The organism is Streptomyces sp. NPDC007264, from assembly GCF_042869095.1.
Classification (GTDB): Bacteria; Actinomycetota; Actinomycetes; order Streptomycetales; family Streptomycetaceae; genus Streptomyces.
On sequence record NZ_JBIAFD010000006.1, the window covers coordinates 1 to 57036 of the forward strand.

Annotated in this window: 49 protein-coding genes, 1 tRNA gene, 1 rRNA gene and 1 pseudogene (1 of these 52 only partly in view); 23 read left to right on the forward strand and 29 right to left on the reverse strand. The window is 70.7% G+C overall.

Annotated elements, in window-relative coordinates:
- The 4 genes and pseudogenes from ACFYMU_RS11465 to ACFYMU_RS11480 all read right to left on the reverse strand — a co-directional run.
- Positions 1 to 73 (reverse strand): 16S ribosomal RNA (locus ACFYMU_RS11465); the annotation flags it as partial.
- Between the two features lie 508 nt (positions 74 to 581).
- A pseudogene (locus ACFYMU_RS11470) lies at positions 582 to 897 on the reverse strand (DNA-3-methyladenine glycosylase); the annotation flags it as partial.
- A 10-nt stretch (positions 898 to 907) separates the two neighbouring features.
- Positions 908 to 982, reverse strand: a tRNA-Trp gene (locus tag ACFYMU_RS11475).
- A 49-nt stretch (positions 983 to 1031) separates the two neighbouring features.
- The gene (locus ACFYMU_RS11480) at positions 1032 to 1643 is read right to left on the reverse strand and encodes a DNA-3-methyladenine glycosylase (protein WP_388371422.1); all 612 of its coding nucleotides are present in this window, start codon (positions 1641 to 1643) and stop codon (positions 1032 to 1034) included.
- A gap of 253 nt (positions 1644 to 1896) precedes the next feature.
- Here ACFYMU_RS11480 and ACFYMU_RS11485 point away from each other — a divergent pair, with 253 nt between their 5' ends.
- The 3 genes from ACFYMU_RS11485 (at position 1897) to ACFYMU_RS11495 (ending at position 3944) form a co-directional block, all read left to right on the forward strand.
- Entirely contained in the window at positions 1897 to 2682 is a 786-nt protein-coding gene (locus tag ACFYMU_RS11485; RefSeq protein ID WP_388371425.1) for a sporulation protein, read from the forward strand.
- Positions 2683 to 2731: 49 nt separating this feature from the next.
- Entirely contained in the window at positions 2732 to 3271 is a 540-nt protein-coding gene (locus ACFYMU_RS11490) for a YbhB/YbcL family Raf kinase inhibitor-like protein (RefSeq protein ID WP_388371428.1), read from the forward strand.
- A 166-nt stretch (positions 3272 to 3437) separates the two neighbouring features.
- Complete coding sequence (locus ACFYMU_RS11495) at positions 3438 to 3944, forward strand: HNH endonuclease (RefSeq protein WP_388371430.1); 507 nt, start codon at positions 3438 to 3440, stop codon at positions 3942 to 3944.
- A gap of 132 nt (positions 3945 to 4076) precedes the next feature.
- Here the strand turns inward: ACFYMU_RS11495 and ACFYMU_RS11500 are convergent, their stop codons facing one another.
- From ACFYMU_RS11500 to ACFYMU_RS11510, 3 genes are all read right to left on the reverse strand, one after another.
- Entirely contained in the window at positions 4077 to 5045 is a 969-nt protein-coding gene (locus ACFYMU_RS11500) for an SPFH domain-containing protein (RefSeq protein WP_388371433.1), read from the reverse strand.
- 132 nt (positions 5046 to 5177) lie between these two features.
- Positions 5178 to 5606 (reverse strand): NfeD family protein, encoded by a 429-nt coding sequence (locus tag ACFYMU_RS11505; RefSeq protein WP_388371436.1) that lies wholly within the window; start codon positions 5604 to 5606, stop codon positions 5178 to 5180.
- 96 nt (positions 5607 to 5702) lie between these two features.
- Positions 5703 to 6500 carry an ABC transporter ATP-binding protein gene (locus tag ACFYMU_RS11510; protein ID WP_388371438.1) on the reverse strand — a complete coding sequence of 266 codons (798 nt, stop codon included), beginning with the start codon at positions 6498 to 6500 and terminating at the stop codon, positions 5703 to 5705.
- A gap of 152 nt (positions 6501 to 6652) precedes the next feature.
- Between ACFYMU_RS11510 and ACFYMU_RS11515 the strand changes: the two genes are divergently transcribed.
- Complete coding sequence (locus tag ACFYMU_RS11515; RefSeq protein ID WP_388371441.1) at positions 6653 to 7435, forward strand: hypothetical protein; 783 nt, start codon at positions 6653 to 6655, stop codon at positions 7433 to 7435.
- 188 nt (positions 7436 to 7623) lie between these two features.
- Here ACFYMU_RS11515 and ACFYMU_RS11520 read toward each other — a convergent pair whose 3' ends face one another.
- From ACFYMU_RS11520 to ACFYMU_RS11530, 3 genes are all read right to left on the reverse strand, one after another.
- A complete protein-coding gene (locus tag ACFYMU_RS11520) occupies positions 7624 to 7869 on the reverse strand; it encodes a chaplin (RefSeq protein WP_388371444.1) in 246 nt (81 codons plus the stop codon).
- Positions 7870 to 8029: 160 nt separating this feature from the next.
- Positions 8030 to 8671, reverse strand: a complete 642-nt coding sequence (locus ACFYMU_RS11525) for a response regulator (protein WP_388371447.1) — start codon at positions 8669 to 8671, stop codon at positions 8030 to 8032.
- Positions 8664 to 9809, reverse strand: coding sequence for a GAF domain-containing sensor histidine kinase (locus ACFYMU_RS11530; protein ID WP_388371450.1), 1146 nt, complete (start codon positions 9807 to 9809; stop codon positions 8664 to 8666). Before ACFYMU_RS11530 ends, ACFYMU_RS11525 begins: the two co-directional genes overlap by 8 nt.
- Before the next feature lie 190 nt (positions 9810 to 9999).
- Here ACFYMU_RS11530 and ACFYMU_RS11535 point away from each other — a divergent pair, with 190 nt between their 5' ends.
- The 3 genes from ACFYMU_RS11535 to ACFYMU_RS11545 all read left to right on the forward strand — a co-directional run bounded on the left by ACFYMU_RS11535 (position 10000) and on the right by ACFYMU_RS11545 (position 12873).
- Positions 10000 to 10695: an SDR family NAD(P)-dependent oxidoreductase gene (locus tag ACFYMU_RS11535; RefSeq protein ID WP_388371452.1), complete on the forward strand. Its 696-nt coding sequence runs from the start codon at positions 10000 to 10002 to the stop codon at positions 10693 to 10695.
- A complete protein-coding gene (locus ACFYMU_RS11540) occupies positions 10692 to 11792 on the forward strand; it encodes an S-adenosylmethionine:tRNA ribosyltransferase-isomerase (RefSeq protein ID WP_388371455.1) in 1101 nt (366 codons plus the stop codon). The genes ACFYMU_RS11535 and ACFYMU_RS11540 overlap by 4 nt, the downstream gene beginning before the upstream one ends.
- A 331-nt stretch (positions 11793 to 12123) precedes the next feature.
- Positions 12124 to 12873: a transglycosylase SLT domain-containing protein gene (locus tag ACFYMU_RS11545; RefSeq protein ID WP_388371457.1), complete on the forward strand. Its 750-nt coding sequence runs from the start codon at positions 12124 to 12126 to the stop codon at positions 12871 to 12873.
- Between the two features lie 82 nt (positions 12874 to 12955).
- Here ACFYMU_RS11545 and ACFYMU_RS11550 read toward each other — a convergent pair whose 3' ends face one another.
- Entirely contained in the window at positions 12956 to 15469 is a 2514-nt protein-coding gene (locus ACFYMU_RS11550; RefSeq protein WP_388371460.1) for an FHA domain-containing protein, read from the reverse strand.
- Between the two features lie 240 nt (positions 15470 to 15709).
- On the opposite strand from ACFYMU_RS11550, the gene ACFYMU_RS11555 reads away from it, so the two are divergent.
- Together ACFYMU_RS11555 and serB are read left to right on the forward strand one after the other, a co-directional pair.
- Positions 15710 to 17830: a streptophobe family protein gene (locus ACFYMU_RS11555; RefSeq protein ID WP_388371463.1), complete on the forward strand. Its 2121-nt coding sequence runs from the start codon at positions 15710 to 15712 to the stop codon at positions 17828 to 17830.
- A 158-nt stretch (positions 17831 to 17988) separates the two neighbouring features.
- Positions 17989 to 19200, forward strand: coding sequence for a phosphoserine phosphatase SerB (gene serB / locus ACFYMU_RS11560; protein WP_388371466.1), 1212 nt, complete (start codon positions 17989 to 17991; stop codon positions 19198 to 19200).
- 75 nt (positions 19201 to 19275) lie between these two features.
- On the opposite strand, the gene ACFYMU_RS11565 is transcribed toward serB, so the two are convergent.
- From ACFYMU_RS11565 to ACFYMU_RS11580, 4 genes are all read right to left on the reverse strand, one after another.
- On the reverse strand, positions 19276 to 19794 hold the full coding sequence (locus ACFYMU_RS11565) for a SixA phosphatase family protein (protein WP_388371469.1): 519 nt from the start codon (positions 19792 to 19794) through the stop codon (positions 19276 to 19278).
- 160 nt (positions 19795 to 19954) lie between these two features.
- Positions 19955 to 20167 carry a hypothetical protein gene (locus tag ACFYMU_RS11570; protein WP_388371472.1) on the reverse strand — a complete coding sequence of 71 codons (213 nt, stop codon included), beginning with the start codon at positions 20165 to 20167 and terminating at the stop codon, positions 19955 to 19957.
- A 196-nt stretch (positions 20168 to 20363) separates the two neighbouring features.
- Complete coding sequence (locus tag ACFYMU_RS11575) at positions 20364 to 20480, reverse strand: SGM_5486 family transporter-associated protein (protein WP_388371475.1); 117 nt, start codon at positions 20478 to 20480, stop codon at positions 20364 to 20366.
- Positions 20481 to 20484: 4 nt separating this feature from the next.
- A complete protein-coding gene (locus ACFYMU_RS11580; RefSeq protein WP_388371478.1) occupies positions 20485 to 21900 on the reverse strand; it encodes a CynX/NimT family MFS transporter in 1416 nt (471 codons plus the stop codon).
- 61 nt (positions 21901 to 21961) lie between these two features.
- Here ACFYMU_RS11580 and ACFYMU_RS11585 point away from each other — a divergent pair, with 61 nt between their 5' ends.
- On the forward strand, positions 21962 to 22678 hold the full coding sequence (locus ACFYMU_RS11585; protein WP_388371481.1) for a FadR/GntR family transcriptional regulator: 717 nt from the start codon (positions 21962 to 21964) through the stop codon (positions 22676 to 22678).
- On the opposite strand, the gene ACFYMU_RS11590 is transcribed toward ACFYMU_RS11585, so the two are convergent.
- The 6 genes from ACFYMU_RS11590 to ACFYMU_RS11615 form a co-directional block, all read right to left on the reverse strand.
- Entirely contained in the window at positions 22662 to 23006 is a 345-nt protein-coding gene (locus tag ACFYMU_RS11590; RefSeq protein WP_388371484.1) for a hypothetical protein, read from the reverse strand. The two genes, ACFYMU_RS11585 and ACFYMU_RS11590, sit on opposite strands and share 17 nt — an antisense overlap.
- Before the next feature lie 184 nt (positions 23007 to 23190).
- The gene (gene fabI, locus ACFYMU_RS11595; RefSeq protein WP_388371487.1) at positions 23191 to 23958 is read right to left on the reverse strand and encodes an enoyl-ACP reductase FabI; all 768 of its coding nucleotides are present in this window, start codon (positions 23956 to 23958) and stop codon (positions 23191 to 23193) included.
- 5 nt (positions 23959 to 23963) lie between these two features.
- On the reverse strand, positions 23964 to 24668 hold the full coding sequence (fabG, locus tag ACFYMU_RS11600; protein WP_388371490.1) for a 3-oxoacyl-[acyl-carrier-protein] reductase: 705 nt from the start codon (positions 24666 to 24668) through the stop codon (positions 23964 to 23966).
- Between the two features lie 331 nt (positions 24669 to 24999).
- Positions 25000 to 26178: an SEC-C metal-binding domain-containing protein gene (locus tag ACFYMU_RS11605; RefSeq protein ID WP_388371493.1), complete on the reverse strand. Its 1179-nt coding sequence runs from the start codon at positions 26176 to 26178 to the stop codon at positions 25000 to 25002.
- 152 nt (positions 26179 to 26330) lie between these two features.
- Positions 26331 to 26687 carry a hypothetical protein gene (locus ACFYMU_RS11610; RefSeq protein ID WP_388371496.1) on the reverse strand — a complete coding sequence of 119 codons (357 nt, stop codon included), beginning with the start codon at positions 26685 to 26687 and terminating at the stop codon, positions 26331 to 26333.
- Positions 26688 to 26825: 138 nt separating this feature from the next.
- Complete coding sequence (locus ACFYMU_RS11615; RefSeq protein ID WP_388372218.1) at positions 26826 to 27332, reverse strand: ATP-binding protein; 507 nt, start codon at positions 27330 to 27332, stop codon at positions 26826 to 26828.
- Between the two features lie 207 nt (positions 27333 to 27539).
- Here ACFYMU_RS11615 and ACFYMU_RS11620 point away from each other — a divergent pair, with 207 nt between their 5' ends.
- Both ACFYMU_RS11620 and ACFYMU_RS11625 read left to right on the forward strand, forming a co-directional pair.
- Positions 27540 to 28391, forward strand: a complete 852-nt coding sequence (locus ACFYMU_RS11620) for a helix-turn-helix domain-containing protein (protein ID WP_388371498.1) — start codon at positions 27540 to 27542, stop codon at positions 28389 to 28391.
- Positions 28388 to 28588, forward strand: a complete 201-nt coding sequence (locus ACFYMU_RS11625; protein WP_388371501.1) for a DUF397 domain-containing protein — start codon at positions 28388 to 28390, stop codon at positions 28586 to 28588. Before ACFYMU_RS11620 ends, ACFYMU_RS11625 begins: the two co-directional genes overlap by 4 nt.
- Positions 28589 to 28873: 285 nt before the next feature.
- Here ACFYMU_RS11625 and ACFYMU_RS11630 read toward each other — a convergent pair whose 3' ends face one another.
- From ACFYMU_RS11630 to ACFYMU_RS11640, 3 genes are all read right to left on the reverse strand, one after another.
- Positions 28874 to 29560, reverse strand: a complete 687-nt coding sequence (locus ACFYMU_RS11630; RefSeq protein WP_388371504.1) for a hypothetical protein — start codon at positions 29558 to 29560, stop codon at positions 28874 to 28876.
- A 643-nt stretch (positions 29561 to 30203) separates the two neighbouring features.
- Complete coding sequence (locus ACFYMU_RS11635; RefSeq protein ID WP_388371506.1) at positions 30204 to 30590, reverse strand: DEAD/DEAH box helicase; 387 nt, start codon at positions 30588 to 30590, stop codon at positions 30204 to 30206.
- A gap of 396 nt (positions 30591 to 30986) precedes the next feature.
- Positions 30987 to 32603 (reverse strand): ADP-ribosyltransferase domain-containing protein, encoded by a 1617-nt coding sequence (locus ACFYMU_RS11640; protein ID WP_388371509.1) that lies wholly within the window; start codon positions 32601 to 32603, stop codon positions 30987 to 30989.
- Positions 32604 to 32793: 190 nt separating this feature from the next.
- Here ACFYMU_RS11640 and ACFYMU_RS11645 point away from each other — a divergent pair, with 190 nt between their 5' ends.
- From ACFYMU_RS11645 to tyrS, 4 genes are all read left to right on the forward strand, one after another.
- A complete protein-coding gene (locus ACFYMU_RS11645) occupies positions 32794 to 33471 on the forward strand; it encodes a macro domain-containing protein (RefSeq protein ID WP_388371512.1) in 678 nt (225 codons plus the stop codon).
- A 323-nt stretch (positions 33472 to 33794) separates the two neighbouring features.
- The gene (locus tag ACFYMU_RS11650; protein WP_388371515.1) at positions 33795 to 35318 is read left to right on the forward strand and encodes a TldD/PmbA family protein; all 1524 of its coding nucleotides are present in this window, start codon (positions 33795 to 33797) and stop codon (positions 35316 to 35318) included.
- Positions 35315 to 36709 (forward strand): metallopeptidase TldD-related protein, encoded by a 1395-nt coding sequence (locus ACFYMU_RS11655; protein ID WP_388371518.1) that lies wholly within the window; start codon positions 35315 to 35317, stop codon positions 36707 to 36709. Before ACFYMU_RS11650 ends, ACFYMU_RS11655 begins: the two co-directional genes overlap by 4 nt.
- A gap of 56 nt (positions 36710 to 36765) precedes the next feature.
- A complete protein-coding gene (tyrS, locus tag ACFYMU_RS11660; RefSeq protein WP_388371521.1) occupies positions 36766 to 38034 on the forward strand; it encodes a tyrosine--tRNA ligase in 1269 nt (422 codons plus the stop codon).
- A gap of 61 nt (positions 38035 to 38095) precedes the next feature.
- Here the strand turns inward: tyrS and ACFYMU_RS11665 are convergent, their stop codons facing one another.
- On the reverse strand, positions 38096 to 38377 hold the full coding sequence (locus ACFYMU_RS11665) for a GlsB/YeaQ/YmgE family stress response membrane protein (RefSeq protein ID WP_388371524.1): 282 nt from the start codon (positions 38375 to 38377) through the stop codon (positions 38096 to 38098).
- 243 nt (positions 38378 to 38620) lie between these two features.
- Here ACFYMU_RS11665 and ACFYMU_RS11670 point away from each other — a divergent pair, with 243 nt between their 5' ends.
- Both ACFYMU_RS11670 and ACFYMU_RS11675 read left to right on the forward strand, forming a co-directional pair.
- Entirely contained in the window at positions 38621 to 39064 is a 444-nt protein-coding gene (locus ACFYMU_RS11670) for a DUF3099 domain-containing protein (RefSeq protein WP_388371527.1), read from the forward strand.
- Between the two features lie 270 nt (positions 39065 to 39334).
- Complete coding sequence (locus tag ACFYMU_RS11675) at positions 39335 to 39604, forward strand: hypothetical protein (protein WP_388372220.1); 270 nt, start codon at positions 39335 to 39337, stop codon at positions 39602 to 39604.
- A gap of 65 nt (positions 39605 to 39669) precedes the next feature.
- Here the strand turns inward: ACFYMU_RS11675 and moaA are convergent, their stop codons facing one another.
- The 3 genes from moaA to ACFYMU_RS11690 form a co-directional block, all read right to left on the reverse strand.
- Positions 39670 to 40659 carry a GTP 3',8-cyclase MoaA gene (moaA, locus tag ACFYMU_RS11680; RefSeq protein WP_388371530.1) on the reverse strand — a complete coding sequence of 330 codons (990 nt, stop codon included), beginning with the start codon at positions 40657 to 40659 and terminating at the stop codon, positions 39670 to 39672.
- Positions 40660 to 40967: 308 nt separating this feature from the next.
- Entirely contained in the window at positions 40968 to 42587 is a 1620-nt protein-coding gene (locus tag ACFYMU_RS11685) for a cation acetate symporter (protein ID WP_388371533.1), read from the reverse strand.
- Positions 42584 to 42940, reverse strand: a complete 357-nt coding sequence (locus tag ACFYMU_RS11690; protein ID WP_388371536.1) for a DUF485 domain-containing protein — start codon at positions 42938 to 42940, stop codon at positions 42584 to 42586. The genes ACFYMU_RS11685 and ACFYMU_RS11690 overlap by 4 nt, the downstream gene beginning before the upstream one ends.
- A 371-nt stretch (positions 42941 to 43311) precedes the next feature.
- Between ACFYMU_RS11690 and ACFYMU_RS11695 the strand changes: the two genes are divergently transcribed.
- From ACFYMU_RS11695 to ACFYMU_RS11705, 3 genes are all read left to right on the forward strand, one after another.
- Entirely contained in the window at positions 43312 to 44850 is a 1539-nt protein-coding gene (locus ACFYMU_RS11695) for a S8 family serine peptidase (RefSeq protein WP_388371539.1), read from the forward strand.
- Positions 44851 to 44921: 71 nt separating this feature from the next.
- Positions 44922 to 46442, forward strand: a complete 1521-nt coding sequence (locus ACFYMU_RS11700) for a S8 family serine peptidase (protein ID WP_388371542.1) — start codon at positions 44922 to 44924, stop codon at positions 46440 to 46442.
- Positions 46443 to 46525: 83 nt separating this feature from the next.
- The gene (locus ACFYMU_RS11705; RefSeq protein ID WP_388371545.1) at positions 46526 to 47932 is read left to right on the forward strand and encodes a CoA transferase; all 1407 of its coding nucleotides are present in this window, start codon (positions 46526 to 46528) and stop codon (positions 47930 to 47932) included.
- 177 nt (positions 47933 to 48109) lie between these two features.
- Here the strand turns inward: ACFYMU_RS11705 and ACFYMU_RS11710 are convergent, their stop codons facing one another.
- Positions 48110 to 49228, reverse strand: a complete 1119-nt coding sequence (locus tag ACFYMU_RS11710) for a phospholipase D-like domain-containing protein (protein WP_388371548.1) — start codon at positions 49226 to 49228, stop codon at positions 48110 to 48112.
- 391 nt (positions 49229 to 49619) lie between these two features.
- On the opposite strand from ACFYMU_RS11710, the gene ACFYMU_RS11715 reads away from it, so the two are divergent.
- Together ACFYMU_RS11715 and ACFYMU_RS11720 are read left to right on the forward strand one after the other, a co-directional pair.
- A complete protein-coding gene (locus ACFYMU_RS11715; RefSeq protein ID WP_388371551.1) occupies positions 49620 to 55985 on the forward strand; it encodes an RHS repeat-associated core domain-containing protein in 6366 nt (2121 codons plus the stop codon).
- A gap of 112 nt (positions 55986 to 56097) precedes the next feature.
- On the forward strand, positions 56098 to 57036 hold the 5' portion of the coding sequence (locus tag ACFYMU_RS11720; protein WP_388371554.1) for a hypothetical protein. Its footprint extends 3 nt past the window's final position; 939 of the gene's 942 nt are visible here — the first part of the coding sequence; the start codon lies at positions 56098 to 56100; its stop codon lies beyond the right edge, outside the window.

Consider the following 57036-nt stretch of genomic DNA (forward strand, 5'->3'; position numbering starts at 1 on the left):
TTCATCGTTCGACTTGCATGTGTTAAGCACGCCGCCAGCGTTCGTCCTGAGCCAGGATCAAACTCTCCGTGAATGTTTTCCCGTGATCGGGATGAACACCACGAGAGCGGTGCGAGAGGAGGAATGATCCCCTCGCACACAGCGTCCTCGCTGTGTTTTTCAAAGGAACCTCGACCATCGGAACAATCCGACGGACGGGGTATCAACATATCTGGCGTTGACTTTTGGCACGCTGTTGAGTTCTCAAGGAACGGACGCTTCCTTCGTACTCACCACAAGAACACTCTCGCGGCTTTCCTCCGGGCGCTTCCCTTCGGTGTTTCCGACTCTATCAGATCCTTTCGGAGCTGATTCCCGGTCGGCGGGTTCTGTCCAGGCCCCTCGGCTTTTCGCCGTACGGGCTTTCGACATTCACTACGGTAACCGATTCCCGTCGCAACTCATAATCGAGTTCACCGAGTTCGAATTCGGACATGCAGGCATACCGATTTCGCCCTCTGCGAGGGATGTCGTTGGTAGTGGGTTGGCCGCTTCCGGCTGCCGGCTGGACGCCGTACCCGGTTCAAGCGGCTCGGGCTACATTACGCACCCTTGGGGAACGCGTCAACTTCGCCGGCCTCGGGCATGGGGGCCCGGCAAGGGCTCACCGTGGGGTCGTCGGCGCCCCGGAAGCGCCGTGCGTGGGTGCCCCGTCGCCCGAGACACCGGTGTGCGGACCGCTGCGTACCTGGTGGGAGGGGGCCGATGCCCCGCTCACGATGCGCAGGGGGTCTCGCCTGCGGCAGCGGCGTACGTGCCGTCGAGGGCGCGGTCGACGCCCACGGCCGTCGCCAGGCGTGCGGGACCTTTGGCCAGTTCCTTGTCGTTGTGGGCCGAGAGTCGACGTTCACGGGCGAGGACGGGAGGGCGGAACCGGCCGGATTCGAACCGGCGTCCTCGCGATTTTGGAGACCGCGCGCGACGACCTCTGCGCTACAGCTCCGCCCAGCCCTACACCCTAGGGGCTCTCCGTTGACGAGGCGCACAGGTGCTCAGGCGCCCGCGGACGGCATGGCTCTCGGGCTCAGTCGGTACGCCGAGACGGTCGGATCACCGGCGAGGTAGAAGCGGTGCTGCCAGTCGTGGGCTCTGCTCACACCTACCCGGGGACCGACCCGGATGAGTGCGGCGGGTACCGGCTCGCCCTCGGACAGGGTGACCGCGGCGCCTGTCAGCAGGTCCGTGCCGTTGTGCTCTGCCGTGACACCGAGCGCTTGGCACAAGTTCCCCGGCCCCCGCGCGAGCCGTGGACTCTCGACCTTGTCCCCTCTCCACTTGCGTGCCAGGTCTTCCCCTTCGATGACCCTGCCTGCCCGGATGAGGACGGCTGAAGCGACGCCCTCCGTCCCGGTGACGATGTTGGCGCACCAGTGGAGACCGTGAGACCGGTAGACGTACAGGTGTCCTGCGGGTCCGAACATGACGGCGTTGCGGGGTGTCTTGCCTCGGTAGGCGTGGGAGGCGGGGTCGGCCGTGCCGGAGTACGCCTCGGTCTCCGTGATGGTGACACTCACGGTTCCCTCGGGTGTCTCGTGGGTGAGGACGGCACCGAGCAGCTCGGGGGCGACCTCTTCAGCGGGGTGGGCGAGATCCTCAACGTTCATGCTCAACCCGGTCGAAGAAGTCCCTGGGGAGGGGCGTACGGTCGTGGGTCACGATCATGTCGTACGAGCGTAGTCCAGACGGGTGCCTGCCAAAGGGTGGTCACGGCTCCTCCCCCTTGGAAGGGTGAGGGCGCGGAACCGGCTCCGTGCCGGATCGCGTATCAAGGGATCAAGGATCCATCCACGAGTCCACGCGGGAGAACGCGCGCGTGGGGTGGACGACGGAACAGGCGTTGCCTGGGAGGGAAGATTCATGGGGTTCAAGCGGCTGCTCGCGAGCCTGGGAGCCGGCGGGGCTTCGGTCGAGACGGTGCTGACGGAGTCCAACGTGGTGCCGGGCGGCGTCGTCCAGGGTGAGGTGCGGATCCAGGGCGGGTCCGTGAACCAGGCGATCGAGGGCCTGAACGTCGGCCTCCAGGCCAAGGTCGAGGTCGAGGGGCACGACGACACGGAGTACAAGCAGGACATCGAGTTCACCAAGGTACGGCTCGGTGGCGCCTTCGAGCTCCAGGCGGGGGCGGTGCACACCGTGCCGTTCGGGCTCGAGGTCCCGTGGGAGACGCCGATCACCATGATCGACGGGCAGGCGCTTCGTGGAATGCACATCGGGGTGACGACGGAGCTGGAGATCGCGCGGGCCATCGACTCCGGCGACCTGGACCCGATCAACGTGCACCCGCTGCCGGCGCAGAAGGCGATCCTGGACGCGTTCATCCAGCTGGGCTTCCGCTTCAAGAGCGCGGACATGGAGCGCGGCCACATCCGCGGGACGCGGCAGAGGCTGCCCTTCTACCAGGAGATCGAGTTCTTCCCGCCGTCGCAGTACCGCGGGCTGAACCAGGTCGAGCTGAGCTTCGTCGCGGACGAGCACGCCATGGACGTGATCCTGGAGATGGACAAGAAGCCGGGTCTGTTCAGCGAGGGAAGCGACTCCTACCGCTCCTTCCAGGTCGGGCTGCACGACTTCCAGGGCACGGACTGGGCCGCGTACCTCCACCAGTGGCTGTCGGAGGTCGGCAGCAAGCGCAGCTGGTTCTAGGCTCTGCGACAACTGGAATCGGTTGATCCACTGACTTGGAGGTGCCGAGGTGACCGAGCTCACGAGGCGGCCGCTGCCACACGACTTCCACCCGCCCGTGCCGGCGTTCACGGTGACGAGTGAGGACGTCGAGCCGGGGGCCACGCTCAAGGACGCTCAGGTCCATGCGGCTGGGAACACCTCGCCGCAGCTGCGCTGGGAGGGCCACCCGCCGGAGACCAAGAGCTTCGCCGTGACCTGCTACGACCCGGACGCACCGACGGGGAGCGGGTTCTGGCACTGGGTGCTCTTCGACATCCCGGCCTCCGTCACCGAGCTGCCGGCGGGTGCGGGCGGCGGAAGGTTCGAAGGGCTGCCGGCGGGCGCGGTCCACGCCCGCAACGACTACGGGACGAAGGACTTCGGCGGTGCCGCGCCGCCGCCCGGGGACGGGCCGCACCGTTATGTGTTCACGGTGTACGCCGTCGACCAGGAGAAGCTCGGACCGGACTCGGACGTCTCCCCCGCCGTGGTCGGCTTCAATCTGCGGTTCCACACGCTGGCGCGCGCCCAGCTCATCGGGGAGTACGAGAACCCGGCCGCGGACTGACGCGCGCGTAGTACAGACGGGCGTTCACTGAACGTTTGCCCGCCTCTGGTCTTGGAATTGATCAGAGGCGGGCATTTTTTTATTGCGTTGTCCATCTCGGCGTGCCCGTACAGAGTTGATCCCAGCCCGCCGGGGGGTGGGCAGGTGCACACGGGAGGTGGGCTGGATGCGTGACACGCTTGTTCTGAACGCGAGCTTCGAACCGCTGTCGACGGTGACTCTGAATCGAGCCGTCGTTCTGGTGCTGCAGGACAAGGCCGTCGTCGAGCAGGCCCACCCCGAACTCCGTATGCGCGGCGCGGATGTGGACATACCGGCGCCCCGGGTGATCAGGCTCTGCAGATATGTACGGGTGCCGTTCCGAAGACAAGCCCCGTGGTCGCGGCGGGGTGTCCTGGTACGGGACCGGCACAGGTGCGCGTACTGCGGGCGGCGGGCGACGACCGTGGACCATGTGGTGCCCCGGTCGCAGGGTGGTGCCGACAGCTGGCTGAACACGGTGGCCTCGTGCGCGGAGGACAACCACCGCAAGGCGAACCGCACGCCGGAGCAGGCGGAGATGCCGCTGCTGCGGCAGCCGTTCGAGCCGACGCCCGCGGATGCGATGCTGCTGGCGCTCGGGCAGGACGACTTCGAGGCGCTGCCTCAGTGGCTGGCGCGGTCGGCCGCCTGAGTTCCGTGGCAGGGCCGGTGCATCAGCTGCGGGTCCGATGCCGCCGGACGCGCCGGCCCGCCCAGGGGCGTGAAGAAGCCGGGGCCCGCCTCCGTCGGGAGGCGAGCCCCGGTCGTGGTGCGCGCTGTGGTGTCAGTCGATCGCCGGCTTCTCACGGCGGTCGCTCCCCGCGCCCGTCCCGCCGTTGCCCGATGCCCCGCTGGGCCCGCCGGCCGGGCCCCCCGTCATCGGGCCGAAGTTGCCGAAGGCGCCGGAGAGGCCCTTGAGGGCGTCGCCGATCTCGCTGGGGACGATCCAGAGCTTGTTGGCGTCGCCCTCGGCGATCTTCGGGAGCATCTGGAGGTACTGGTACGAGAGCAGCTTCTGGTCGGGGTCGCCTGCGTGGATGGACTCGAAGACCGTGCGGATCGCCTGGGCCTCGCCCTCCGCGCGCAGGGCGGCTGCCTTCGCCTCACCTTCGGCGCGCAGGATCTGGGACTGCTTCTCGCCCTCGGCCGTGAGGATGGCCGCCTGGCGCGTACCTTCGGCGGTGAGGATCGCGGCGCGCTTGTCACGGTCGGCGCGCATCTGCTTCTCCATCGAGTCCTGGATGGAGGTGGGCGGCTCGATCGCCTTGAGTTCGACGCGGTTGACGCGGATGCCCCACTTTCCGGTGGCCTCGTCGAGGACGCCGCGCAGGGCCGCGTTGATCTCCTCGCGGGAGGTCAGGGTGCGCTCCAGGTCCATGCCGCCGATGATGTTGCGGAGCGTGGTGACGGTGAGCTGTTCGATGGCCTGGATGTAGCTGGCGACCTCGTAGGTGGCGGCCCGGGCGTCGGTCACCTGGTAGTAGATGACGGTGTCGATGTTGACGACCAGGTTGTCCTGGGTGATCACCGGCTGCGGCGGGAACGGCACGACCTGTTCGCGCAGGTCGATGCGGTTGCGGATGGAGTCTATGAAGGGGACCACGATGTTGAGGCCCGCGTTCAGGGTGCGTGTGTAGCGGCCGAACCGTTCGACGATGGCCGCGCTCGCCTGTGGAATAACCTGGATCGTCTTGATCAGGGCGATGAAGACCAACACCACCAGAATGATCAGGACGATGATGATCGGTTCCATCGTGTTTTCCCCGTACCCTTCTCCGCCTCGGCGCCTGTGGAAGATCTTATGGTTGTTGAAGATCTTGCTGGTCGAGTGTGACAGACCGTCGTCTGCCTCGTGGGCTGTTCGCTTCAGTTGCGTCCTGCGAGGTCACATGACGATCGCCGTGGCTCCCTCGATGTCCACGACGTCGACCTCCTCGCCCACTTCATAGGTGCGATCGGTGTCGAGAGAACGCGCCGACCACACTTCCCCGGCGAGTTTGATCCGGCCGCTCGAGCCGTCGACGCGCTCGAGGACGACGGCCTGCCTGCCTTTCAGCGCATCGATGCCCGTGGCGAGTTGGGGCCGCTGGGAGCGGTGCCGGGCGGCGATGGGCCGGACCACGGCGATGAGCGCGACCGAGATGACCGCGAAGACCACGACCTGGAAGACGGCGTCGCCGCCGAGGGCATCGACCGCGGCGGCCGCGACGGCGCCCACCGCGAGCATGCCCAGTTCCGGCATCGCGGTGATCACGAGCCCGATGCCGAGCCCCGCAGCGCCGACCAGCCACCATACCCACGCGTCGATGTCCACATGGTCATGGTAGGACCGCGGGTCCGGTCGCGGACAGGGCGCCGATGGGGCCGAACGGCCCTTCTTGGCAGGTTTGTTGACAGATCGGCCCGGGCGTCAGGACAGGGGCAGCCCGCGCGCGGTCCAGCGGTCGCCGACCTGTTCGACGACGAGCGGGAGGCCGAAGCAGTGGGAGAGGTTGCGTGAGGTCAGCTCCAGCTCCAGCGGGCCCGCGGCGAGCACCTGCCCCTGGCGGAGCATGAGGACATGGGTGAAGCCGGGGGCGATCTCCTCGACATGGTGCGTGACCATGATCATGGAGGGCGCGATCGGGTCGCGGGCGAGGCGGCCGAGGCGGCGGACGAGGTCCTCGCGGCCGCCGAGGTCGAGGCCGGCGGCGGGCTCGTCGAGGAGGAGCAGCTCGGGGTCGGTCATCAGGGCGCGGGCGATCAGGGTGCGCTTGCGCTCGCCCTCGGACAGGGTGCCGAACCGGCGGTCCAGGTAGTCGCTCATGCCGAGACGGTCGAGGAAGGCGCGGGCGCGCTGCTCGTCCACCTCCTCGTACTCCTCCTGCCAGCCGGCGGTCATGCCGTACGCGGCGGTCAGCACGGTCTGCAGGACGGTCTGGCGCTTGGGGAGCTTCTCGGCCATGGCGATGCCGGCGATGCCGATGCGGGGGCGCAGCTCGAAGACGTCGGTGCCGGGCCTGCCGAGGGTCTCACCGAGGATGGTGGCGGTGCCCTTGCTGGGGTAGAGGTAGCTGGAGGCGACGTTCAGGAGGGTCGTCTTGCCGGCGCCGTTGGGACCGAGGATGACCCAGCGCTCGCCTTCCTTCACCGACCAGGAGACCTGGTCCACCAGAGCGCGGCCCTCGCGGACCACGGATACGTCCTCCAGCTCCAGAACATCGCTCATGAGCGTGTTGTCTCCCCTTGCAGTGTGGCCAGTGTCGGCTCTCTCGTACGCCCGTGGGCGCGGTCCGCCACGCCGGTGGGCGCAGCCCCTCATGAAATCTACGCCACCGGTCGCGCGGTCCATTCCATCGGTCCGGTCCTTAGGGTGGTGGCATGCTTTCGGAACCACGCTCAGGACAGCTGGCCGCATGGGGAAATGCCCTTTTGGTCGGACTTGTTTCACCGGACGACGCCGCGGCCGCCATCGTCGGGGAGGATGCGGTGCACCGGGTCAAGGGGCTGCCGGGCGAGTCGGCCCCGGTGGGCCTCACCCTCGCGCTGGGGCGGCTGCGGACGCTGGGGGCGACCGGGTTGCGGGTCGCGCTGCCCGCGCCGGGGCATCCGCTGGGGTTGAGCGGACCGCCGGAGTTCAACGCGCGCGCGATGGACGCCGAGGAGGCCGTGGTGTGCTTCGGGGCCGCGTTCGGCCTGGTGCCGGAGGTGCGCGCGGCGGGCCCGGAGGGTGATGTGCACGTCGAGGTCGTCTGGCGCTGCCTGCCGGTGCGGGAGGCGGCGCCCGCCGATGTGCCGTCGCTCGGGGAGGCCGAGCGGGAGCTGGCGGAGGCGCTGCGCGAGGCGACGGAGGTGCTGTCGCGGCTGGACGTGGCGGGGTCGGGCCCGGTGGCGGAGGCGGCGCTCGACGCGTACCGTGCGCGGGCCGCGCGGGGACGGGAGGTCCTGGCGCCGGGGTACCCGCCGCGGGCGGTGCGGGTGCTGGAGCTCGCCCAGCGGGTGGGCGTGCTGATCTCGGTGGCGTACGAGAACGGGCACGGGGGCGCGGTGAGCGCCTCCGAGATGGCGGCGCGGACCGAGGCGCTGCGTCCGGTGGAGCGGACGGCTCGGCGGGCGCAGGTCGCGGCGTACAACTCCGTTGTGGAGCAGCGGGAGATGCGCTGATCCCGGGGGTGTGCGTCGGCTGCCGCCCCGGGCCACCGTGCCGAGGGTTGCCGCCTCGGGCCCCCGCTTCGGGCTGACGGGCCTGGTCCTCGATCGGCGGGCGAACCGCATCGCTCCCGGTGGCGCCCTCCCGGCCTCCCGGGCGGGCCGGGAGGCCGGGAGGGGTCGGGGGTGACCCCTCGACGGCGTCAGTGGTTGAGGCCCAGGTTGCCGAAGGCCGGGTTGAGGACGCCGATCACGTTGACGGTGTTGCCGACCGCGTTCACGGGGATGTGGACCGGGGCCTGGATGACGTTGCCCGAGACGACGCCGGGGGAGCCGACGGCCTTGCCGCCCGCGTGCGCCCCCTCGGTGGCGGAGGCGAGACCGGCACTGGCGGCGACGAGACCGCCGGCCACCATCGTGACGGCTACGGCCTTCTTCAGGTTCTTCACTTCGAGCCCTCTCCTTGCGATCACTGCGGCAGGCGCCGCAGCACGCCTTGAAGAACGGCCCGGCTCCCCCGAGGATGCGCCGTTCGGGGGACATACACACGACGGTATGAATCTCAGTCCGGAGCGGAACCTTCCGCAGTACGGTGCGGATCCGCGCCGGTCAGTCGCTCACTCCATGGCGTACGGCCCAGAGCGCCGCCTGGGTGCGGTCCGCCAGGTCGAGCTTCATCAGGATGTTCGAGACATGCGTCTTGACCGTCTTCTCCGACAGCACCAGCGCCCGGGCGATCTCGCGGTTCGAGCGGCCGTCCGCGATCAGGCCCAGCACCTCCCGCTCCCGCTCGGTGAGCGAACCCGCCCTCCCCTGGGTGGAGTTGGCCTCTTCCTGGGACAACAGCGCGCCCGCCACCTCCGGCTGGAGGAGGATGTGCCCCGCGTGCACGGAACGGATGGCACCGGCGAGCGCGTCGGGGTCCACGTCCTTGTAGACGTAACCGGCGGCACCCGCGCGCAGGGCGGGTACCACCGTGCGCTGCTCGGTGAAGCTGGTGACCACCAGCACGCGCGCGGGGTTGTGGAGTTCGCGGAGCTTGCGCAGCGCGTCGATGCCGTCCGTGCCCGGCATCCTGACGTCCATGAGGACGACATCGGGTTTCAGCTCCTGGGCACGGGCGACCCCTTCGGCGCCGTCGGACGCCTCACCGACCACCTCGATGTCGTCCTGCACTTCGAGGAACGTCCGCAGACCGCGGCGCACGACCTGGTGGTCGTCGACGAGCAGCACCTTGATTGCGTCAGCCACCAGGGACCTCCATCTCGATCACGGTGCCCTTCCCGGGCGCCGATTCGACGGTCAGCGTGCCGCCGACCCCGCTCGCCCGGTCGTGCATCGAGACCAGGCCGAGGTGGCGTCCCGCGCGGCGGACCGCCTTGGGGTCGAACCCGCTGCCGTCGTCGGTGACCCGCAGCACGGCACCGGGGCCGTGCTTCTCCAGCTCCACGTCGACCCGCTCGGCGCCGGCGTGCCGCAGGGCGTTGTGCAGGGCCTCCTGCGCGACGCGCAGCAGTGCCTCCTCCTGGGCGGCGGGCAGGGCGCGGACCCCTCGGCCGGTGAGGGTCACGCGCGCGCTGTGGGCGCGGTCGAGCACCTGGACCTGGGTGCGCAGGGTGGCGAGCAGACCGTCCTCGTCGAGGGCCGCGGGCCGCAGCTCGACGACGGCTGCGCGCAGTTCGTCGGCGGCCTCCGCGGCGAGCGCCGCCACCTGCTGCAGCTCTCCCTTGGCGCGGCCCGGGTCGCGGTCGACCAGCGCGGCGGCCGCCTGGGCCGTGAGGCGCAGGGAGAAGAGCTTCTGGCTGACCGCGTCGTGCAGTTCGTGGGCCAGCCGTGAGCGTTCCTCGGCGATGGTCAGCTCACGGCTGCGCTCGTAGAGGCGGGCGTTGGTGAGGGCGATCGCGGCGTGCTGGGCGAGGATCGAGAGCAGTTCCTCGTCGTCCTCGGTGAATCCGCAGCTGCCGTCCGCCTTCGGGCACCGTTTGTTGGCGAGGAACAGCGCGGCGATGATCTCGTCGCCGTCGCGCACGGGAAGGCCCAGGAAGTCGGACATCTCGGGATGGGCGCTCGGCCAGCCCTCGAAGCGGGGGTCCTTGCGGACGTCGGCGAGCCGCTCCGCCCGCGCCCCGTGCAGCATCGCGGCCAGGATGCCGTGCTGGCGCGGGAGCGGGCCGATGGCCTTCCACTGCTCCTCGCTGACACCGTCCACGACGAACTGCGCGAAACCCCCGTGGTCGTCCGGGACGCCCAGCGCCGCGTACTCCGCGTCGAGGAGCTCGCGGGCCGAGGCGACGATCGTCTTGAGGACGTCACGGACCTCGAGGTGCCTGCTCATGGCCAGCAGCGCGGAACTGACCGCGTACAGGCCCGACCGGGGTCGATGGCTCATGACCTCACGGTACCGGCGCAGCGGGGCGGGCGTATCGGGCCCGTGGCGGCCCCGCCTCGGCCGCTGGGCCTAGGGCGAAGGGCCCCGGCTTCTTGCGGCCCGCGTCCGAGGCGGCCGGGAAGCCGCCGTTCCTACGTTGAGCTCACCGCCGATCACCGGCGGACGACGGACGAGGACGAGGACGGTTGTCATGCCGGTTGCGATCATCACAGGGGCTTCGAAGGGGCTCGGGCGTGCGCTCGGTACGGCCCTGGCGGAGCGCGGCTGGGACCTGGTGCTGGACGGCAGGACCGCGCGGGTGCTCGAGGAGACGGCGGGGGCCCTGTCCGCGTACGGCACCCGCGTGGCGGCCCTGCCGGGCGACGTCACGGACGCCGGGCACCGGGCGGCCCTGGTCGCGGCGGCCCGGGGGCTGGGCGGGCTCGACCTGCTGGTGCACAACGCGAGCGCCTTGGGCGCGCAGCCGCTGGTGCGTCTGGCGGAGCAGGGTCTGGGGGGACTGCGGCGGGCGCTGGAGGTGAACGTGGTGGCCGCGCTGGGCCTCGTCCAGGAGGCGCTGCCGCTGCTGCGGGCCTCGGGTGCGGGCGCCGTCCTCGCGGTCAGCTCGGACGCGGCGGCGGAGGCGTACGAGACCTGGGGCGGTTACGGCGCCTCCAAGGCGGCGCTCGACCAGCTGGCGGCGGTGCTGGCCGTGGAGGAGCCCGGGCTGCGGGTGTGGGCGGTCGACCCGGGGGACATGGACACGGACCTGTACGCGGCGGCGGTACCCGTGGACGACGCGCCGCGGCCCGCGCCGGAGAGCGTGGTGCCCGCGTTCCTGGGGCTGCTGGACGAGCGGCCGGCGAGCGGCCGGTACCGCGCGCCGTCGCTGCTGGAGAACCGATGACGACGGGGGCGAAGATCTCCTCGCTCGAGCGCAGGGCAGTGCCGGGCAGCGTTCCTGAGGAGTTGTCGGCGCGGGTCCCGGCCGAGCAGCGGGGGCCGGGCCTGGACCGGGACGCCGTGCGGCTGCTGGTCTCGCGCGGCGGCGAGGTGTCGCACCACACGTTCGCCGAGCTGCCGCGGCTGCTGCGGGCGGGGGATCTGCTCGTGGTCAACACGTCGCCGACGCTGGCGGCGGCGGTGGACGGGTGGGTCGGGCACGCCCGCGTGGTGGTGCACTGCTCGACCCGCGGGGACGACGGGCGGTGGGCCGTCGAGCTACGGGATCCGGACGGACGGGGGACGACACGCGCGCGTGCGGGCGGTCCCGCGGGTACGGAGGTGCTGCTCCCGGACGGTGTACGTCTCGTCCTGGAGGAACCCCTGTCGGGGCGGAGCGGCCGATTGTGGTGGGCGCGGCCTTCGGATGCGGGGGTCACGGGACTGCTGGGCCGGCACGGGCGCGCCATCCGGTACGCCTACACGGAACGGGACCAGCCGCTGTCCGCGTACCAGACGGTGTTCGCGCTGCCGTCCGCCGACGGGGCGGGCAGCGCGGAGATGCCGAGTGCGGCGCGGCCCTTCACCACGCGGACGGTGGCGGAGCTGGTGAGCCGCGGTGTCCGGTTCGCGCCGGTCACCCTGCACACCGGGGTGGCGTCTGCGGAGGCGCACGAGCCGCCGTACCCGGAGCGCCTGGTGGTGCCGGAGGTGTCGGCACGACTGATCAACACGGTGAGGGCGAAGGGCGCGGGGCGCGCGGGCGGAAGGGTCGTCGCGGTGGGGACGACCGCCGTGCGGGCCGTCGAGTCGGCCGCCGGCACCGACGGTGTCGTACGGGCGCGGGAGGGCTGGACGGATCTCGTGGTGACGCCCGAGCGCGGGGTCCGGGTGGTCGACGGGCTGCTGACCGGTCTGCACGAGCCGGAGGCGTCGCATCTGCTGATGCTGGAGGCGATCGCGGGGCGGGCGGCTGTCGGGCGCGGCTACGAGGAGGCGCTGGCCGAGCGATACCTCTGGCACGAGTTCGGCGACAGCCATCTCCTCCTGCCCGGGGAGTGACATCACACAGAGGATTGCTTCCGCAACGAAGCGCAAGCATTCGGCCCTCTCGATGTGAGGCCGCGCATAGGAGCCAGATCACGTACGAAGGCTCATAGGAGACAGGGAAGCCCTCTTGAGCGGGGTAGCCGGGCCGGTCTGCCCCGTTTTGCACTGCCGCGAGCGACGATCGCGGATCGTAGGTCACCTCTTTGCCAGGTGATTTTGCCGCCGCTAAGAATGGCTGGCGTCGCTCGGCGTCGGGGCCTTCCGCCCGCGGCGCTCGTGCTGGAAAGACCGTGTCCGCCGGCACCAGAGCGACCTCCGCGCCAGTCGAAGAGGTCCCGCAGTCATGCCGAAGAACACCGGTGTCCGTGCTCGTTGCCGTGCGCTGACCACGACCCAGAAGCTGTCCGCCGTCGGTGTGGCCGCCCTCGGGGTCGCCACCCTCGCGCTCACCGCGGTGCCGAGCGAGGCCCAGACCGCCGCGAACGGGGCCGCGCTCGCCTCGGCCCCGGTGACGCTCGGCGACCGGCCGGTCAAGGGCCTCGAGGTCAGCGTCACCGATCAGCTGGCGGGCCCCGGCCTGAAGGCCGAGGCCATCGCGGCGCGCAAGAAGGCCGCCGCGGACGTCGTCGCCGGCCGGCAGGCCGCGCGCAGGGCGAAGTCGGCGGCCACGCAGAAGGCCGAGCAGCGGGCGGCCCAGCAGCGCAGGGCGCGGCAGGCGGCGAGCCGGTCCGCGCAGCGCGCCCGGATACGGCCCGCCGCCCCCAGGGCCTACGCCGACAACCTCGACGGCTGGATCCGCCACGCCCTCGCCGTCATGCGGCAGAAGGGGATCCCGGGCTCGTACAGCGGTCTGCACCGCAACATCATGCGGGAGTCGTCCGGCAACCCGAGGGCGATCAACAACTGGGACGTGAACGCCGCCAACGGCATCCCCTCCAAGGGCCTGCTCCAGGTGATCCCGCCGACCTTCGAGGCGTACCACGTGGCCGGCACCTCCAGGAACATCTACGACCCGGTCGCGAACATCGCCGCCGCCGCCCACTACGCGGCCCACAGGTACGGCTCGATCGACAACGTCAACAGCGCGTACTGAGCCGGGCACGGAGCCGGGACCGCACACGCCGAAGGGCGGCACCTCCTCAGGGGTGCCGCCCTTCGGCGTCGTACGGGAGAGGCTACTTCCGCATGACCTCGGGCTCGTGGCGACGCAGGAAGCGGGCCACGAGGAAGCCGCAGATCACCCCGAGGGCGATCAGGGCGGCCATGTCCATGCCCCAGGCCGACGCCTGGTGGTCCCACAGGGGGTCCGTGCTGGTCGGGTCGTCCGTGTTCGGGGCGATGTTGTTGAAGTCGAGCGTCGTACCGGCGGCCGCCACCGCCCAGCGGGACGGCATCAGGTACGAGAACTCGTTCACGCCGACCGTGCCGTGCAGGGTGAAGAGGCAGCCGGTGAAGACGACCTGGATGATCGCGAACATGACCAGCAGCGGCATGGTCTTCTCGGCGGTCTTCACCAGGGCGGAGATCACCAGACCGAACATCATCGAGGTGAAGCCCAGCGCCATGATCGGCAGGCACAGCTCGAACAGTGTGGCGTTGCCGAGGATGAGGCCCTGCTCGGGGATCTCGCGGCTGGAGAGGCCGATCACCCCGACCATGAGGCCCTGCAGCACGGTGACGACACCCAGGACGATCACCTTCGACATCAGGTACGCGGAGCGGGACAGGCCCGTGGCGCGTTCCCGCTCGTAGATGACCCGTTCCTTGATCAGTTCGCGGACGGAGTTGGCGGCGCCCGCGAAGCACGCTCCGACCGCGAGGATCAGCAGGACCGTGGTGGCCGTGCCGTTCGGTATGGGGATGCCGGTCTTGGGGTTGATCGGGTTGACCAGCAGGCCCCTCTTGTGGTCGATGAGGAGGCTCACCGCGCCGAGCACCGCCGGCAGGATCACCGTCAGCGCGAGGAAGCCCTTGTCGGAGGCGATGACCGAGACGTACCGCCGGACGAGCGTGCCGAGCTGGGACATCCAGCCCTGCGGCTTGGGCGGCCTGATCGCCTGCGGCGGCGGCATGTGGACCGACTGCGGGGCGACGGCGTCGATGTCCGCGGCGTACATCTGGTAGTGCTGCGAGCCCTTCCAGCGCCCCGCCCAGTCGTAGTCGCGGTAGTTCTCGAAGGCGGAGAAGACGTCGGCCCAGGTCTCGTATCCGAAGAAGTTCAGCGCCTCCTCCGGCGGGCCGAAGTAGGCGACGGAACCGCCGGGCGCCATCACGAGCAGTTTGTCGCACAGCGCCAGTTCGGCCACGGAGTGGGTGACGACGAGGACCGTGCGGCCGTCGTCGGCGAGGCCGCGCAGCAGCTGCATGACGTCGCGGTCCATGCCCGGGTCGAGTCCGGAGGTCGGCTCGTCCAGGAAGATCAGCGACGGCTTGGTGAGCAGCTCCAGGGCCACCGAGACGCGCTTGCGCTGGCCGCCGGACAGCGAGGTGACCTTCTTGTCCTTGTGGACGTCGAGCTTCAGCTCGCGCAGCACCTCGTCGATGCGGGCCTCGCGCTCGGCGGCCGTGGTGTCGGCGGGGAAGCGCAGCTTGGCCGCGTACTTGAGGGCCTTCTTGACCGTCAGTTCCTTGTGCAGGATGTCGTCCTGCGGGACCAGGCCGATGCGCTGGCGCAGCTCGGCGAACTGCTTGTACAGGTTCCGGTTGTCGTAGAGGACGTCGCCCTGGTTGGCCGGGCGGTAGCCGGTGAGCGCCTTCAGCAGGGTCGACTTGCCGGAGCCGGACGGGCCGATGACCGCGATCAGCGACTTCTCCGGAACGCCGAAGGAGACGTCCTTCAGGATCTGCTTGCCGCCGTCGACCGTGACCGTGAGGTGGCGGGCGGAGAAGGAGACCTCGCCGGTGTCGACGAACTCCTCGAGCCGGTCGCCGACCAGACGGAACGTCGAGTGGCCGACACCGACGATGTCGTTCGGGCCGAGCAGCGCCGAGCCGCCCTTGCCGATCGGCATGCCGTTGACGAACGTGCCGTTGTGCGAGCCGAGGTCGCGGATCTCGAACCGGCCGTCGGGCGTGGCGTGGAACTCGGCGTGATGCCGGGAGACCTGGAGGTCCGAGACGACCAGTTCGTTCTCCAGCGCACGGCCGATGCGCATCACATGACCGAGCGAGAACTGGTGGAACGTGGTCGGGCTGCGGTCGCCGTAGACCGGCGGCGCCCCCGCGCCACCACCGGGGCCCTGCTGCTGCGGAATCTGGGCGCCGCCCTGCTGCGGCTGCTGCCATCCCTGCTGGGGAGCCTGCTGCTGAGGCGCCTGCTGGGCCCAGCCGGCGCCTGCGCCCTGGGCCGCGTACGGCTGCTGCTGGGGCTGTGCCTGCGGGGTGGCGACGGCGGCCGCGGCCCCGGAGAGGTTCAGTCGCGGCCCGTCGGTCGCGTTGCCGAGGTGCACGGCCGAGCCCGGGCCGATCTCCAGCTGGTGGATCCGCTGCCCCTGCGCGAACGTGCCATTGGTGCTGCCGTGGTCCTCGATGACCCAACTACGGCCGTTCCAGCCGATCGTGGCATGGCGCCAGGAGACCCTGGCGTCGTCGAGCACGATGTCACCCTGCGGATCGCGTCCGAGGGTGTAGGTCCTGGACGCGTCGAGCGTCCAGGTGCGTCCGTTCAATTCCAGTACGAGTTCAGGCACTCCATGCCCCACTGAGTTGTCCCCCGAGTTTCCCCCATCACAGGGAGTCTAGGGATGTCGAACATCGTGGGGAACTATTTCAGGCTCGGCACTCTGACTGAAAGTCGGGCCCTGTGAAGACTCCGTCCGGGCGCCGGCACGCGTCCCGTTGACGCGGGTGAAACCGGCCCGGAGAGTGGTAATCCCCCGCGAGGGGGACATCCGCGGTGGATTGCCGCGGCGCGGATCGGGGGGCTGACCATGGGGATCGGGGCCGGGGAGGACGGCGGAAGGCTGCCGTGGGCGGATGTGCTGCTGTCCGCGATCACCTCTGTGAGCTGGGCGTTGATCGGTATGGCGGGGACGGCGGCGCTCGGACTGCACCTGCTCCGGGCGGATGCGGCGGGCTCTCTGGGGACGATGACCGCGGCGGTGGTGGCGCTCGGCGCGAACGGGTCGGTCACGCCGTCCGGAGACGTCTCCGCGTTCGGCCTGAAGGGGGCGCAGGCGACGACGTCGGTGGAGATCACGCCTCTGGGCGTGAGCCTGGTGGGCGCGCTCCTGCTGTGCTGGTTCTTCCTGCGGTCCCTGCGCGCGGCGGGAGCCGGGGTCTCCCCCGTCGAACTGCTCGCGCGCGCCGGCGCGGTGATCGCGCTGTTCGTGGCGGTGCTGGGCGGCCTGGCCTGGGCCGGCCACGACGTCATCACCATCGACGGGCGCTCCCTGGGGCTCGACGGACTCCCGGGTGGGGGCGGCAGCGGCGGCCTGACCGTCCCGGGGCTGGGGGACCTCGGCGGGCTGCTGCCGAGCCGGGTGGGTGACCTCGTCCGCGCGAAGGCCGCGGTCGGCTTCACCGTCGACACGGTGCCCACCCTGGTCGGGGGCGCCGCGTGGGTGGCCGGAGTGCTGCTGATCGCGCTGCTCGCGTCGCGGCGCACCCCCCTGCCGCGTGGCTGGGAGGCGGTGCACCGGGTGGTCCGCCCGGCCGCGTCCGCGCTGCTGACCGTGCTGGTGGTGGCCGTGGTCGCCGGCCTCGCGGCCGCGGCGTACGCGGCGCTCGGCGACGACCGTCCGGCCCGGATCGCGGGGGCGGCGCTGCTCGGCGCGCCCAACGGGGTGTGGCTGGGCGTCCCGGTCGGCCTGTTCGTACCGTGGGACGGCAGCGCCACGGGTGAGCTGGCGAAACTGCTGCCCGACCCGCTGGACCGGCTGCTGAGCGTGCGCGGCGACCGGCCCGTGACCGTGGGCCGCCTGGCCGAACTGGACGGTAGGGTGTGGCTGCTGGTGGCCGCCGCGGCGCTCATGATGCTCCTGGCGGGCGTCCTGACCGCGGTGCGTACGCCTCTCGTACGAGCCCGGGATGCCGCTGTCGTACGGGGTCCGGTGCCCGCTGCCGTACGGGACCCGGGTCCCCTTCGCTTCGCAGGGCGCTGCGCCGTGCGGCTCGGTGTCGTGACGGCGTCGGCACTGCCGCTGCTGGCCTGGCTGACGGACGTGTCGGTGGACGCATCGCTGTCCGTGTTCGGCTTCGACGCGTTCGGCGCGGGGATCGAACTGCACGGGCACCTCGGCGCGGCACTGCTGCTGGGTGCGGTGTGGGGCGCGGGGGCCGGGGCGGCCGGGGCCCTGCTCGCGTACGCGGCCGGGGCGGCGGGGATTCGTGCCGCGGAGCCGGCACGGAGTGCCATGGGGCGGGCCGCGGGACCGGCCGCGGGACCGGTCGCCTCCGCGGCGGAACCGGAGCGGGCGGGCCCCTACACGCCGGGCAGGCCGTACCGCCCGCCGAACCCCGACACCAACCCGTACCTGCGGCTGCCGGAGAGCCTCGGCGAGCCGGAGGACGCACGGCCGGAAGGAACACGGGCGGACGGAGCACGGGCGGAAGGAACACGGGCGGAAGGAACACGGGCGGACGGAGCACGGGTGGAAGGAGCACGGCCGGACGGAGCACGGCCGGGAGCGGCAAGGGCAGAAGGAGCCCGGCCGGGAGCGGCGCGTGCGGGCGACGCGCCGCCGGGCGGCGGACGGCCGTTCGGCGGACGCGGCGGAGCGCGGTCGGGAGGCGGCCGGTCCGAGGGGAGACGGCCCGCGGGCGGGCGGGCGGGGAGGGCTCGCGAGGGGGGCGGCGTACCGCCCTCGGCGGAGGGTCCGGGGCCGGGTGGTCGTGCGGAGCCCGCTGCGGCGCCCCCCGAGCCGGGCACGCCGCCGCCCGGTGCGCCGCCCCCTCCCGGTGACGTCTACGGCGCCCCCACGGTGGTGCGTCCGATCCAGCCGCCGTCCGGGCCGGGGCGGCGACCGGGGACGTCGTCCTCCGACGACGGGCCGCCCCCGCCGCCTCCCCCGCCCCCGGCCGCGCCGCCCCGGCGGCCGCGGGGCGGCTGACGGACCCGCCCCCGCCCGCCCCCGCCCGCGTCCGGCCGCACCCTGCACCGTCGCCACCGGTCAAGGCGTACGCCATCCGCCCGTCATCCACTGTTCGCTGTCCGCTGGACGGACCTGGCACGCCGAAGGCACAGGGTGCCGGATACGGTGGAAGCACCATGAGCGCTTCGCAGACCCCCGACGCCCCCACTCTCCTCGTCAAGATCTTCGGCAAGGACCGGCCCGGCCTCACCGCCGGACTGTTCGACACCCTGGCCGCCTACAACGTCGACGTGGTCGACATCGAGCAGGTCGTCACCCGGGGCCGCCTGGTGCTGTGCGCCCTCGTCACCGTGCCGCCGTCCGGGCTCGAAGGTGATCTGCGGGTCACGGTCCACAACTGGGCCGAGTCCAGGAAGATGCAGGCGGAGATCATCTCCGGCGTCGGCGACAACCGTCCCAGGGGCGTGGGGCGCTCCCTCGTCACCGTTCTCGGTCACCCGCTCACCGCGAAGTCGACGGCCGAGATCGCCGCCCGCATCGCCGCGGTCGGCGGGAACATCGACCGTATCTTCCGGCTCGCGAAGTATCCCGTGACGGCGGTCGAGTTCGCGGTGTCCGGAGTGGAGACCGGGCCGCTGCGCACCGCCCTGGTCACCGACGCCGCGGCACTCGGTGTCGACGTCGCCGTCGTCGCGGCCGGGCTGCACCGCCGCGCCCAGCGCCTGGTCGTCATGGACGTGGACTCGACCCTGATCCAGGACGAGGTCATCGAACTGTTCGCCGCGCACGCCGGCTGCGAGGCGGAGGTCGCCGAGGTGACGGCGGCCGCCATGCGTGGCGAGCTGGACTTCGAGCAGTCGCTGCACGCCCGGGTGGCGCTGCTCAAGGGGCTCGACGCGTCGGTGGTGGACAAGGTCCGCGCCGAGGTCCGGCTCACTCCGGGCGCACGCACCCTGATCCGTACGCTGAAGCGGCTCGGCTTCCAAGTCGGTGTGGTCTCCGGCGGGTTCACGCAGGTCACGGACGATCTGAAGGAGCGGCTCGGGCTCGACTTCGCCCAGGCCAACACCCTGGAGATCGTCGACGGGAAGCTGACCGGCAAGGTCGTCGGCGAGATCGTGGACCGGGCGGGCAAGGCGAGGCTGCTGCGCCGGTTCGCCGCCGAGGCGGGCGTGCCGCTGGCGCAGACCGTGGCCATCGGTGACGGCGCCAACGACCTCGACATGCTGAACGCGGCCGGTCTGGGCGTCGCGTTCAACGCCAAGCCCGTCGTCCGAGAGGCCGCGCACACCGCGGTGAACTTCCCCTTCCTGGACACCGTCCTCTATCTGCTGGGTGTCACCCGGGAAGAGGTCGAGGCGGCGGACATGCACGACGACGCGCACTGAGGGGCCCGGTCCGCCGCACACGGACACCGACCGGCCCGGCACCCGTGGCTGCCGGGCCGGTCCTGTTCGAAGGGGTCACTCGCTCGGCGCCCAGTAGTCGAGCAGTGTGGCCACGCCCGGCTCCAGCGACTTCCAGGAGCCGTCGAAGGAGAGCACGGCGAAGGCGGCGGCCGGGAACCCGCGCCGGGTCATCCGCTCACGGGCGTCTCCCTCGGCGGCGCCCGTGAGGATCTCGGCGAGGCCCTGGATGCTCGGGTTGTGGCCGATCAGGAGCACGTTGCGCACATCGCCGGCGGTTTCGTTGACCACGGCGATCAGCTCGCCGGGCGAGGCCTCGTAGAGCCGCTCCTCGTAGACGGTTTTCGGCCGCTGCGGAAGCTCCTGGACCGCCAGCTTCCAGGTCTCACGGGTGCGGGTCGCGGTGGAGCACAGGGCGAGGTCGAAGGGGATGCCGGTGTCGGCCAGCTTGCGTCCGGCGACGGCGGCGTCCATACGGCCCCGGTCGGCGAGTGGACGCTCATGGTCGGACACCTGCGGCCAGTCGGCCTTCGCGTGCCGGAACAGGACAATCCTGCGGGGTTCTGCGGAGCTCATGCGTCCCAGCTTCGCATGAGACAGGCCAACGAGCGCAGGGAGTTGGCGGCGTCGGGGGCGCACCCGCGCACCGGTGGCTCACCGGGCCTCCGGCCGCGCCCGCCGGGGTGAGGCGGCGTGGCCCCCGACGACGGTACGGGGGCTGTCGCAGGTCGGGGCGTCAGGCCCCGTGGTGCGTCACCGCCTGCTGGATCCGCTCCACGAGGTGGCTGAGGGCGAGGTCGCCGCCGGCGCCGGCGTCCGCCGGGTTGAGTATCAGCGCCAGCAGGACGGCGAAGGCCAGGGTCGGCAGGGCGAGGGCCCACCAGGGCAGCCGCATGCCGACGCCGCCCGTGGTCGCCGGGTGGGGCCGGGTGTGCAAACGGGCCGACATGACTGCCTCCGTGGTCCTCGACGGTCGGTGGTCCGCGCCTCGCGGCCACACATCGAAGGTACGGACTCCGCGACTCTCAACCCATCCGGTGATCCACCCACTTGACCCTGACCCTCACCCCCTAGGGGGCGGTGGGGTCAGCCGGGGGCCGGGGGTGGGGTCAGCCCCACCCCCGGGGTGTCGGGGCGGACGTCCGTCACGGTGCGGCGAGCGTCGCGATGACGGCGATGACGACGAAGATGGCAAGGAACGCGCCGAAGACGAGCAGCATCTTCTTCTGGCCGTTCTGGGGATTCGGGTCGAGCACGGGCATGCGCTCAGTCTCGCACCTCGGCCCCGCCCGGACACGGCTGGGGTCGGTCGCGTCCGGTGGCACGGCCGTCCGCCCGGCGCGCCGCCTCGTCCTCCACGGTCCGGTCGCGGCCGGCCAGGACGCCCATGACGATCTGCGGGATCATCAGCCCCGTCATGAGGGCGAGCGGCGGGCCCCAGCCGCCGCTGCGCTGGTAGAGGACGCCGACCAGCAGCGGCCCGGGGATCGACAGCAGATACCCGGTGCTCTGTGCGAACGCCGACAGCCGGGCCACGCCCGCGCTCGTCCGGGCCCTCATCCCCACCATGGTGAGGGCCAGCGGGAAGGCGCAGCCGGACATGCCGAGGAGCAGGGCCCACGCCCAGGCGCCGTCGGCGGGGGCCACGTACAGTCCCGCGTACCCGGCGAGGCCGCAGGCGCCCAGGGCGACCACGATCGGCCCCTGGTGGGGCATTCGCGCGGCCAGCCGCGGGATGACGAAGGCCAGGGGGACGCCCATCACCATCGTGACCGCCAGGAGCACCCCGGCCGTGCCGGCGGGGACCCCCGCGTCACGGAAGATCTGCGGCAGCCAGCCCATCGTGATGTAGGCGGCGGTGGCCTGGAGCCCGAAGAAGACGGCCAGCGCCCACGCGGTACGGCTCCGGGCGATCGACGGGCCGTCGGAGCCGTCGCGCCCGTCGGAGCCGTCGCGCCCGTCGGGGCCGTCGCGCCCGTCGGAGTCGGTTGCCGCGGTGGTGGCGTTCCCGCCGGAGAAGGTCTCCCGCGGGCGTACGAACGGGATCCACGGCAGCACGGCCGCCGCCGACAGCGCCGACCAGACGGCGAGCCCCGACCGCCAGCCGCCGCCCAGCGCGTCGGTGAGGGGCACGGTGACCGCGGCCGCGCCGGCCGTGCCCAGGGCGAGCGCCATGGAGTACAGACCGGTCATGGGCCCCACCCGGTCGGGGAACCAGCGTTTGACGATCACCGGCATCAGGACGTTTCCGACGGCGATGCCCATGAGGGCGAGCGCGCTGGCGGCGAGGAAGCCGACGGTGCCGCCTGCGTAGGGCCGGATCACCAGGCCGGCGGTGACCGCGGCCATTCCCCCGCAGACCACCGCCGCCGGCCCGAAGCGGCGGGCGAGCCGTGACGCCGTGATGCCGAAGACGGCGAAGCACAGCGGTGGGACGGAGGTGAGCACTCCCGCGACGCCGCCGCTCATGCCGAGCCCGTCGCGCACCTCTTCGAGGAGGGCGCCGAGGCTGGTGACGGCGGGCCGCAGGTTGACCCCGGTGAGGACGATGCCGACGACCAGCAGCCGCGTGGTCCACGCGCGCGTGCCAAAGGCTCCGGTGCCGGGCACCCTTGTGCCGGCCGGCTCCCCGGCGGCGGGTGTCGGTGGGGACGCCGTCGTCCCTGTGTCCTCGCGCAGCATGCTGCACATCATAGAATCATGGGATGATTGACTGTCTACTGTCCCGGCCCCGGCGGCCGTCATGACGCTGAGCCACCCCCGCCGATCCGCGCTGTCCGAGCAGGTCATCACCGCACTGCGGAATCAGATCACCTCGGGCGAATGGCCCGTGGGCTCCCGCATCCCCACCGAGCCCGAGCTGGTCGCGCAGCTGGGGGTCGCCCGCAACACGGTCCGCGAGGCCGTTCGCGCGCTCGCGCACAACGGCCTGCTGGACATCCGCCAGGGATCGGGTACGTACGTGGTGGCCACGAGCGAGCTGGCGGGCGTGATGCACCGCCGGTTCGTCGACGCCGACCCGGCCCATGTCGCCGAGCTGCGCTCCACGCTGGAGTCGGGAGCCGCCCGACTGGCCGCCGAGCGGCGCACCGAGCGCGACCTCGAGCAACTGGACGCGCTCCTCGCCCGCCGCGAGGAGGCATGGGCGTCCGGGGACCCGGAGACGTTCGTGGCCGCCGACGCGACGTTCCACATGGCCGTGGTGGCCGCGTCCCACAACGAGGTGATGACGGCGGTGTACGCGGACCTGGGCGAGGTGTTGCGGGACTGGCTGCGCGGCGACGTCGGCGAGGAGCTGACGCCGGAGACGTACCTGGACCACACCGGACTCCTGGACGCGATCCGTGCGGGTGACACGGCCGCCGCGGCCGCCGCGGCGGCGAGCTATCCGATCATGTGCCGTCCGGGGCGCCCCGCGCCCCCCGCGCGCCGCCCGCCACGCCTCACCGCCCGTGACTGACCCAGGCCGAGCGGACCTTCTCCCAGCACCGGCCGGACAGCCGTACGGTCATGGCGGGCCCGGCGGCGAGGGGCGCGGTGTCGGTGTCGATGTCCCACCAAGGGTCGCACTCGATGTGCAGACTCACGCGATCCGTGTCGGGATAGGGATTGTGGCAGTGCGCCACGACGTCCACGCCGGTGACCCGGACACGGCACTCGGCGCCGAAGGGCTGCGGATCCGCGGCCTTCCCGGCGTGCACGCGCGCGTGGGACATGGCCTCGTACGGAAGGACCGTCACCAGCGAAGCGGCGACGAGGAACAGGGCGACACGGCGGGACAGGCGCACAACGGAACCTCCTCGGCCGTACGGCTGCGGGGCGTTGCGTACTCCCAGCGTCCGGCCCGAGTGCCCCGAACGCCCGGTCAGCTACTCCGAACGGGCGACGCCCCGCTCCCCGCGCGGAGCGGGAAACGGGGCGCCGACCTCGGACGACGGGGCGAAGTGAGCCCGTGAGCGATTGCGCAAGCGGTCATGCGCCGACGGCGTGCAGACCGCCGTCCACGTGGACGATCTCGCCGGTGGTCTTCGGGAACCAGTCGCTGAGCAGGGCGACGACACCGCGCCCCGCGGGCTCCGGGTCCTTGAGGTCCCACTCCAGCGGGGAGCGGCTGTCCCACACGGAGGCCAGCTCGCTGAAGGCAGGGATGGACTTGGCGGCCATGGAGGCGATCGGGCCCGCGGAGATCAGGTTGCAGCGGATGTTCTGCTTGCCCAGCTCGCGCGCCATGTAGCGGTTGACGGCCTCCAGGGCCGCCTTGGCGGGACCCATCCAGTCGTACTGCGGCCAGGCCAACTGCGCGTCGAAGGTGAGACCGACGACCGAGCCGCCGTTCTGCATCAGCGGCATGCAGGCCATGGTCAGCGACTTCAGGGAGAACGCCGAGACGTGCATGGCGGTGGCCACCGACTCGAACGGCGTGTTGAGGAAGTTGCCGCCGAGGGCGTCCTGGGGGGCGAACCCGATGGAGTGCACCACACCGTCGAGGCCGCCCAGCTCCTCTCCGACGACGTCGGCCAGGCGCGCGAGGTGCTCGTCGTTGGTGACGTCGAGCTCGACGACCTTGGTGGGCTTCGGGAGCTTCTTCGCGATGCGTTCGGTCAGCGTGGGCCGCGGGAACGCGGTCAGGATGACCTCGGCGCCCTGCTCCTGGGCCAGCTTCGCGGTGTGGAACGCGATGGAGGACTCCATCAGCACACCGGTGATCAGGACGCGCTTGCCCTCGAGAATTCCGCTCATGGTGATCAGTGACCCATTCCCAGTCCGCCGTCAACGGGGATGACGGCTCCAGTGATGTACGAGGCGTCGTCGGAGGCCAGGAACCGCACCACCGCGGCGATCTCCTCGGGCCGTGCGTAGCGGCTCAGCGGCACCTGCGACAGGATGCTCTCGCGCTGCTCGTCGTTGAGCGCCCGGGTCATGTCCGTGTCGACGAAGCCGGGGGCGACGACGTTGAAGGTGATGTTGCGCGAGCCGAGCTCACGGGCGAGGGAACGCGCGAAGCCGACCAGCCCGGCCTTGGAGGCGGCGTAGTTCGCCTGCCCGGCGCCGCCGAGCAGCCCCACGACCGACGAGATCAGCACCACGCGGCCCTTCCTGGCGCGCAGCATGGCGCGGTTGGCCCGCTTGACGACGCGGAAGGTGCCGACCAGGTTGGTCTCGATGACCGAGGTGAAGTCCTCCTCGGTCATACGCATCAGGAGCTGGTCCTTGGTGACGCCGGCGTTGGCGATGAGGACCTCCACGGGGCCGTGCTCGGCCTCGATCTCCTTGTACGCCTGCTCCACCTGCTCGGTGTCCGTGATGTCGCACTTGACCGCGAGGAAGCCCTCCGGCGGCTCACCCGAGCGGTATGTGATCGCGACCCTGTCGCCCGCGTCGGCGAACGCGCGGGCGATGGCGAGGCCGATGCCCCGGTTGCCTCCTGTGACGAGAACCGAGCGGCTCAACGGATCACCCTTTCGATAGCGGTCTGGTGTCCCCTGCTGGACAGGCACCTTGCCTGAACCTACCGGTCCCGGTCGCCGCGCAGGCAATCGGGCACCGACAGTGACCTGGGGCGCTCACTGTCGGCTTCCTACAGTGGCCCCGCGGTCAGCCACCGTTCCGGGGCATGTGCGGGCGGAGCCGCCGTCCCGGCGCCTCCGGCATCCGCTTGCCGTACGAGACCTCGCGGACGGAAACGATGCTCATGAGTGGCTCCCCCGCGGCGACAGGAGGCGTTGTGCCCACGTCTTCACGATGGCACCCGCACTCTGCTGCGGCAGCCCGCCCCGCCGTTCACACCGCTGCGGGGTTTCCGCAGCACTTCTTGTACTTCCGTCCGGATCCGCACCAGCACGGGCCGTTGCGGGGCGGGGGCCAGGCGGCCGCCCGGCCCGTGCGGGCGAGCTCGGCCGCGTACGCGGACCGCGTGCCGGGGGTGTCGGGGGATCCGTGGCTGCTCTCTGCGTACGCCTCCAGCTCGGCCAGTGCCGCCCGGCCCACCGCCAGGCGCGGGGCGCCTTCCTCGGACAGGTCCCGCAGGGTCCGCTCGACCTGCCGCAGGTGTCCGGCGTGGTCGTCGCCGTAGGCCTCGGCCGCCTTCGGCCAGCGCTCCAGCAGCGCGGCGAACTCCTCCCGCGGCCAGTACAGGACGCACGACGCACGCACCAAGGGGCGACCGGACGGCCCGCGGCCGGCGGAGCCGACGGCCGCCAGCCGGTCCGCCAGCTCGCCGAGGTCGTCCTCGAACGCTTCGGGCCCCTCTTCCGCCAGCCGCTTGGCCCAGAGCGGATCATGCAGCTCGTCCAGCGGCCGCACCCGGCCGGGGACGAGGGACGAGCGCCGCTCGTGCAGCGCGTCGGCCGCCTCGTCCCAGTCGTCGTGCGGCTCCCCGAGCAGCCGCCGCACCCGGTGGCGGCCGACGACGAGCGTCTCGACGTCGAAGTGCTGCGGATCCCTCTCCACCGCCTCCACCGTCACCGGCGCCCCCGCGCCGAGCACGTGGGTGACGCCGGCCGTGTACCACTCGGCGGCCGCGGCCGCGCCGTCGAACGCCTCGACGGCCTCGGCCACGAAGTTCCAGGCACCGGCGTCCCCGGGGTGCCGCAGGCGGAACGCGGCGGCCGCCGCCCGGGCCTCCTCCCCGCGTCCGGCGTCCCACAGCGTGCCGATCCGGAAGGCGTCCACCAGGTCCGGTTCCGCGCACCCGCCGCTCTGCGGATCCAGCAGCCGCTCGTACACGGCGACGGCGTGGTCGTACTCGCCGGCGTCGCGCCAGGCGTCGGCGGCCTCCAGCAGCAGCTCTTCACGGTCCTCGGGGTGCCGCTCCGCCAGCTTCTCGCACTCTCGCGCCTGCTCGACGCACGTGTCGGGGGGTGGTGGCCCGCTGGGGCGGAAAGCGGGGGTGGGCCGGGACGTGTGCGCCCGGTTCCGGTTCGTGCCGTTCCCACGGCCGGTGCGGCGCTTGCTGGACATGGCTCCACGGTAGTGCGGCCGGGGTGCCGCCGTCGGGGCTGCGGCCGGATCGGCGGGGCGGACGCCGCGCGGCGCTCGAAGCTGTCCGCGCAGCCCCTCACACCCGCTACGCCCACCTCTCGGGCCCGTGCTTGCCGGGTAGCCGTGACCGGCTACCCGGCCGCATCGAAGTACAACCATCCGTCCACTTCGATCGCCCGCTCGGACGTGAACAGGTCCAAGGTCGACGCAACCACGTCCAGAAGACGCCGGACGGTTCCCGGCTCGTAGAGGTTGAGGTGGCTGCGGTCCGGGAGACGCACCACGGTCCCGGACTCGAAGTAGCAGTCCGAGATGACCCGATCCGGGCCCGGACGAAAGATCAAAGCCAGTTGGTGCCGCTTGTCCTCGTGGTAGAGGGAAAGCGTCAGACGGCAGTCCTCGTAGGCGGGCCTCACGCGCTGCCGGACCGTCCAGTACCAGGTGGTGTCGCCCGCCACGAGGCGACGGAGCCGCCGGTCGTTCTTCATCTTGTCACCGTAGGCGCTCACCCTGGCGGCCGGCGGACAATGACGGGGACGCGCGCACGCCTGCGGACCATCGCAGCAGGTGAGCGGGAGATCAGCCCAGGGCCAAGCGCCTGAATGTGTCGCTTCGGGACGAAGGGGTCAGTCATCCGCTTCTTCCGGGCCGTCGTCACGGAAGACACCTGGGCGGTCACCGCTCCACACAAGATCGTCGGCTCCGTTCCAAGGTGCGGTGGCCACGGAAGTGGCAGGCAGGGCGCACTCCGCCCATACCACCTTGCCCGGCCCCCTGCGCCCGTCGACGCCCCATCGCTCGGCCACGGCCGACACCAGGAGCAGGCCCCTGCCGCCGTCCTCGTCCGCGGGGTCAGGGCCCGGCCGCCGCGGGACCGGCTGCGCCGAGTGGGTGTCGGCCACCTCGACGCGCACGACCCCGGCGGCGCGGTCGCAGCGCAGCCGCAGTTCGAAGTCCCGGCCGGGGACGCGGCCGTGCAGCACGGCGTTGGACGCCAGTTCCGCCACCACGAGCGCCACGGCGTCGGACGCCGGACTGCCGTACGGCACCCCCCAGACGTCCAGCCGGTGCACGGCCAGTCTGCGCGCGAGCCGCGCGCCGCGGCGGGTGGCGGAAAGGCGCTGGACGAACACACTGGCGGCAACGGTCTCTTCGGCACGTGGTGCAGGCATGCGCCGAGATTCGCGGACCCTTCTGGGGGACCGACAGGGACGACGGCGAGACAGCCGAGTTTGTATCAGTCGGGTCCCTGGACTGGGTGAGTAACTCGCCGTGACGCCGAACGGGTGACACCGGTTATGCATGGTGACGGGAAACGTGAGCACGGGAGGCACGTGGCCATGACGGCGGACAGCGGCGGTGCCAACGGCACGAACACCGAACCCGAACTCTCCGACAGTCTCAAGACCTTCGGCGCGGTCCTCAAGGCCCTGCGGGAGGAGGCTGGCCTCACCCAGGAGGAGTTCGCGACGCGCGTGCGGTGCTCGGCGGCATATGTCGCCAAGATCGAGCAGGGCAAGAGGTTCCCTCCGGCTGACCTGCCGGGGCGGGCGGAGGAGGCGCTGGGGCCGGTCTCGTGCAAGGTGCTGGGCGCGGCGGCGAGGAGCCTGACGCGCCGGGCGGGGCTGGCATCGTGGTTCCGGCAGTGGGCGGGGATCGAGGAGGAGGCGATCTCGCTCTACGCGTATGAGTGCCGGGCGGTTCCGGGTCTGTTGCAGCCGGAGGGGTACGCGCGGGCGATCTTTGAGCGGCAGCTCCCACCTCACAGCGCGGAGCAGATCGACCACAAGGTGGCAGCCCGACTGGAGCGCCAGGACTTGCTCGACAATCGGCCGAACACTGCGTTCACGTTCATCATCGAGCAGTCCATTCTGGAACGTGGGATCGGTGGAGCATCGGTCACCAGAGCTGTCCTCGACCACTTGCTGACCGTCGGCGAACGCACCAATGTCGAGATCCAGGTCATGCCTCAGTACCAGGAGGACCACTGCGGAGCCGACGGTCAGCTGTATCTGGCCGAGACACCGGGCCACCAGTGGTTCGGCTACACCGAAGGCCATCTATCGAGCAACCTGATCGCGGATCCCGCCAAGGTGAGCGTCCTGCACCAGCGCTACGGCAAACTGCGTTCCCAAGCCTTGGACTGCCGGGCTACGGTGAACCTCCTGAAACAGATGCGAGGAGCAGCATGACGGCCACCCCTGAACTGAGCTGGCTCAAGAGCAGTTACAGCGGCGGAGACGGGGACAACTGTGTCGAGGTCGCGCTATGCCCCGAAGCGGTCCGCATCCGCGACTCCAAGGACACGGGCGTCCGTCCCCTCGTCGTCACGCCAACCGCCTGGGCGGCGTTCACGGCACTCGCGTCGGGCTCGTCGCTGGACGACTGAGTCTGCGCCGTACGTGGAGTATGCGGGCGGTACGGGAGTTGATCCCGGACCGCCCGTTGTTCTACGGCCTGCTGCTGCCACGCCGCCTTCCAGACCCGGGACCTGTCCGACCGCGACTACGTCTACGTCTGGGCCGACGGCGCGCACCCCAGGGTCCGCCTCGGGCAGGCCCACAGCTGTGTCCTGGTCCTGCTCGGTGTCCGGCTGGACGGCACGAAGAGCTCATCGCACTGCGGAGGACCTGCGCGAGTCCACCGAGTCGTGGGCCTGAAGGAGGTCCGGGCGTTACATCAGGTCGCTAACCACCGGGTGCTCCGGCGATGCAGGGCAGGTGAAGATGCGCATGGTCTCGTCACTGCCGAGTCGCACACCCGTTGGCGACTGACGTCGCAGGCGGCTGTCCACGGGGCCGTCGAGTGACCCGGCCGGGGCCCAGCTCGCCGTGCCGCCGTCCCATTCGCTGCTGGCCACCGCCGCGACGAACCGCATCTCGCTGCCGCACGAGTGGCACTGCACCGGTCCGAAGTAGCCTTGATAGTTCCACGGCTCGTGGCCACCGAGCTTCCAGCCCGGAGCGGTGGAGAGCTCCCAGCGGAATCGGGGTTCGTAGTCTTCCGGGTCGTCGGTGATGTCGCCGAAGGTGGCCATCTCCCACTCGTCGACCCGCTCCTCGAACTCTTCACCCAGAGCGCCGGGGTGTGGGTACTCGGTGACCGGTTCCGGACGAAGCAGACATGGCGATGGCAAGTAGCCTGCCTCTCCGACGACCAGAGGCTCGGGCGGAACCGACGGGCTTTCGGAGAGACTGTGGCTGTTGCGGTAGCAGACCTGAACGAACGGTCCGGCGATCCCGTTGTAGGGCATCGTCGCGTCGTCGTAGTGGTGCTGGAACGGACACCACAGGATCTGCAGGACGTCCGTCCCGGCCGGGAAGCCGTCGTACCAGGGCACGTCGCGCGCGAACACCTGCATCACCGGAAGCATGGGCCAGGCGGTGTCCGTAGGGATCTCATCCCAGGTGATCTCACCAACGTGAGCGAACGCCGTCTCGGACCGCTCGCCACGGACGTTACCGGGTCGATGCGGCGGGCGGTGCTTGAGGTGGTCACCTCCCGGGCAGGTCGGCCAGGCCTCATCGGCCGGCCAAGCCAGCGGGCCGCCGATCGAACTCTCGTGAGGGCCTGGGTGAGCCGGCACGGGGTGCAATCGGACCGCTGTCCTCGTGTGACCGGAAAGCTCAGGAAAGACCGAAAGGATGTCCAACGGGCGGGGCGGGGTAGCTGGAGCGTTCATCGATGCCGCCTCTTCCGCTGCACGGTGGCCCCGACGGCCAGAGCGGCCGTCAGAGCGATGGATCCCTCGGTCACGCGCCGCATCGTATGATCCTTGCTCTGCTCAAGGCAGCCCGGGGCCATTCCGTGCTCGTCAGATCCACACGTCTTGACAATTACTCAGCATCACCCGACAGCCACGGCATGGTCCCTTTGTTGACCTGGGCTTTGGTGGCACCACCATAGGTGGCGAATCGGCTATCGAAGTGATGCAGGTCCGGGGCCTGGCAGGCGTCGCGCAGCCGGCGCACCAGGAGAGCCGCGTCGGCGCCCTGGCGGCCCCGTTAGGTGTGCAGTTCGTCGAGGGCGAGGAAGCGCAGGCCGCGGGCTGCGCCGATCAGCTCCCGCCGTTCGCCAGGGCGAGTGAGCAGGTACCCCGACATCACGTAGTTGGCGGGCAGAATATCCGGTTTGTTCCGCAGGCGCGCGCGGAGCTTCTTCTCGGAGCTCTCCTGGCCGGTGTAGCGCTCGAAGGTCACCTTTCGGCGGTCCTCGGGGATGCTCCAGTGGAGGTACTTCTCCAGTTCGTGGTGCTGGCTGTCGGCCAGCGCGTTCATGGGGTAGACGACGATCACCCAGATGCCGTCGGGGTTCGGGCGGCGCAGGACCTGGTGCACGATCGGCACGATGCAGGTGAGGCTCTTGCCGGAGCCGGTTCCCGTGGTCAGCACGTAGGAGCCCCCGGTCGGCCGCCGATGGCCTCGCGTTGGTGCCGGTGGACGGGAGAGGGCGCGGCTGCCCGGGTCCTGAACGGGAGTCGACTCCATTTCCGCACCCAGCTTCCGGCCGACGAATTGGCGGCTTTGTGTCACCTGCGCTCCACTCCACGCCTGGTCGCACTGCTCGGACCTGGCACAAATCCTCCAATTGCTGCTGCCTGGCCGGCACCTGAAGGACCTGCGGTCGCCGCGTCCTCTCAACCGGCCGACGGGACCGGAGGCGGGGGTCTTCCCGGGGATTCCCGACGACCCGCGGTCCCGTGCGGCGGCCCGACGCCGGCCGCCGCCCTGCCCGACGCCAGCCCACCCGGGGCGGGCCGGCGCGGCGGTCGGCTCGGGCATCCGGTTTCAGGACACCAGGGTCTGCTCCTCCAGCTCCGTCAGCCTCACGGTGCACAGGCCGCGGCCCTCGTCCTTGACGTCCGTCACCTCCAGCTGGGTGCCGGGCAGGAGGATGAACTCCTCCTCACCGGTGAACGCGGAGAAGTCGCGGATGCCCACGGCCCGGGCGGGGACCACCTCGAACAGCGTCCGCTTGCCACGGCTGCGGAGGAACGACTTGGCCACGTCGACGTCGGACGTGCACGAGGAGACGCCCCACCAGGTCACGGTCTGTCCGAGCGGGTACTGCGCACGCAGGTCCAGCGGCACCCCGCGCCACAACGGCTCGGTACGGACGGGCAGTTGCGACACCGCCGAGAACAGCAGCCGCAGATACGGCAGGTAGGGGACGAGCCTGGTCCGGTCCGGGGAGCGCAGGGTGGCGTTGATCTCCTGGTAGAACGCGGACTCGCAGGTGTAGAGGTAGAGGGCGGCGATCGCGTCGGCGGACAGGCCGCCGGACGCTTCGTCCGCCCGCCGCTTGCCGAACTCGTGCGACCGGTCGACGTACTGGCCCAGCCCGGACAGCAGCGCGGCGACCGGGGCGGCGGCCTCGCGGAAGTCCATGAGCGGGGTGTCGAACACGCCGGTGACCGGGGGAAGGACGAGTCCCTCGTGCTTGACGCCGGCGAGACGGTCGAGGTACAGCTGGTGCAGCTCCATGGTGGACGCGATGAACGCGCCCATGCGGTCGGCGACTTCGCCGCCGGCCCCGCCGGTCTCGGCCGCGAGCTTGTTCCAGCCCGTGCTCGGCAGCCAGTCGATCCCGTCGGCGCCCACCGACGCGAGGGCGTCGTTCACCATGTCGAAGTGGTCGCCGTCGCAGAAGATGTCGCCCTGCGCCGCCGGGTTGGCGTGGTCGATGTGCCGGACCTCGACCGCGGGGTACTTCTCCTGGAGCCCCAGAACCACCTTCTTCAGGTTGCGGGCGTGCGCCCCCCACCACGCGAAGACGACCCCGCGGTCCTCCTCGTCCGCGTCCTGCTTGGCCTTGAGGATCTCCTCGACGATCTGCTCGGCCACCGGCCGCCAGAACTTGGTGTGCCGGTCGGTGCCGATCGCCCGGTCGCCGCTGGCCGTCAGCGCCGCGTTCAGCAGCAGCACGCCCTGCGTGAGCATCGCCTGGAACCACTCCGGCGGCTGGACGGTGTCCTTCTCCTTCAGCAGCGCGCGGATGTCGGCTATCGGCGTCTTCTTGGGTATGCCGTACTTCCACATCGCCGCTGCCTTGATGATGCAGCGGATGCTGACGACCTTGCCGAACTGGCTGTCCTTCCAGTCGTGGAAGGTGTTGTCGAACATGGCGATGCCGGTGGCGCTCTCCGGCCTCGGGTACGGGTTCTGGCCGAAGACGACGACCTTCCACTTGTGCGGTGCGTGGGGCTTGAGCGCCTGGAAGGTCAGTTCGCGGACGGGCACGACCTCCGAACTGCGGCTGGGGCCGATGAACGCGGCCGCGTCCGGCTGCGCCTCGATGACCGGCTTCAGCAGCGGAAGCCACGGCTCACCGCCGCCCTTGAACAGTTCCGCGAGGGCCAGCGGGTCGTTCGGGTCGGGCGTGGCGGGGGTGGGGGCGTCGCTCATGGCGGCAAGGCTCCAATGGTCGAACTGGTTGTGGTGGAAGGCCTGATCGGCGAAGTGCCCATGAGGTTATGCCGACCCTCTGACAGTCCCCTACCGGGTCGTGGAGGCGCCGGCCGCGGCGGGTGCTCTGTCAGTGGGGCCCGCTAGCGTCCCCATCAGTCGAGCAACCGTTCCCGAATCGGAGTGAGCCATGACCGTCGACCGCGTGCAGCCGCCTCTCGAAGTAGTGCTGACGGACATCAACAGCGCAGTGGTGGAGGCGTGGCGGGCGGCGTTCGCCGACACCCCCGCGATCCAGATCCGGGAGGGGTCGATCCTCGACCAGGACGTCGACGCCTGGGTCAGCCCCACCAACTCCCGGGGCCGGATGGACGGCGGGGTCGACGCGGTCATCAAGCGGCATCTCGGCGCGGGCATCCAGCTGCGGGTGCAGAAGGCGATCCGCGGCCGGTTCGCGGGCTCGCTCCCGGTGGGCAGCGCGGTGTGCGTCGCGTCCGGGGCGGTCAGGCCGAAGTTCCTGATCTCGACGCCGACGATGGAGGCGTCCTCGGAGAACATCAAGGAAACCCTGAACGTGGCCCTGGCCTGCGCTGCCGCGTTCCAGGCGATCCACCGGCAGAACAAGGAGGCGCCGGGCAGCATCCGGTCGGTGGCGCTGGTCGGCATGGGCGCCCGGACCGGCCGGGTGCCGGCGCGGGTGTGCGCCAACTTGATGTGGACGGGCTACACCCTCTTCAACGACCACGTCTTCGAGGACTACGACGACCTGCGCGGCACGATCGTCGCGCAGCTCGACGACATCGAGAGCGCGCCGGTGGAGAAGCGGGTCCGCATCACGCCGCCCAAGCGCACCGCCCCGCGCCGCTGACGAGACTCCCGGCCCCCGCCGGAAGGGCCCGGAAGCCGCCGGCGCGCGGTGGCCCGGCTCCGCGCCCGGCGTCGGACGCCGACGGTCCGTTTGCGTCCGGCGACGGCGGCCCGTCCGCGCCCGGCGCCGCCGGACCGGCGGCATCCGGCGCCGACGGCCCGGCGGCATCCGGCGACGGCAGCCCGGCGGCGTCCGGCGGCGGGCCGGCCTCGGGAGATGTCCGGCACGAGCGGCCCGCATGGGACATGCTTCAGTTCCGGCCCGTGCGTGACCGCGCCACCGGCAGGACGAACCCGACGGCCACAGCGAAGGGAATCCCACCCGTGCCCCATGAGATCGATCAGTCGTTCCTCGCGCTTCCGCTACGCCCGCTGGCCGACGCCGCGCTGGCCCGTGCGCGGTCACTGGGGGCCGAGCACGCGGACTTCCGGTTCGAGCGCGTGCGCAGTGCCGCATGGCGGCTGCGCGACGGCAAGCCCTCCGGTTCGTCGGACACGACCGACCTCGGCTACGCGGTCCGGGTCGTGCACGGCGGCACCTGGGGGTTCGCCTCCGGTGTCGACCTGACCCCGGACGCCGCCGCCGCGGTCGCCTCGCAGGCGGTGGCGATGGCTCGGCTGTCGGCACAGGTGATCGGGGCGGCCGGGTCGGAGGAGAGGGTGGAGCTGGCCGACGAGCCGGTGCACGCCGACCGGACGTGGGTCTCCTCCTACGAGATCGATCCCTTCACCGTGCCCGACGAGGAGAAGACGGGACTGCTGGCCGACTGGAGCGGTCGGCTGCTCGCGGCCGACGGCGTCAACCACGTGGACGCCTCCCTGCTGACCGTCCACGAGAACAAGTTCTACGCCGACACCGCCGGGACGGTGACCACCCAGCAGCGCGTCCGGCTGCACCCGCAGCTCACCGCGGTCTCGGTCGACGAGTCCACCGGCGAGTTCGACTCGATGCGCACCCTGGCTCCGCCGGTGGGCCGCGGCTGGGAGTATCTGACGGGGACCGGCTGGGACTGGGACTCGGAGCTCGCGCGGCTGCCGGAGCTGCTCGTCGAGAAGATGCGCGCGCCGAGCGTCGAGGCGGGCGTGTACGACCTCGTCGTCGACCCGTCCAACCTGTGGCTGACGATCCACGAGTCCATCGGCCACGCCACCGAGCTGGACCGGGCACTGGGCTACGAGGCCGCGTACGCGGGCACCTCCTTCGCCACCTTCGACAAGCTGGGCAGGCTGAAGTACGGCTCCGAGCTGATGAACGTCACCGGTGACCGCACCGCCGAGCACGGGCTCGCGACCATCGGCTACGACGACGAGGGCGTCGAGGGCCAGTCCTGGGACCTCGTCAGGGACGGCAGGCTCGTGGGCTACCAGCTGGACCGGCGCATCGCCCGGCTGACCGGCTTCGAGCGCTCCAACGGGTGCGCCTACGCCGACTCGCCCTCGCACGTGCCGGTGCAGCGCATGGCCAATGTGTCGCTGCGGCCGGATCCGGCCGGACTGTCCACCGAGGACCTGATCGGCGGGGTGGACCGCGGCATCTACGTCGTCGGGGACCGCTCCTGGTCGATCGACATGCAGCGGTACAACTTCCAGTTCACCGGCCAGCGGTTCTTCAGGATCCAGAACGGCCGGCTCACCGGTCAGCTGCGCGATGTCGCCTACCAGGCGACCACCACCGACTTCTGGGGGTCCATGGCGGCCGTCGGCGGTCCGCAGACCTACGTCCTCGGCGGCGCCTTCAACTGCGGCAAGGCCCAGCCGGGCCAGGTCGCGGCCGTCTCGCACGGCTGCCCGTCGGCCCTCTTCAGGGGCGTCAACATTCTGAACACCACCCAGGAGGCCGGCCGATGACCGGGCGTACCCACAAGCCGCACGAGATCGTCGAGCAGGCCCTGGCGCTGTCCCGGGCGGACGGTTGCGTGGTGATCGCCGACGAGCACTCCACCGCCAATCTGCGGTGGGCGGGCAACGCGCTGACCACGAACGGCGTCACACGCGGACGCACCCTCACCGTCGTCGCCACGGTGGACGGCGCACAGGGCACGGCGTCCGGGGTCGTCTCCCGTTCGGCCGTCACCGCCGACGAACTCGAACCCCTCGTCCGGGCCGCGGAGGCCGCCGCGCGCTCCGCAGGTCCCGCCGAGGACGCACAGCCGCTGGTCACGGGCGTGCCCCAGGCGCCGGACTTCACCGAGGCGCCGGCCGAGACCTCCTCGGCCGTCTTCGCGGACTTCGCGCCGGCGCTCGGCGAGTCGTTCGCCCGCGCGCGGGCGGGCGGACGGGAGCTGTACGGCTTCGCCAGCCACGAACTCGTGTCGACGTACGTCGGCACGTCGACCGGGCTGCGCCTGCGCCACGACCAGCCGAGCGGCACGCTGGAGCTCAACGCGAAGTCGCCGGACCACAGGCGCTCGGCCTGGGCGGGGCGTTCCACCCGGGACTTCAAGGACGTCGACCCGGCGGCGCTGGACGCGGAGCTGGCCCGGCGGCTGGCCTGGGCCCGGCGCAGGGTCGATCTGCCGGCGGGCCGGTACGAGACGCTGCTGCCGCCGACCGCGGTCGCCGATCTGCTGATCTACCAGATGTGGTCGGCGGCGGCCCGGGACGCGGCGGAGGGCCGCACGGTCTTCAGCAAGCCCGGTGGGGGCACCCGGATCGGCGAGAGGCTCTCCGCGATGCCGTTGACCCTGCGCAGCGACCCGCACGAGCCCGGCCTGGAGACGGCACCCTTCGTCATCGCGCACGCCTCCGGCGACGACGCCTCGGTGTTCGACAACGGGCTGCCGCTGAAGGCCACGGAGTGGATCGGCGGCGGGGAGCTGAAGCACCTGACGAGCACCCGGCACAGCGCGGCCCTGACCGGTCTGCCGCTCACCCCGTCCATCGGGAACCTGATCCTGGACGGCGGCACCGACCGGTCCCTGGAGGACATGGTCGCGCGGACCGAGCGCGGGCTGCTGCTGACCTGCCTGTGGTACATCCGCGAGGTCGACCCAGCGACCCTGCTGCTCACCGGTCTGACCCGGGACGGCGTCTACCTCGTGGAGAACGGCGAGGTCACCGGCGAGGTCAACAACTTCCGCTTCAACGAGTCCCCGGTCGATCTGCTGGGCCGCGCCACCGAGGCGGGCCGCACGGAGAAGACGCTGCCGCGGGAGTGGAGCGACTGGTTCACCCGGGCCGCGATGCCCCCGGTACGCATCCCCGATTTCAACATGAGCTCGGTCAGCCAGGGCGTATAACCTCGTAGTCGGCTGTCACCCGACCGCCGATGACCACCCGAGGAGACGCGAGAACCGTGACGGACATCGTCGACGAGCTGAAGTGGCGCGGGCTGTTCGCCCTGTCCACCGACGAGGACGCTTTGCGCAAGGCGCTCGCGGACGGTCCTGTCACCTACTATTGCGGCTTCGACCCGACGGCGCCGTCCCTGCACGTGGGCCACCTGGTGCAGGTGCTCACCCTGCGTCGGCTCCAGCAGGCGGGGCACCGGCCGCTGGCGCTGGTGGGCGGCGCCACGGGCCTGATCGGGGACCCGCGCCCGACCGCGGAGCGCACGCTGAACGCTCCCGAGACGGTGGCCGGCTGGGTCGAGACGCTGCGCCGCCAGATCGAGCCGTTCCTCTCCTTCGAGGGGGAGAACGCGGCGGTGATGGTCAACAACCTCGACTGGACGCAGGACCTGTCCGCGATCGAGTTCCTCCGGGACATCGGCAAGCACTTCCGCGTCAACAAGATGCTCACGAAGGACTCGGTCGCCCGGCGTCTGGAGTCCTCCGAGGGCATCAGCTACACGGAGTTCAGCTACCAGATCCTGCAGGGCATGGACTTCCTGCAGCTCTACCGCAGGTACGGCTGCACGCTCCAGCAGGGCGGCAGCGACCAGTGGGGCAATCTCACGGCGGGCCTGGACCTGATCCACAAGCTGGAGCCCGACGCCACCGTGCACGCCATGGCGACGCCGCTGATGACCAAGGCCGACGGCACCAAGTTCGGCAAGACGGAGGGCGGCGCCGTCTGGCTCGACCCGGAGATGACCACGCCGTACGCGTTCTACCAGTTCTGGCTGAACGTGGACGACCGCGACATCTCGACATACATGCGCATCCTGTCCTTCAGGTCCCGCGAGGAGCTGGAGGAGCTGGAGGAGCAGACCGGGGAACGCCCGCAGGCCCGTGCCGCGCAGCGTGCGCTGGCCGAGGAGCTGACGACGCTCGTGCACGGCCCGGAGCAGACGGCCGCCGTGATCGCCGCGTCCAAGGCGCTCTTCGGCCAGGGTGAGCTGGCGGACCTCGACGAAAGGACCCTGGCGGCGGCCCTCTCGGAGGTACCGCATGCCCGGGTCGAGGCGCTCGCCCCGGTGGTCGACCTGTTCGCGGAGGTGGGTCTCGTGCCCAGCAAGTCGGCCGCGCGGCGCACGGTGAAGGAGGGCGGCGCGTACGTGAACAACGCGAAGGTGACGGCCGAGGACGCCGTCCCCGCCGAGCAGGAGCTGCTGCACGGGCGCTGGCTGGTCCTGCGCCGCGGCAAGAAGAATCTGGCCGCGGTGGAGGTCACCAGCGCCTGAGGCGCTTGCGCGCGAACACGAGGGGGCGGTCCCGCAAGGGACCGCCCCCTCGTCCGTGGCCTCAGGCCCGCTCCCTGTGCCTGCCGCCCTTCATCGACATGTACGCCATCTCGCCGAGGAAAACGAAGAGGACCGCCGCGGCGAGCTGCAGCCCGTGGCGGCTCCAGTCGACACCCGGGGTGGCCGCGACGCCGAGGGCCCCGGCGACCGCGTTGCCCACGATCCCGCCGATCATGCCCATGAGGGTGGTCAGCCACAGCGGGCTGTGCTGCTTGCCCGGCAGGATCAGCTTGGCCAGCAGGCCGAGTACGAATCCGACGATGATCGCCCACAACCAGCCCATGACCGCCTCCTCGTACGGCTCGACGTGAGCAGTACGCCCAGTCTGGGACCGTCCGTCGTACGGCGCATGCCGAGTCCTCCGTACGCGGGAGTGAGCAGCGTGTTCGCCCGGGCCGCACGTGCCCCGGTCTCGTAGGCTGCGCAGGCGCGGCGTAACGTGGAGCATGTTCGGGCCCCGGTCCTGGCCGGGTGCGGACCAGGGTACGGGCCGGGGAGAGGCCGAGGCAGGCGGGCGGTGGATGTGATGCGGAAGCCCAGAAGCGGGGGCAACGCCCAAGTGTTCCGGATCACGGGTGCCCGCCAGGGGCTCGCGGACGACGTACGCGGCCGGCAGCGCCGCTACGTCATCTCGATGAGCGTCCGCACGGTGTCGGTGATCCTCGCGGCCACCCTGTGGAACGTGGAGCGGCCGGTCGCGGTCATCGCGCTGGTCCTGGGGGCCGTCCTGCCCTACGTCGCCGTCGTCATCGCCAATGCCGGGCGGGAGAACGCGCCGTCGCTCCCCTCGACGTTCATCACCGTCCCGCTGCGCCCGATGCTCACGCCGCCCTCCGCCGGAGCCGACCCCGGCCCGGGTGGCACCGAGAGCGCCGGCGGCTTCGCGGAAGCGGACCCGGAACACGGCCCGGCGGCCGCCCCGGCCGGGCCGGGGGCGGGCGTCCCGGGCCAGCCGCGTGAGCAGACCTGATCGGTGCGGAGCGCCGGGAAACGGAACCGGCCCCGCCCGAAGCTCAAGAAAAGCTCAGATCAATCGTGCTGTTCCGCTGCCGGGCGGCGGGCTACCCGTGACATACTTCGTACGCGCTCCGCATCCCCCGTCGGAGCGACGGACCGACGCCGGGCAGCTCCCCCCGTGGCTGCTCGGCGTCGCCTTTTGGACGCCTCGTGGTGTCACGTGTCGATCGTCCCTGTCACCGCCCGAACGCCCCGGGGCGGCGCACGTTAGGGTCGGGGCGTGATGGTGAACGCCCCCGGCTCCGCCGCGCCCTCCCCGGTCTGCTCCGCGAAGGGCTGCCGCGCCGCCGCGGTATGGGTCCTGGCCTGGAACAATCCCAAGCTGCACACCCCCGAGCGCCGCAAGACATGGCTCGCCTGCGCGGAGCATCGCGAGCACCTCTCCCAGTTCCTGGGCGTGCGCGGGTTCCTCAAGGACGTCGTGGCGCTGGCGGAGTGGGAGTCCCGGCAGGCCGCTGGCTCCGGGGAGCCGCGCGAGCCCGGGACTGGCTGAGGCACCGCCCCCGGCCGCCCACGGCGAACGGGGCCGTCGCCGACGGTCCCGCGGCGGGCGCGGTCTCACCCGCCGATCGCCGACATCGGCCGGTCGGGCTGCAGGAACGACGGGTCGTCCAGCCCCGAGCCCGCCTTCTTGCCCCACATCGCGAGCCGCCAGACGCGGGCGATCTCCTCGTCGGGGGCACCGGAGCGGAGCGCCGTGCGCAGGTCGGTCTCCTCGGTGGCGAACAGACAGGTGCGGATCTGCCCGTCGGCCGTCAGCCGCGTGCGGTCGCAGGCGGCGCAGAACGGGCGGGTGACGGAGGCGATCACGCCGACGCGGTGCGGGCCGCCGTCGACGATCCAGCGCTCGGCCGGCGCGGAGCCCCGCTCGTCGGCGCCCTCGGGGCTCAGCTCGAAGCGCGTCCGCAGCGAGGCCAGGACGTCCCCCGCGGTGACCATGCCCTCGCGCTTCCATCCGTGCTGGGCGTCCAGGGGCATCTGCTCGATGAAGCGGAGTTCGTAGTCCTCCTCGACCGCCCAGGCGAGCAGGTCGGGGGCCTCGTCGTCGTTCAGGCCCGGCATCAGGACGGAGTTGACCTTGACCGGGGTCAGGCCCGCCGCGCGGGCCGACCGCAGGCCGTCGAGGACGTCCCGGTGCCGGTCACGGCGGGTGAGCGCCTTGAACACGTCGGGGCGCAGGGTGTCCAGCGAGACGTTGACCCGGTCCAGGCCCGCCGCCTTCAGGGCCGCCGCCGTGCGCCCCAGGCCGATGCCGTTCGTGGTGAGCGACGTCTGAGGGCGCGGCCGCAGCGCGGCGACCCGCTCGACGATGCCGACCAGGCCGGGGCGCAGCAGGGGCTCGCCTCCCGTGAAGCGGACCTCCGTGACACCGAGGGTGGTGACCGCGATGCCGATCAGGCGGACGATCTCGTCGTCCGTCAGCAGGTCCGGCTTGGCCAGCCACTGCAGGCCCTCCTCGGGCATGCAGTACGTGCATCTCAGATTGCACCGGTCGGTCAGTGAGACCCTCAGATCGGTCGCCACCCGGCCGTAGGTGTCGATGAGCACGTGGGCCCCCTCCCGCGTCGCGGATCACGCAAGTCCAACTCCTGAGAGCCTACGTGACGCCACCGACATCGGCAGCGGTCCGATCCCACGAGGTGTGCGGACGGCCGACGGCCGCGTCGCAGGGATCTGCGACGCGGCCGTCGGCACGGACTGCGGTGCGAGGACCGCCGCCGGGTACCGTCAGTGCGCTCCGGTGCCGGTCAGGGACCGCACCTCCAGCTCGGCGTACTTGGCGGCGTCCGGCTCCTCCTTCGATGCGACGCGGCCGTCGGCACGGACTGCGGTGCGAGGACCGCCGCCGGGTACCGTCAGTGCGCTCCGGTGCCGGTCAGGGACCGCACCTCCAGCTCGGCGTACTTGGCGGCGTCCGGCTCCTCCTTCGACAGGACGGTGCCGAGCCAGCCCAGCAGGAAGCCGAGCGGGATCGAGACGAGGCCCGGGTTCTCCAGCGGGAACCAGTGGAAGTCGACGTCGGGGAACATCGAGGTCGGCTTGCCGGAGACCACCGTCGAGAACAGCACCAGGCCGACCGAGGTGATCAGACCGCCGTAGATCGACCACAGCGCGCCCTGGGTGGTGAACTTCTTCCAGAAGAGGCTGTAGAGGATCGTCGGCAGGTTGGCGGACGCGGCGACCGCGAAGGCGAGGGCGACCAGACCGGCCACGTTGATGTCGCGGGCCATGGCGCCCAGGAGGATGGAGACGGCGCCGATGCCGACGGTGGACCAGCGGGCCGCGCGCATCTCCTCCTTCTCGGTGGCCTTGCCCTTCTTGATGACGTTCGCGTAGATGTCGTGCGCGAACGACGAGGAGGAGGCCAGGGTCAGGCCCGCGACGACCGCGAGGATCGTGGCGAACGCGACCGCCGAGATGCTGGACAGCAGGATCGCGCCCCAGGTGGAGTCGACGCCGCCCAGGTGCAGGGCGAGCAGCGGCGCGGCCGTGTTGCCCGCCTTGTTGGAGGCGATGATCTCCTCCGGCTTGATCAGCGCGGAGGCGCCGAAGCCGAGGGCCAGGGTCATCAGGTAGAAGGCACCGATGAGGCCGATCGCCCAGATCACGGACTTACGGGCGGCCTTGGCGGTGGGCACCGTGTAGAAGCGGATCAGGATGTGCGGCAGACCGGCGGTGCCGAGGACCAGGGCGATGCTGAGCGAGATGAAGTCCACCTTGCTCAGGCTGGTGGCGCCGTACTTCAGGCCGGGCTCCAGGAAGGCGCTGCCCTTGCCGCTGTTGCTGGCGGCCTGGCCGAGCAGGTCGGAGACGTTGAAGTGGAACTTCAGCATCACCAGGAAGGTCAGCAACAGCGCGCCGGCCATGAGCAGGACGGCCTTGACCATCTGCACCCAGGTGGTGCCCTTCATGCCGCCGATGGTGACGTACACGATCATCAGGACGCCGACGAGGGCCACGATGCCGATCTTGCCGCCGTCGCTCGTGATGCCGAGCAGCAGGGAGACCAGGACGCCCGCGCCCGCCATCTGGGCAAGCAGGTAGAAGATCGACACGACGATCGTGGAGGTGCCGGCCGCGGTGCGGACCGGGCGCTGGCGCATGCGGTAGGCGAGCACGTCGCCCATGGTGTAGCGGCCGGAGTTGCGCAGCGGCTCCGCGACCAGGAGCAGGGCGATCAGCCAGGCGACCAGGAATCCGATGGAGTAGAGGAAGCCGTCGTATCCGAACAGGGCGATGGCGCCCGCAATACCGAGGAAGGACGCCGCGGACATGTAGTCGCCGGCGACGGCGAGACCGTTCTGGAAGCCGGTGAACTGACGACCGCCCGCGTAGAAGTCGGCGGCGTCCTTGGTCTGGCGGCCCGCCCAGACGGTGATCACCAGGGTGGCGAGGACGAACACCGAGAAGAGGCTGATGATCAGCCCTCTGTGTTCGCTGGCCGCGCCGGCGGCCAGGGTGATTGCGTTGCTCATGCGTCGCCCTCCATGCGGGACTTGATGGCTTCCGCCTTGGGGTCGAGCTTGGCGGCAGCGTGCCGCGCGTACCACCAGGCGATCAGGAACGTGGTGAGGAACTGGGCCAGGCCGAGCACCAGGGCAACGTTGATGTTGCCGAAGAGCTTGGTGCCCATGAAGTCGCCCGCGTAGTTCGACAGCAGGACGTAGATGAAGTACCAGACGCTGAACGCCACGGTCAGCGGGAAGGCGAACGAGCGGTAAGAGCGGCGCAGTTCACCGAATTCGGCGCTCTCCTGGACCTCGACGTAATGCTCGGTCGACGGAAGGCTCTGTTCAGTCGTCGAAGGGGGTGGTGCGTCGGTTGCCACGGTGTCTCCTCGCGTTGCGGGTGCGGTGAAGGCGGTGGTCGGCGATGACTGGAGCCTCGCCGCTGGGACGGGGTCGTGCAGGCGCGCGGTAGGACCCTGCGGTGACCTGGATCACATCACTGAGTGCGACGGTAGTGCTCTGATATGTGATCCGGCAGGGGGCGTCGATCGTCTCCCTGCTCCCTGCACAACGTTCACGGGGCAACACCGGGAGCGGTTCAACGCGGTTCGTTTTCTTCTACGTCCTTGCCGGAAATCGTTGATGGCCAGCCGCGACGACAGATAGCTTCGCTCTGCACCACCCGTCATGTACCTGCCGGACGCCACCCGCGTTCCGGCTCGTTCACGTTTCCGGATGATGTGGAGATCCCATGGCTCATCTGTCCTCCAGACGTCGGCTCGCTCTCGCCGTGCCCGTCGTGCTGTCGCTCACCGCTTCGCTGGGCTTCCTGCCGAGCGCCGCTTCGGCCGCCCCGCTCGCCGCCACCGGCGCGCCGACCGCGCAGACCGCGGACGGCCCCGCCCTCGCCTACGTCGTCAACACCGGCACGGACCGTCACACGATCACGACGGTGCGCCGGGCGATAGAGGCGGCCGGCGGCACGATCGTGGTGACGTACGGCAAGATAGGCGTCTTCGTCGTCCACTCCTCGAACCCCGACTTCGCCAAGACCCTCCGGACTGTCCGCGGGGTGCAGTCCGCGGGCGCGACCCGGACCGCGCCGCTGACGGCCGCGGGCACGACGGACGAGGGGGCCGCGCAGTACCTGACGAAGTCGGAGGCCGCGAGGATCACGAGCGCGTCGGCCTCCGCCGGTGAGAGCGAGCCCCTCGAGGCCGACCAGTGGGACCTGCGCGCGATAGGCGCCGACAAGGCCGCGCAGATCAACCCGGGCAGCCGGGACGTCACGGTCGCCGTCATCGACACCGGCGTCGACGACACCCACCCCGACCTCGCCCCGAACTTCTCCGCGTCGCAGTCCGCGAGCTGCGTCGGCGGCAAGGCGGACACCTCGTACGGCGCCTGGCGGCCCGCGAGCCCCGACCACTACCACGGCACGCACGTCGCCGGTGAGATCGCGGCGGCCCGCAACGGCCTCGGCGTGGCGGGTGTCGCCCCGGGCGTCAAGGTCGCCGGCATCAGGGTGGCCGACCCGGTCAACGAGCTGTTCTACCCCGAGAGCGTCGTCTGCGCGTTCGTGTTCGCCGCCGACCACGGCGTCGCGGTCACGAACAACAGCTACTACGTCGACCCGTGGCTGTACAACTGCATGGACGACCCGGACCAGCGGGCCATCGTGGACGCGGTCAACCGGGCCCAGCTGTACGCCCAGCACAAGGGCACCCTCAACGTCGCCTCCGCGGGCAACTCCAACGACGACCTCGACTCGCACTCCCTGGTCGACGACTCCAGCCCCGACGACTCGACCGCGGTGACCCGCACCGTCGACCCGCACGAGTGCTTCGACGTGCCGACCCAGCTGCCGGGCGTCGTCACGGTGAGCGCGACCGGGGTCAAGGGCGCCAAGTCCTACTACTCCAGCTACGGCGACGGCGTGGTCGACGTCGCGGCGCCGGGCGGCGACAAGTACCAGATCCCGGACACACCGTCGACCAACGGCCGCATCCTCTCCACGATGCCGGGCGGCGGGTACGGCTTCCTCCAGGGCACCTCCATGGCGTCCCCGCACGTCGCCGGCGTGGCCGCACTGCTGAAGTCCAAGCACCCGTGGGCGACTCCGGCCCAGCTCCAGTGGCTCCTCAAGGCGCAGGCGGACAACCCGGGCTGCCCGACCGACCCCTACGACGGCAACGGCGACGGCGTCGTGGACGCGACCTGCGTGGGCGGCGACCACGTGAACGGCTTCTACGGCTTCGGCATCGTCAACGCCCTGCGAGCGGTCAAGTAGCCGCAGGGCCCCGTTCATCGAGCTTTCGCACGGCTCGCACCGCCGCACTCGCGAACGAACTGGAGACCTCCATGACAGCGCTGCGCAAGCGCTCACGCCGTCTCGTCGCCCTTCCGCTGGGCATGGCCATGGCGACCGCCTTCGCCTTCCTGCCGAACGCCACCGCGTCGGCGGCACAGACGGCGCCGAAGGCCACGACGGCGGACGCCGCCTCGCTCAGCTATGTGGTCAACGTCCGCCCCGGCCACGGCACCACCCCGCGCATGAAGAAGGCGATCGCCGACGCGGGCGGCACGATCGTGATCTCGTACGACCGGATCGGCGTGATCGTCGTCCACTCCTCGAACCCCGACTTCGCCAGGACCATGCGCACGGTGCGCGGCGTGCAGTCGGCGGGAGCCACCCGCAACGCGCCGCTGCCCGCCCAGTCGACGACCGACGTCGGCACGCCGAAGGTGCTCACCTCCGCGGAGGTCGCGGGCGCGCGCGCCGCCGACGGGCAGGACCCGCTGGAGCCGCTGCAGTGGGACCTGCCCGCCATCAAGGCGGACAAGGCGCACGAGAAGACGCTCGGCAGCCCGGACGTCACGGTCGCCGTCATCGACACCGGCGTCGACGACACCCACCCGGACATCGCGCCGAACTTCGACCGCGCCGCGTCCGTCAACTGCGTGTCGGGCAAGCCGGACACGGCCGACGGGGCCTGGCGGCCGAGCGCCTCGGAGAGCCCGCACGGCACGCATGTCGCGGGGGAGATCGCGGGCGCCAGGAACGGCGTCGGCATCACCGGCGTCGCGCCCGGCGTGAAGGTCGCCGGGATCAAGGTGGCCACGACGGCGGGCTACTTCTACACCGAGGCCGTGGTGTGCGGCTTCGTCTGGGCGGCCGAGCACCACGTCGACGTCACCAACAACAGCTATTACACCGACCCCTGGTACTTCAACTGCACCGACGACCCGGACCAGAAGGCGCTCGTCGACGCGATCACCCGGGCCTCGCGGTACGCGGAGCGCAAGGGCACGGTGAACGTCGCGGCCGCCGGCAACGAGAACTACGACCTGGACGCGGACTCGATCACCGACCCGGTCTCCCCGAACGACGGCACACCGAGCGACCGGGTCATCGACCCGCACCGCTGCTTCGACATACCGACGCAGCTGCCGGGTGTGGTGACCGTCGCCGCGACGGGCGCCAAGGGCATCAAGTCGTCGTTCTCCAACTACGGCCTCGGCGTCATCGACGTCGCCGCACCCGGCGGCGACGCCACCCGCTACCAGACCCCCGCACCGCCGGCCACCAGCGGTCTGATCCTCGGCCCGCTGCCCGGCGGCACCTGGGGCTACATGGCGGGCACGTCGATGGCGTCCCCGCACGCCGCGGGGGTGGCCGCGCTCATCAAGTCGACGCACCCGCACGCCTCCGCGGCCCTGGTGAAGGCGCTGCTCTACGCCGGGGCCGACCCCACGCCGTGCACGGACCCGTACGACATCGACGCCGACGGCAAGGTCGACGCGGTGTGCCAGGGCTCGAAGAACCGCAACGGGTTCTACGGCTGGGGCACCGTGGACGCGTTGAAGGCCGTGACCAGGTAAGGACGGACCGGCGGCCGCCGGGGCCGGGCCGACGCCCGACCCCGGCGGCCGTGTTGATCCAGTACACCCTGCACAGTGCTCCCATGACGGACATGGACGTGGCATGGGCGGCACTGGGCGGGGACCCCGCTCTGCTGTCGGGTATCTCGGCCGTCGTGCGGCAGGGCGCACTGCCCTCGCGGCTGCCCGTGCGGGAGGTCGCGAGGGCCTGTGTCGGGGCGTGCGCCCTGGCCGCGGCCGAGTGGGGCGCACGGCGGGCCGGGCTGCCGGCCGTGCCCCCGGTACAGGTGGACGACGGGGCGGTGGCCACCGCCTTCCACAGCGAGCGGCATCTGCTGGTCGACGGCCGCGCACCGGTCGCCTTCGCGCCGCTGTCCCGGTTCTGGCGCACCGCGGACGGCTGGGTGCGCACCCACGCCAACTATCCGCACCACCGGGCGCGGTTGCTCGGCGCGCTCGGGCTCCCGGCGGACGCGTCCGCGGACACCGTGGCGCAGACGCTCGCCGAGCGGTCGTCCGCCGAGGTGGAGGAGAGCGTGTACGCGGCCGGAGGGCTCGCGGTCGCGCTGCGCACGCCCGGGGAGTGGGCGGCGCACGAGCAGGGACGCGCGATCGCCGCACACCCGCTGGTGGGCCGTGAACGGCTCGACGACGCGCCCGTACGACCCCTCGTACCGCTCGTACCGCTCGGCGGGCAACCGCTGCTGCCCGCCGCGGGACTGCGCGTCCTGGACCTCACCCGGGTCATCGCGGGCCCCGTGGCCACCCGGACGCTGGCCCTGCTCGGCGCGGACGTCCTGCGGATCGACAGCCCGCGTCTGCCCGAACTCCCCGATCAGCACGCCGACATGGGCATCGGGAAGCGGTCCGCCGTCCTCGATCTGAGGGCGCCCGCGGACCGGCGGACGTTCGACGGACTGCTGGCGGATGCGGACGTGGTCGTCACCGGATACCGGCCCGGAGCACTCGACCGGCTGGGACTGGGCCCCGGGCACCTGGCCGAGCGGCGGCCCGGGCTCGTGGTGGCCCAGTTGTCGGCGTGGGGTGCCTACGGCCCGTGGGGCGGGCGGCGCGGCTTCGACAGTCTGGTGCAGGTCGCCGGCGGCATCGCGGTGACCGAGGGGTCGGCCGACCGGCCGGGCGCCCTGCCCGCGCAGGCCCTCGACCACGGCACGGGGTATCTGCTGGCCGCGGCGGTCCTGAGGTCCCTCACCGAGCAGACGCAGCAGGGCGGGACCCGGGTCGTACGGCTGGCGCTGGCGCGGACGGCCGCCTGGCTGACGGACGGGGCCGTGCGGGCCACGGGGCACGCGCAGGAGGCGTACGACCGCCCGGCCGACTGGCTCGCCGAGACCGACAGCGTGCTGGGCCGGCTGCGGTACGCCCTGCCGCCGACGCGTTTTGCGGGCGGGCCGGCGGACTGGGCGCGGCCACCGGGGCGGTGGGGGGAGGATCCGGCGCGCTGGGCCTCGGCGGCGCGCGAGGGCTGAGCCGTGGGAGTGGGACGGACCCGCGGGATGCCACGCCTCCCGCCGGTCCGTCCGCCGTCAGCCGGGGCGGCTTCTCGGGCGGCGGCCGGAACCACCACCGGCGGCCGGAAGGGCTACCTGCCGCAGGCGCGGCGGGCGCTGGACCACTTCGGACGGCCTGACCGGACCATGCCGTGATCAGGTCTCGGGCGTGCTGGTGATCCCCTTGCAGGCGTTCGTGTCGTCTGCGGTGCCGGGCACGGCGGCGGCCTTCACCGCGTTGAAGTCCGTGACGTAGGCGTCGTGGTCGGCGTCGCCGTCGACCTTGAGGAGCGCCTCGTCGTTCTTGGTGAGGGCCGGGCCGGTGTAGTTGTGGCTGCCGGTCCACAGCACCTTCTGCCCCGTCGTGCCGTCGTACTTGCCCTCGATCAACAGGTACTTGGAGTGGATGATGCGCGAGGCGGTGGCCGGGTCGTTGTCGTCGTCCCAGTTGTAGCAGCGCAGCGTGGGGCCACCCGAGGCGTGCAGGGTCTCCCACGTGCCGCTGGAGGAGCCGCTGTCGGTCTGTGAGTAGACGATGTCGACGGTGCATCCGGAGGTCTTGAGCGCGACCAGCTTCTGCGCCACCGCGAGCCGGGTGAGCTTGAACATCCCGACCCGCACCGTGGTGTGCTTGGTGGTGCCGCCCTCGGTGTAGGTGCAGGTCACGTTGTCGAGGACGGCGGTGATGGTGTCGCCCGGTGACGGATCGTCCGCCGGACGCGGGAAGAAGTAGGCCTTGTAGGGGCTGCTGGTGGTGGAGCTGTACTGCCAGTTGGCCCAGTCCTGGCCGACGAGCTTGCCGAAGTAGTTGCTGTACGCCGTGTAGATCGTCACGTTGTTCGGCAGGACGTAGGCGTCGTTCCAGAACCGGCTGTAGCTGGACGGCGTGAGGTTCGCCGACGTCTGCACCACGACGTCGTACGCCCCGTCGAGCTGTGAGAACAGCCAGAACTTGTTGTGGTTGATGGAGGCGCCCTGTGAAGGCTGGCCCAGACAGGACTTGTTGACGGGGCACAGTCCGACGAACGAGTTCTTCGTGAGGTCGGTGCCGAGGGCGGTCGTCAGGATCGAGTACGTCGGGTCGCTGGGTTTGTCGCTGACGTCGCTCTCGTCCATCATCAGCTGGATGTCAACGCCGCGGGCGTGGGCGTCCGCGATGGCCTGGGCCAGCTCCGCGTCCCAGAAGTGATAAACCGAGGCCTTGATGGACGAGCCCGACGGCGACTGGTTGATGTAGTCGAGCAGTCGTGTGCGTATCGCCTGCTGCTCGGCCACGGTGCCGGTCGGCTTGTTGAAGACCGGGCCCCCCGTGACGGCTGCGGACGCGGTGTCCGCCAGGCCAACTTGAAGGCCCGCGACAAGCGAGACCGAGAAGAGAGCCGCGGCGAGACGGCTTGAACCATGGCGTGATGCTGAACGCACCAGACCCCCCTGACACCGGTCGAACATGTATCTGCCAAGTGGATGCTGCCAGAGGAGTGCATGTGGCTGCCAGCCAACGCCTGTGGAGGGTCTGCTGAGATGACGGTGAGGTGACGCATGTCCGATTTGATGATCTAGACATGCCAGATGAGAAATTCTTACCCTCGGGGGCATTGCATTGATCTTTGTTACGCATGGGGGTGGGAGCTTCGTGAGACGCATGCGTTCTCGAGGTGTGGCTGCCTTGGTCAGCAAGGCATTGCTGGCAGGGCTTCTATCAGTTGTGGCGTTCACGCCCACGGCGGTGGCAGCGTCGCCGAGCGGCGACCAGCCGAGTGTGCCGATCGGAAAATTAGACAGCCCGGTGCCGCAGGTGACCGAGCCGTCCCAGACGAAACCGGCGAAGGTCACCTGGCCCAAGGCGGGCCGTGGCACCGTGACGCTGGGATCCGCGCCGGTCAGGGCGGCCAAGGGATCGGTGGTGACGGTCCGCACGGCCCGGCACTCCGCGAAGGCCAAGGGCGCGGCAGCGCCCTCCAAGGTCGACGTCGAGGTGCTGGGGCGCGCGAGGGCCGAGGCCGTCGGCGGTCTGGGACTCGCGGTGCGGCTCGCACGCCGGGACGGCGGGCAGACGGCCGGGGCGGTGGAACTCTCCATCGACTACTCGGGCTTCGCCCACGCCTACGGCGGCGACTTCGCCTCCCGGCTGCGGCTGATCCGGCTGCCGGCCTGCGCGGCGACCAACCCGAAGGCGGGGGCATGCCAGAGCGGCAGCTACGTACCCGCGAAGAACGACACGGAGGGTCAGAGGCTGACGGCGACGGTCGAGGCCGCGCCGCAGACCGAAGCGTACTCCAGCACCGCGGCCCTGGTGGAGCCCTCCGTCTACGCGCTGACCACAAGTTCATCGTCCGACAAGGGCGACTTCCGGGCGAGCACGCTGTCGCCCACCGGCAAGTGGGACGTGTCGATGGGCTCGGGCGCGTTCACCTACCAAGTGCCGATCGAGGTGCCCGAGCCACCGGTGGGTGAGGCCCCGGACCTTGCACTGACCTACAACTCCCAGTCGGTGGACGGCCGTACGTCGGCCTCCAACAACCAGGCGTCCTGGGTCGGGATGGGCTGGGACCTGAACCTCGGCTACATCGAGCGCCGTTACAAGAACTGCACTCAGGACGGGCATCCGACCTTCGGTGACCTGTGCTGGGACTCGCCGAACTCGGGCGCGGACCCGAACGGCGCCGTGTACGTCATCAACATCGCCGGAATGACGACGGAGCTCATCCAGGACAACACCGGCACCGGCTCCTTCCACATGCAGGACGACCCCGGCTGGAAGGTGCAGAAGCTCAACGGCGGCTACGGCTCGGACAACACGGACGAGTTCTGGGTGATCAGCCAGCAGGACGGCACCCGCTACTACTTCGGCTGGGGCCGCTCGGAGCGTTCCCCCACCAGCAGGACGAACTCGGTGCTGACCGTCCCGGTCGTCGGCGACGACGCGGGCGAGCCCTGCAACAGCTCGTACCCCAGCCCCTGCAAGCAGGCCTGGCGCTGGAGCCTGGACCGGGTGGTGACGCCCAACGAGGTCGAGAACTCCTACTTCTACGACAAGGAGCAGAACCACTACCGTTCGGTGGCCGCGTCCGACAAGGCCCGTTCCTATGACGCGGGTTCGTATCTGAGCCGGATCGAGTACGGCTGGTCCTCGCAGATCGCGGGCGCCCAACTGCCCGCCAAGGTGGAGTTCCAGCATGTCAACCGCTGTGTCGAGCGGATGAACGAGAAGGACCCGCTGGACAACACCGTCCCGGACTGCCCGACGATCGACTCGTCCCCGTCGTCCTACCCGGACGTGCCGGTCGACCTCATCTGTGACGGCCCGGACGACGGCGAATCCTGCGCGGGCAAGACGTACTACCCCACGTTCTTTCAGCGCGGAATGCTCTGGGACATCAAGACCTACGTCCGCGACAACGACGCGGCGAGCTGGGATCTGGTCACGCAGTACCAGATGAAGTACGCGCTGATGAACCCCGAAGGGGCCATCGACGGCACACTGTGGCTGGACTACATCCAGCGCCGCGGCTACGCAGGTGACGACGTCACCCTGCCGACCATCAACTTCAACGGCGAGTACCTGGACAACCAGGTCGGCGGTGGCACGGTGCTGAACTTCCGCCGCGTCAACAAGGTCTTCACCGACCTCGGCTCCACCGTGTCGGTCACCTACGGGCATGCGTCCGACGGCGCCGTCTCCCGGCAGTGCGACGCGGCCAACCTGCCCTCACAGTCGAACAACAACTTCGAGTGCTTCTGGCAGAAGTGGACGCCGGAGGGTGAGACGACCGAGCGGACGGGCTGGTTCAAGAAGTTCGTCGTGACGCAGATCGTGGTGGACCCCGGTGATCTCGGGGACGGCGATCCCGCGATGACCACGACGTACGAGTACGACGGCGCCCCGGGCTGGCGGTTCACCGCCGACCCGATCGCCAAGGACGAGGACGAGTCCTGGTCGGAGTGGCGCGGCTACGCCAAGGTGCTCGTCACCACCGGGGCCAACGCCAACCGGCACTCCACGTACAACTGGCTGTACCGGGGCCTGGACGGCGACCGCACCTCCAAGACGGATCCCTCGCAGACCCGCACGGTGAAGGTCACCGACTCCGAGGGCACCGAGTGGACCGACTCCGCGTGGCTGGCGGGCAAGCCGCTCGAGACCTCCACGCGCGACAGCGTGGACAAGTCCCAGGCCAGGGAGTGGCACGAGTATTGGATGCACAACACCGCCCAGTACACGGGCCTGCCGGACGCCCGCTTCGTACGCGAGAGCAGGACGCGTACGTTGGAGAAGGTCTACGACTCCACCGACACGGACCTCTCCACGTGGCGCGAGCACATCGTCGAGAACGAGTACGACGACACCGAGGCCGCTTCCACCACCTTCGGCCTGCCGATGCGCGTCGACGACTGGGGTGAGACCAACGTCTCCGACAACACGTGCACGGAGTACGGACGGGCCTACAACACTGACGAGCTCGACACGACCGGCACCAAGCGGTGGATGGTGTACCAGGACGAAGAACGGCACTACTCCGTCTCCTGCACCGCCCAGGCCCAGGACCAGGCAAACGGGCAGGGCACCCTGCACCAGGACAAGCGGACCGTCACGCTCTTCGACGGTGCCACGACGCAGTCCGAGAACGACACCAAGTTGATCGACGGCAACGAGACCGAGGTCCGCACCTACACCGACGCCGGCAACTACCGCACCACCAAGAGCGGTTTCGACAGCGCCGGACGTCCGGTCGAGAACTGGGACGGCAAGCAGAACCTCACCACCACCACGTACAACCCGAGCACGTCCTGGCCGGTCGACGGCATCACCACCACGACCCCGACCCCGACCGGCGGGACGGCGCTCACCTCCACCACGTACATCTCCCGGTTCTTCGGGGAGCCGTGGAAGACCGTGGACGCCAACGGCAACACCAGCCGGGTCGTCTATGACGCGCTGGGCCGCACCATCCAGGTCTTCAAGCCGACCGAGTCCGCCAACTACCCCGACGGCACCCCGTCCATGCGGTTCTCCTACTCGGTCCCGGTTGCCCCGTCCTCGACGGGTGTGCCCGACGTGGCGACCGGCGCACCGGCGAAGGTGACCACGGAGATCCTCCAGTCCGGCACCACCTTCCAGAAGTCGATCGGCTACGTCGACGGCCTCGGCCGGGTGCGGGAGACCCAGATCCCCGCATCGTCGGGCACGGGCCGCACAGTGACGGTGACCCGCTACGACGCGTCGGGCAATGTCGCCGGCACGTCCGCGGAGTTCTACAACAGCCAGGCGGCCGGCTCCGGCATGGTCAACCCGGCGGTCTCGGACATCCCGGCCTACAACGACCTGGAGGTGGACTGGGCCGGGCGCACCACGCTGTCTCAGATCCTCGTCATGGGCGTCGCACAGTCGGCGAACAAGACGGTGACCAGCTACGGCGGCGCCGATCTCACCACCGTCGTCCCGCCGGTGGGCGAGCCCAAGGACACCTACACCGATGTCGACGGCCAGACGGTCAAGCTGGTCGAGCACAACGGCAACGAGTCCTACACCACGGAATACGAGTACACGCGCAGCGGCGGTCTCAAGTACGTCCACGACGCGCGGGGCAACACCACCCACTACACCTACAACTGGGCGGGAGAGCGCCTGAGGACCGAGGATCTCGACAGCGGCGTCAGCACCAACACCTACGACGCCAACGGCAACATCGAGACCGTCACGGACGGCACCACCGTCCTCACCCACGCGTACGACCAGCTCAACCGCCAGACGTCGGTCTCCTCGGGCTCCACGCTGCTGAGCGAGTGGCGGTGGGACACCGCTACCGGCGGCAAGGGTCTGCTGGCCTCGGCCGCCTCGTACGCCGACGGCTACAGCTATGTGTCCAAGACCGACGCCTATGACGCGCGCGGCCGGGCCACGTCCAAGACGACCGTCGTCCCCAGCGACGGCAACGGCTTCCAGGGCAGCTACACCTTCGCCTACCACTACGACGCCAACGACCAGACGACCTCGGTCGACTACCCGGCGGTGGGCGGCCTGCCCGCCGAGACCGTCACCACCCAGCACTCGGCGTACGGCGACCCGACCCAGCTCTCCAGCAGCCTGGCGACCTATGTGTCCGGGGTCGGTTACGACGACCTCGGCCGGACGATCTCCCGCTCGTACGGCACCGCGGGCACCGGCACGAGTGCCACCCGCACCTTCGCCTACGACGACGCCAACGGCACCGGCTGGCTGAAGAACGTCACCACCAGCACGCTCGCCTCGGGCACCACCACCACGGTTCAGGAGGACACCTACGCCCGCAACGACGCGGGAACCGTCACCGCCCTGCGCGAGACCACCTCAAGCCAGCAGCAGTGCTACACCTTCGACGGCCTGCAACGGCTGAAGGCGGCCTGGACCACAGCCGCGACGACGTGCACCGCCACCGCGCAGTCGGACTTCGCGGGCCCCGACCCCTACCAGCGGGAGTACACCTACGACCGGCTCGGCAACATCCAGTCCGTCACCGCGACCACGGCCACGGGGTCGACGGTCAAGGACTACAAGTACCCGGGCTACAGCGCCGACGAGTCGACCTACACGGTCGACCAGGCGCACCCGCACGCGGTCACGTCTGTCACCACGTCGTCGGGCACGGACACCTACGGCTACAACGACAAGGGCCAGCTGACCTCGCGCACCGTCGGCGGAGTGAACTCCACCCTGGACTGGGACGCACAGCACCGGCTGAGCAGGGTCACGCAGGAGAAGCCGGCCGGCGACGAGGTGTCGACGTACGTCAATGACGTCGAGGGCAACGTCCTGCTGCGCACCGGCAAAGACGAGAAGGTGCTGTACCTGGACGGCCAGGAACTGCACTCGACCGCCTCCGGAACGAAGGCCAGCCGCTACTACGCGATGGAGGGGACGGCGGTGGCCGTCCGCGTGGCGGACGGCACCACCAACGGCACACTCGTCTGGCTGATGTCGGACACGCAGAGCTCCACCCAGCTGATGGTGGCCCAGGCGACGGGCGTGGTCACCAGGCGGCGGTACCTGCCGTTCGGTGAGCAGCGCGGCGCCACCACGCTGCCCGCGGGCACGGACCGGGGCTTCCTCGGCAAGGCCGAGGACGACTCCACCGGCTTCTCCCTCCTCGGGGCGAGGCTCTACGATCCGGGGCTCGGCCGGTTCCTGTCGCCCGATCCGCTGGCGACGCCGTATCTGCCGCAAAGCCTCAACGGCTACAGCTACAGCGTCAACAACCCCATCGCCTACAGCGATCCGTCCGGACTGTTCTTCGACTTCCTCTTCGGCGGCGGCTTCTGGCGCACGCTGTGGAACTCCCGGCACGACATGGCGGTGCTGCTGCGGGCCATGGCGGTCCGCTTCTACGACCTCGCCAACAACGGAGGCCACGGGGCCGTCACCACGAGCCGCAAGGCGAACTCCATCAAGCACGGCTCGTACCGCAGCATCAACATCAGGAAGGAGAGCAAGAAGAAGACCGGGTACGCAGACCTCATCTACTGGACGGACGACAAGGTCTACGTCTGGGAGATCAAGCACAAGCAGTCGGCCAACTACAAGTCGTCGAGGCCGTCGGCGGAATCCACGGGACCCGCGCAGCTCAAGAACTACATCAAGTATCTGACCAAGCAGTTGCGGGCGAAGGGGGACAAGAGGCAGGTCGTCGCCGGCTTCAAGTTCGCGCTCCCTCAGTCGTCCCCCAGCCTGAAGGGCGATGAACTCATCACCGTCCGCTCGTCGTCGAAGGCCGCCGGAATCGAGCTGTACACCTACACGAAGGTGAAGAAGATCGACAAGCCGAGCCCGTCGCCGGCTCCGCAGCCGAATCCGACGGCTGTTCCGGAAAAAGTGCCGCAGCCCGCGAATCCCTACCAGCCGGCACCGGGGGCGACCCAGCACGCCCCGCTACCGGGTGGGGATACCAACAACGAGTGGGGCTGGGACTGGGGAACGGTGTCGACGCCGGACACCCAGACGAGCGGAGCGCTGGCGACGGTGGCCTTCCTGACCGCGCTGATGCTCAGCCCGGTGTAAGGTCGCGCACCACGGTCGGCCGGCCCAGGCCGCCGATCGTGGTGCAGTAGCCTGCGGTTGACGTCCGTGAGGCCGGTGGACAGCCGGCGGAGCGAAGGGGCAGGGCCTGGCGGTGGAGCAAGAGATCAGGCTGAACTCGAGTCTGCGCACCGAAATCGACCTGCCCTGCCCCGAGGGCGGTCCGGCTTACCGCGCGGTGGCCGAGGCGTGGTTCACCGCGGCGCTCACCGAACTGGCCGGGGCGCTGGGCGAGGAGTTCGGGTACGACCTGGACCTCTCCGCCCGCGCCTCGACCATCACCGGGGGAAGCAGCACCTACGGCCCCCCCGGAAGTTTCTGGGCCTCGTTGCTCGTCACCCGGGCTTCCGGGCATCAGGTCGAGACCCATTGGTCGCCGAAGAACTGGCGGACCTTCCTCCGGGACATGGAGAAGATGCCGCCCGAGGCCAAGGTGCAGCTGGCCGTGGTGGGACCCGACGGATTTCCGGGTGAACCCTGGCTGGACGTCTCCGTCGTACGGGAGAGGGACGCCCCGGACTGGATCGCGCTCGTCGCGGACCGCACCACCGAGGAGTTCGGTGATCCCGGCACGAGAGCCGAGGCTCAGTCCCGCTGGACCGCATTCCTCAGGTCCCAGGCGCACGCCCACGAGACGGTGCTCTTCGGCGAAGTCGCGGACGACGCGGAACTCGCCACCGGCCGCACCGCCCTGGAAGCCGCACTCGGCCTCTTTCAGGACGACACCTTCACGGAACTGGACTCGATGCTGCGCGGATACGGGTGGATCACGATCTGCTCCCCGGGCGTCGTGGAGGTGCTGGGCGGCATCGACCGCCTCCGGAACACCGGCGCCTTCTTCGCCGTGGAACCGCTGGCCCGCGGCGGGGCGCTACTGCGGGCGACGGAGCACATCTGGGAGTACGGGCCCGCCTCGGTGGACGCGGTCTTCCGCGCGCTGGCGCCCGCGCTGCCGCCGGGCGAGGCCTCACCGGCCATCTCCTCCGACATCGTTCGGCTCGCCTTCGAGGACGCGTCCCAGGTGGGGCGCTCC

Coding starts and splice junctions, on each gene's coding strand:
- ACFYMU_RS11480 (WP_388371422.1), bottom strand. CDS start 1,643: ATGAACGTTGAGGATCTCGCCCACCCCGCTGAAGAGGTCGCCCCCGAG.
- ACFYMU_RS11485 (WP_388371425.1), top strand. CDS start 1,897: ATGGGGTTCAAGCGGCTGCTCGCGAGCCTGGGAGCCGGCGGGGCTTCG.
- ACFYMU_RS11495 (WP_388371430.1), top strand. CDS start 3,438: ATGCGTGACACGCTTGTTCTGAACGCGAGCTTCGAACCGCTGTCGACG.
- ACFYMU_RS11500 (WP_388371433.1), bottom strand. CDS start 5,045: ATGGAACCGATCATCATCGTCCTGATCATTCTGGTGGTGTTGGTCTTC.
- ACFYMU_RS11510 (WP_388371438.1), bottom strand. CDS start 6,500: ATGAGCGATGTTCTGGAGCTGGAGGACGTATCCGTGGTCCGCGAGGGC.
- ACFYMU_RS11515 (WP_388371441.1), top strand. CDS start 6,653: ATGCTTTCGGAACCACGCTCAGGACAGCTGGCCGCATGGGGAAATGCC.
- ACFYMU_RS11530 (WP_388371450.1), bottom strand. CDS start 9,809: ATGAGCCATCGACCCCGGTCGGGCCTGTACGCGGTCAGTTCCGCGCTG.
- ACFYMU_RS11535 (WP_388371452.1), top strand. CDS start 10,000: ATGCCGGTTGCGATCATCACAGGGGCTTCGAAGGGGCTCGGGCGTGCG.
- ACFYMU_RS11540 (WP_388371455.1), top strand. CDS start 10,692: ATGACGACGGGGGCGAAGATCTCCTCGCTCGAGCGCAGGGCAGTGCCG.
- ACFYMU_RS11545 (WP_388371457.1), top strand. CDS start 12,124: ATGCCGAAGAACACCGGTGTCCGTGCTCGTTGCCGTGCGCTGACCACG.
- ACFYMU_RS11555 (WP_388371463.1), top strand. CDS start 15,710: ATGGGGATCGGGGCCGGGGAGGACGGCGGAAGGCTGCCGTGGGCGGAT.
- serB (WP_388371466.1), top strand. CDS start 17,989: ATGAGCGCTTCGCAGACCCCCGACGCCCCCACTCTCCTCGTCAAGATC.
- ACFYMU_RS11565 (WP_388371469.1), bottom strand. CDS start 19,794: ATGAGCTCCGCAGAACCCCGCAGGATTGTCCTGTTCCGGCACGCGAAG.
- ACFYMU_RS11570 (WP_388371472.1), bottom strand. CDS start 20,167: ATGTCGGCCCGTTTGCACACCCGGCCCCACCCGGCGACCACGGGCGGC.
- ACFYMU_RS11575 (WP_388371475.1), bottom strand. CDS start 20,480: ATGCCCGTGCTCGACCCGAATCCCCAGAACGGCCAGAAGAAGATGCTG.
- ACFYMU_RS11580 (WP_388371478.1), bottom strand. CDS start 21,900: ATGCTGCGCGAGGACACAGGGACGACGGCGTCCCCACCGACACCCGCC.
- ACFYMU_RS11585 (WP_388371481.1), top strand. CDS start 21,962: ATGACGCTGAGCCACCCCCGCCGATCCGCGCTGTCCGAGCAGGTCATC.
- fabI (WP_388371487.1), bottom strand. CDS start 23,958: ATGAGCGGAATTCTCGAGGGCAAGCGCGTCCTGATCACCGGTGTGCTG.
- ACFYMU_RS11605 (WP_388371493.1), bottom strand. CDS start 26,178: ATGTCCAGCAAGCGCCGCACCGGCCGTGGGAACGGCACGAACCGGAAC.
- ACFYMU_RS11610 (WP_388371496.1), bottom strand. CDS start 26,687: ATGAAGAACGACCGGCGGCTCCGTCGCCTCGTGGCGGGCGACACCACC.
- ACFYMU_RS11620 (WP_388371498.1), top strand. CDS start 27,540: ATGACGGCGGACAGCGGCGGTGCCAACGGCACGAACACCGAACCCGAA.
- ACFYMU_RS11625 (WP_388371501.1), top strand. CDS start 28,388: ATGACGGCCACCCCTGAACTGAGCTGGCTCAAGAGCAGTTACAGCGGC.
- ACFYMU_RS11630 (WP_388371504.1), bottom strand. CDS start 29,560: ATGCAGGTGTTCGCGCGCGACGTGCCCTGGTACGACGGCTTCCCGGCC.
- ACFYMU_RS11640 (WP_388371509.1), bottom strand. CDS start 32,603: ATGAGCGACGCCCCCACCCCCGCCACGCCCGACCCGAACGACCCGCTG.
- ACFYMU_RS11645 (WP_388371512.1), top strand. CDS start 32,794: ATGACCGTCGACCGCGTGCAGCCGCCTCTCGAAGTAGTGCTGACGGAC.
- ACFYMU_RS11655 (WP_388371518.1), top strand. CDS start 35,315: ATGACCGGGCGTACCCACAAGCCGCACGAGATCGTCGAGCAGGCCCTG.
- ACFYMU_RS11665 (WP_388371524.1), bottom strand. CDS start 38,377: ATGGGCTGGTTGTGGGCGATCATCGTCGGATTCGTACTCGGCCTGCTG.
- ACFYMU_RS11670 (WP_388371527.1), top strand. CDS start 38,621: ATGCGGAAGCCCAGAAGCGGGGGCAACGCCCAAGTGTTCCGGATCACG.
- ACFYMU_RS11675 (WP_388372220.1), top strand. CDS start 39,335: ATGGTGAACGCCCCCGGCTCCGCCGCGCCCTCCCCGGTCTGCTCCGCG.
- ACFYMU_RS11685 (WP_388371533.1), bottom strand. CDS start 42,587: ATGAGCAACGCAATCACCCTGGCCGCCGGCGCGGCCAGCGAACACAGA.
- ACFYMU_RS11695 (WP_388371539.1), top strand. CDS start 43,312: ATGGCTCATCTGTCCTCCAGACGTCGGCTCGCTCTCGCCGTGCCCGTC.
- ACFYMU_RS11700 (WP_388371542.1), top strand. CDS start 44,922: ATGACAGCGCTGCGCAAGCGCTCACGCCGTCTCGTCGCCCTTCCGCTG.
- ACFYMU_RS11705 (WP_388371545.1), top strand. CDS start 46,526: ATGACGGACATGGACGTGGCATGGGCGGCACTGGGCGGGGACCCCGCT.